Source organism: Ideonella sp. BN130291 (assembly GCF_036231905.1).
In the GTDB taxonomy this organism is placed as follows: Bacteria; Pseudomonadota; Gammaproteobacteria; order Burkholderiales; family Burkholderiaceae_C; genus CAMLIZ01.
The window spans coordinates 55,435-112,625 of the sequence record NZ_JAZARE010000012.1; the positions used below are offsets into that span (position 1 = coordinate 55,435).

Consider the following 57,191-nt stretch of genomic DNA (forward strand, 5'->3'; position numbering starts at 1 on the left):
GAGCGGGTGACGGGCGCCCCAGCCCAGCGCAGCCACTCGCCCTCGCGCAGCGACCAGGCGACGAGCTGCACACCGTTTTCGGCGCGGCGGGTCAGGCGCAGGGTGGCGCCGTCGAAGGCCAGCGCGGGCACGGCGGCGCTGTCATGCAGCGCGGCCAGGTCCTGCTCCCACTGGGTCAGCACGGTGTCCAGCCGCAGGGTCTGCTCCATCTTGTCCTGCCCCATGGTGCGGGCGCGTGCGATGCCGTCCACGCCGCGCCAGGCCATGGCGGCCAGCAGCGCCATCACGAACAGCGCCACCAGCACCTCGATCAGCGTGAAGCCGCGTGCAGGCCGTTGTGTCATGGCCGGGTCGGCAGCACGGTGGACAGGGTGACCAGCGGCACGCCGGCCTCGTCGGCCATCACGGCGTCCACGCGCCGGAAGTTCGGGTTCGGCGTGGGCCGCACCACCAGGTGGCCCGCATAGCGGCGGCCGAGCTGCTCGCACGCGAAATCGGTGTCTCCCACGCCCGGCGTGTTGCGCATGAGCTTCAGTTCGGTGAGCTGGTTGTCGGCGCACCATTGCGCTGCGCTGACGTCGGTCAGCCGCTGGGCGTTGTTGACCAGGGCGCCGGCGGCCTTGATGCCTGCGGTGAGCGTGACCGCGACGATGGCCACCGCCACCAGCACCTCGATCAGTGTGAAGCCGTGCTGCGGGGCGATGTCCCGCCGGCTGCGCACGCCAGGGCGCGCCTTGCGAGCCGCTCCAGGGCGGCTCATGACCCCTGGCCTTCGCTGTCCGCCACCACGAAGGGCCCCAGTCCGTCGGTGACCAGCACCAGGCGCTGCTGGTCCAGGCTGAGCACGATGCGCTGCGGCCCGATGGTGGCTTCCGGGCCCAGGCGCACGGCAGGCGCACCCACCACCTGCGCGCTCACGCCTTCACCCAGCCAGTGGGTGGGCATCTGCGCTGAAGGCGGCAGCCCGATGAAGCGGAACTGGTCGCCCGCAGGGCCGGCGTTGTCCGGGCTGACGGGCATCCAGCGTACCGGCAGGCCGGAGGCGCGGGCTTCTGCCCGGGCTGAATCCAGCAACGCGGCCAGGCGCACCGCTTCGCGTTCCAGGCGTGTGGAGGCGGGGTCGCGCAGGGCCAGCGCCGCCACCCCGGACGCGATGGCGATGATGGCCACCACGACCATCAGCTCGATCAGGGTGAAGCCGCGCGCGGCGCGGCTTGAGCGCACGGTCACTGCCAGGAGCCGATGTCCTGGTTCTTGCCGTCGCCGCCCGGCTGGCCATCAGCACCGAAGCTGAAGACGTCGATCTCGCCCTTCACCCCCGGGTTGATGTACTGGTAGGAGCGGCCCCAGGGATCCTGCGGCAGCTTCTCGAGGTAGGGCTTCCAGTTGGGCGGGATCGGGCCGGCGGTGGGCTTGCGCACCAGGGACTCCAGGCCCTGCTCCGCCGTGGGGTAGCGCTGGTTGTCCAGTTTGTAGAGCTTGAGCGCCTGCATCAGCTGGGACACGTCGGTGCGTGCGGCCGTGACGCGGGCGTCGTCGGCACGCTCCAGCACGTTGGGCACGATCAGCGCGGCCAGCACGCCGATGATGACCACCACGACCATCAACTCGATCAGCGTGAAACCGCGGTGGCGGCGGGAACGCAGGCGGGGGCGGGAGCAAGGCGTCATGGCGGCGGAAGTTGGGATGAAGATGCGCCTGGCAGGCGCACGGAAACTGCGTCGAATGGCGCAGGCCTTTGAATCATAATCGTCGGATGACGGCACGATTGTCAGCATTCTTTGTGTGGGCCGCGCTTGCAGCAAGTGCCGTGTTCTGGGCCTTGCGCCTGGGCGCGGGGTCACCCACCGCGCCGGCTCACACCGTGCCGGTGAGCGAGGTGGTCGTGCAGCGGGCCGACCTCACGCGCATCTTCGGCGCCGAACCGGTGGCCGCACCCACGGAGGCGCCGGCGCCCGAGGTCAGCAGCCGCTTTCATCTGCTCGGGGTGGTCGCGCCCCGTGTGGCCGGTGCACCGGGTGTCGCGTTGATCGCGGTGGACGGCAAGCCGCCTCGTGCCTACCGGCTGGGTGCCGCGGTGGATGGTGAGATGGTGCTGCAGGACGTGCAGGCGCGGGGCGTGGCGCTCGGCCCGCAGGGCGGCGCTGCCACTGTGCGCCTGGAACTGCCGCCGTTGCCCGCCGCGGCGACCGGCGCGCTTCCGCCGCCATCGTTCGGCGCGGCGCCTGCACCAGCAGCACCGCTGCCCCCGCCCGTTGCGGCGGTGCAAGGGCAGCAGCCGCCGCGCGGCAACATGGTCCCGCCCACCGCGGTGCGCTTGCCTGCGCCGACCGGGCAGCCGCCGCAGGCACCGCCGCAGCAGGTGCCCGAACAGGTGCAGCAGCAGCAACAACAACAGCAACCGGTGCAGGAGCAGCAACCGCCCGCGCCGATGATGCAGGAAGGTGTGACCCGCTGAGCGCCTGACGCGCGGGGCGCTTCAGCCCTCGGGTACCGTGTGGTCGCTTGCGCCGCCAGCGGAGGGCGGCTCTACCGCTGCCATGTGGTTGGGACGTGAAGGCCCCGGGTCTTCGCCGTCGACCACCTCGGTCAACAGCGCGGCGGCACTGCGGATCAGCGGCCAGGCCAGGGTGGCGCCGGTGCCGTCCAGGCTGTCCATCCCCAGCTCCAGCAGCGCCGACGAACGGAACAGGTGCAGGGCCTGGTCCAGCCCCAGGTGCCCATGGCTGCGCGCGAACACGCAGTAGTCGGTCACCGCCTCGGCAATGCGGCTGGCCACCATCAACGCGGCGCAAGCGGCCATGCCGTCCACCACCACCAGGTGGCGTTTGCCGGCCGCCACCAGCATCACCCCGACCATCATCGCGATCTCGAAGCCACCGAAGGCGGCCAGGGCTTCAACCGGGTCCACCGCATCCTTGTGACGGCCCTGCGCGCCTTGCGCCACCAGCAGCAGGTGGGCCAGGTGGTCGCGGTTCATGCGCGGGCCGGACACCAGCAGCTCGCGCACCGGAGCGTCGGTCAGGCGCGACAGCAGCAGCGCCGAGCTTTCGTGCGAGCCGATACCGATGCCGGCGCAGGCCACCACGTTGCCCCGCATGGCGTCGGCGATCTCCATGCCGGCGCGGATGGCGGCATGGGCCTGGTCCACCGTCATCGCGGGCCCCACGCGCGCGTTGCGGGTGCCGTGGGCGATCTTTCGCATCAGCAGCCGGTCGTGCGGCGGCAGGCGATCGGAGACGCCGGCATCCACCACGGTGAGCTCCATGCCCTGGATGCGGGCGAACACCGCCAGCGGCAACTGGCCATTGAGCAGCTGCCGCACCTGTTCCGCGGTGGAGCAGCGCTGGGGGTGTGCGATGCCGTCGACGGCCAAGCCATGGTCTGATGCGAACAACAACACCTGCGGATCGCGCAGGCGGGGCTTGAGCGTGTTCTGCAGCAAGCCCAGCCGCACCGCCAGCGGCTCCAGCTCGCCGAGGCTGCCCGTGGTGTCGCTGCGCCGCCCGAGCTTGTCGTGCAGCGCACGCTCGAGCAGCGGGTTGGAGGTGGCGGCGATCAGGGAGCGATGGACGGACATGGCCTCGGCCGTGGAGCGCGATGGGTGATTGTGGGCCGGTGCCTGTAGCCCTGCCCACCACGTTTGCCCGGCCCGCGCATGGGGTCAGCGCAGGAAGAGGCGATAGACCGGATTGGCCGTTTCATCGACAAACGGATAACCCAGTGTGTCCAGGAACTCGCGCAACGCCTTGCGGTCCCCGCGCGGCACCTGGATGCCCACCAGGATGCGGCCGTAGTCGGCGCCCTGGTTGCGGTAGTGGAACAGGCTGATGTTCCAGTCGGGGTGCAGCGACGACAGGAAGCGCATCAGCGCGCCCGGGCGCTCCGGGAAGATGAAGCGGTAGAGCTGCTCGTCCTCGGCCAGTTCTGAGCGCCCACCTACCATGTGCCGCACATGCTGCTTGGCCAGCTCGTTGTCGGTGAGGTTGACCGTGGCAAAACCGTGGCGCACGAAGTTGCGTTCGATCTTCTCCGCCTCCTCGCGCTTGGCGATCGCGATGCCGACGAACACGTGGGCCACGTTGGCGTCGGAGATGCGGTAGTTGAACTCGGTGACGCTGCGCGGGCCGATCAGCTCGCAGAAGCGGCGGAAACTACCGCGCTCCTCCGGCATGGTGACGGCAAACACGGCTTCGCGTTCCTCGCCCACTTCGGCGCGCTCGGCGACGAAGCGCAGGCGGTCGAAGTTCATGTTGGCGCCGCAGGTCACGGCGACGAAGGTCTTGCCCTTGAGCTTGTGCGTGTCCACATACTGCTTCACGGCGGCCACGCCCATGGCGCCGGAGGGTTCGAGGATGCTGCGGGTGTCCTGGAACACGTCCTTGATGGCGGCGCACACCGCGTCGGTGTCCACCACCACGAAGTCGTCGACCAGCTCGCGGGTGATGCGGAAGGTTTCTTCACCCACCAGGCGCACCGCGGTGCCGTCCGCGAACAGCCCCACGTCGTTCAGCTGCACCCGCTTGCCAGCACGCACCGAGCGCACCATGGCGTCGGAGTCCCTGGTTTGCACGCCGATCACCTTGATGTCCGGCCGCACCGCCTTGATGTACGAGGCCACGCCCGAGATCAGCCCGCCGCCGCCGATGGCGCAGAACACCGCGTCGATCGGCCCCTGGTGCTGGCGCAGAATTTCCATCGCGATGGTGCCCTGGCCGGCGATGACATCGGGGTCGTCGAAAGGGTGCACGAACGCCAGGCCGCGCTCCTTTTCAAGCTGAAGCGCGTGCTGGTAGGCGTCGGTGTAGCTTTCGCCGTGCAGCACCACCTCGCCGCCGAGGGCGGCGACCGCGTCCACTTTCACCTTGGGCGCGGTGACGGGCATCACGATCACTGCCTTGCAGCCCAGGCGCTTGCCGGCCAATGCCACGCCCTGGGCATGGTTGCCGGCAGACGCGCAGATCACCCCGCGGGCCAGCTGCTCCGGGCTCAAATGCGCCATCTTGTTGTAGGCGCCGCGCAGCTTGAAGCTGAACACCGCCTGGCTGTCCTCGCGCTTGAGCAAGACCTGGTTGCCCAGCCGCTTGGACAGGCTGCGCGCAGGCTCCAGCGCCGACTCGATCGCCACGTCGTACACCTTGGCGGTGAGGATCTTTTGCAGGTAGTCGATCTTCGGGCCGCGGGTGCGGACAGGTGTCGGGCGGGGCGTCTTGCGTGCGCCGGCCATGGCGGCTCCTCCGGTTTTGTGCAGCGCCGCATGATACCGGGCGCTGTAACAGGAGGGCCGGACAGAAAAAAGCCCGAGGCGTGAGCCTCGGGCTGAATCCACCATTGGAGGAGGTGGAGGAGACAACTGTCACGTTCGCCAATTCGCGAACACGGGGCCAAGTCTAGCGCCTTGGATGCTGCAGTGCAATAACCGTGGCGCCGCAGGGCGTAGAGCGGGCAGTCCATGGCGTCGGGCGCCCCAGTGCAAAATCACACGTTTGCCGCCATGCGCGGGACTTGTCTAGACAGCGGGAGGGCGCATGGAGTGCACGATCAACTGGATGCCGTCGGTCGGCATGGCCTTCGCCGCTGAGACCGGCAGCGGGCACCTCGTGGTCATGGACGGGGCGCCCGATGGCGGCGGCCGCAACCTTGCGCCGCGGCCGATGGAGATGCTGCTCGCAGGAGCCGGTGGTTGCACGGCCTACGACGTGGTGCTCATCCTGCAGCGTGGCCGCCATGCGGTGACGGGCTGCCAGGTCAAGGTGACGGCGCAGCGGGCAGACAGCGACCCGAAGGTGTTCACGCGCATCGCCCTGCACTTCATCGTGAGCGGAAAGGGCCTGCCCGATGCGGCCGTGGCGCGCGCGATCGAGCTGTCGCACGAGAAGTACTGCTCGGCCACCATCATGCTGGCCAAGACCGCCGAGGTAACGACCAGCTACGAGATCGTCGCCAGCTGACGGCGCGTCAGACGTAGTGCGCCGTGGTCGTCATCACCTTGGCCGCGGCGCGCATCAGCAGGCGCACCGGTGGGGGCAGCTGCGCAGCACCGGCCTGCTCCGCATGGTGTGCATGGCGCGCCTCGTCGGCCTTCATCTGCTCCACGATCGCGCGTGATGGCAGGTCGTCCCGGGGCAGGCGCTCCAGGTGACCGGCCAGGTGTTCTTCCACCTGGCGCTCGGTCTCCACGACGAACCCCAGGCTCACCCGATCGCTGACGCGTCCGGCCAGCAGGCCGATGCCGAATGCGCCGGCGTACCACAGCGGATTGAGATGGCTTGGCCGATCCCCGAGTTCCGCCAGGCGCTGTTCGGTCCAGGCGAGGTGATCGACTTCATCGCGCGCTGCGGCCGCCATCTGCGCACGCAGCTCGGGCGAGCGGCCCGTGAGTGCCTGGGCCTGGTACAGCGCCTGCGCGCACACCTCGCCGACATGGTTCACGCGCATCAGAGCACCTGACAGCCGGCGCTGGGCGGCGTCCAGTACGGCGGCTGGCGCTTGGGGCGCCGGGCGCGCCGCGTGCGCGCCGCCGGAGAGCGTGCGCAATGCGGCGTCCGCGGCGGACAGCAGTGAATCCAGAGCGAGCGAGCTTCCCGGCATCCGAAAAGCATAACGGAACGACGTTCAGAGGTGGACCGCAGCCCTCGTTGTTGCCAGACAACAGCCCTGGCGCATTTCAACCTCATTTCCTTTGCAAGCGTCAGACCGTCTGGTGCAATAGCAGCAACTTCCGATGAGGAGGTTGGCCTGATCAGCCCCTTGCCGGGTAACTCCCCCGATCGGGACCTCTTGTTCAACCTAGGAGATAGTTGCAATGAAAAAATCTCTGCTCGCTCTCGCAGTGCTCGGCGCGTTTGCTGGTGCTGCGTCGGCCCAGTCGTCGGTGACCCTGTTCGGTATCGTGGACGTCAATGCCCGTTACGTGAAGAACGGCGACCAAAACGTCAAGCAGCTCGGCACGGACGGCATCAACAGCAGCCGTCTGGGCTTCCGCGGCGTGGAAGACCTTGGTGGCGGCCTGAAGGCTGGCTTCTGGATCGAAGGTGCCCTGTCTCCCGACAACGGCACGGCCGGTGGCCAGACCTGGCGTCGCCGCTCCACGGTGAGCCTGCTGGGTGGTTTCGGTGAAGTGCGCCTCGGCCGCGACTACACCCCGACCTTCTGGAACATGACCGTGTTCGACCCGTTCGGCACCAACGGCGTTGGCTCGCTGCTGAACCTGGTTGCCAGCGGTCCTGTCACGACCCCGCTGGCCTCTGGCGCCAACACGCTGGTTCGTGCTGACAACTCCATCGGCTACTTCCTGCCGTCCGGCATCGGCGGCCTGTACGGCCAAGCCATGGTGGCTGCCGGCGAAGGCACCTCGGGCAACAAGTACGCTGGCGGCCGCATCGGCTACGCTGCGGGCCCGGTGGACATTGCTACCGCCTATGGTCAAACGCAAATCGCTGGCGACCGCAAGTACAAGCAGTTCGACCTGGGTGGCTCGTTCGCCTTTGGTCCTGCCAAGCTGACCGGCCAGTACATCCGCATGCAGTCTGACCTCGGCGGCTTCGACGTCAAGGCAGACCTGTGGCAAGTGGGCGCGATCGTTGCGCTGGGCCAGGGCGAGCTGCACGCAGCGTATGACCAGGTCAAGGGCAAGGAAGACATCGAAGGCATGAAGGCTCGCCAGTTCGCCGTCGGTTATGTCTACAACCTGTCCAAGCGCACCGCGCTGTACGGCACTGTGTCGGACCTGAAGAACCAAGGTGGTACGTCCTTCGTCGTGGCAACGCCCCCGGCTGCTGGCGTGAATGCCAAGTCGCGTGGCTTCGAAGCCGGCCTGCGCCACTCGTTCTGATCGACCTCGGGCGGCACGCGCAAGCGTGCCTACCAAAGCCGCCTCCGGGCGGCTTTTTTTCGTCCGTACTTCTCGTGCAGGAAAACCCTCTGCGGTGCGCGCCGCAAAATCCCTACCCTTCGGCGCTGAGGTTCTATCGCTCGTGCAGGCGGCACAGCTTTCGCTTATCACAGCCCGTTGACCGGGCTGGCAGACGCCCGCACTCCAACTGATGCTTGCTTTCATCCTTCGCCGACTCGCTCAAGCCGTCCTCGTGATGCTGGCGGTCGCGTTCATCGCGTTCATGCTGTTCCAGTACGTGGGTGATCCGGTCACCAATCTGCTGGGGCAGGATGCCACCCCGCAGCAGCGCCGTCAGCTGCGCGCCGACCTGGGGCTGGATCAGCCGTTTCCGGTGCAGTTCGCGCGCTTCGTGGGCAACGCCACCCAGGGCGAGTTCGGGCTGAGCCTGCGCCAGGGCCGCAGGGTGTCGTCGCTGGTGGCAGAGCGCTTTCCGGCCACGCTGGAGCTGGCGCTGGTGGCCGCGGTCATGGCGCTGGGCGTCGGCATTCCAATGGGCGTGTATGCGGCCTTGAGACGCGGCAGGTTCTGGTCTCAGGCGGCCATGACCTTGTCGCTGCTGGGCGTGTCGCTGCCTACCTTTCTCATCGGCATCCTGCTCATCCTGGTGTTTGCGGTCACCTTGAAGGTGCTGCCCAGCTTCGGGCGCGGCGAGGTGGTGATGATCGGGCCGTGGAGCACGGGCTTTCTCACGGCAGACGGCTGGAAGCACCTGATCCTGCCGGCTATTACGCTGTCGATCTTCCAGATGACGCTGATCATGCGGCTGGTGCGCTCCGAGATGCTGGAGGTGCTGCGCACCGACTACATCAAGTTTGCGCGGGCACGTGGGCTCACCAACCGCGCGGTCTACTTTGGCCACGCGCTGAAGAACACGATGGTGCCGGTGATCACCATCACCGGCCTGCAGCTGGGATCGCTCATTGCCTTTGCGATCATCACCGAGACGGTGTTCCAGTGGCCTGGCATGGGGCTGCTGTTCATTCAGGCGGTGCAGTTCGCCGACATTCCGGTGATGGCAGCCTATCTCTGCCTGATTGCGCTGATCTTCGTGGTGATCAACCTGGTGGTGGACCTGCTGTACTTTGCGGTGGACCCGCGCCTGCGCATCAGCGGCGGCACGGGGGGGCATTGATGAGCCTCGCCAGCCGCGCACAAGAATCGGGAGCCTATCGCCGCCTGGTGGAATGGCACGGCGAGCTCACGGCGTTCCGGCGCGACCTGCACGCCCATCCCGAGATCGGCTTCGAGGAGCATCGCACGGCGCACCGCGTGGTCGAGGCGCTGCGCGCTTGCGGCATCGACCAGATCCACACCGGCATCGGCCGTACCGGCGTGGTGGCGATCATCGAAGGGCGATCGGCCCGCTCGGGCCGCAGCATTGGCCTGCGTGCCGACATGGACGCGCTGCCCATGACCGAGGAAAACGAGTTTGCCTGGCGCTCGTCCACCCGCGGCCTGATGCACGGCTGCGGCCATGACGGCCACGTCACCATGCTGGTGGGCGCTGCGCGCCATCTCGCGAGCACCCGCCACTTCGACGGCCGCGTGGTGCTGATCTTCCAGCCGGGCGAGGAGGGCTTTGCCGGCGCCAAGGCCATGATCGACGACGGCCTGTTTGATCGCTTTCCGGTGCAGTCGGTTTATGCCATGCACAACTGGCCGCAGCTGCCGGCCGGCACGATCGGCGTCAACGCCGGCCCGATGATGGCCGCCTCCGACCGTATCGACATCACCGTGCATGGCCGCGGCGGCCACGGGGCGCACCCCTACCTGACGATCGACCCGGTGCTCGTCGCCGCACACATCATCACTGCGGCCCAGAGCCTGGTATCGCGCAACGTCAATCCGCTGGATGCTGCCGTGGTGAGCCTTTGCGCCTTGCAGGCCGGAGACCTCAACGCGATGAGCGTGATTCCGCGCGAATGCAGGCTCACCGGCACGGTGCGCACCTTCCGGCGCGAGGTGCAGGAGATGATCGAGGAGCGCCTGGCCCGGTTGGTCGACTCGGTCGCCATGGCGTTCGGCGCCACCGCCACGTTGAACTACCAGCGCAACTACCCGGCCACCATCAACACGCCCGCCGAGGCGCAATTTGCCGGCGACGTGGCCGCATCGCTGGTGGGCGAGGACAAGGTGGTGCGCAACCTCCCGCCCAGCATGGGCGCGGAGGACTTCTCCTTCATGCTGCAGACCAGGCCGGGCGCCTACCTGCGGCTGGGCCAGGGCGGCGAGGGTGGCTGCTACCTGCACAACAGCCGCTACGACTTCAACGACGAGGTGCTGCCCCTGGGCGCTGCGTTGTTCGCCACGCTGGCTGAGCGCGCCATGCCGTACGACCCTTCATGACAACCTGAGGAGAGACCACGATGAAGCTCCACACCACACTGCTCGCTGCCGCCATCGCCCTGGCCTGTGGCGCCTCCCAGGCGGTCAGCCTGCGGGTGGCGAATGCAGGCGACGTCCAGTCCATGGACCCGCATTCGCTCAACGAGAGCCTGCAGCTCAGCTTCACCGGCAGCGTGTACGAGCCGCTCGTGGGCCGCGACAAGAAGATGGGGCTGGTGCCCATGCTGGCGACCAAGTGGACGCAGAAGTCGCCCACCCTGTGGCGCTTCGAACTGCGCCGTAACGTCAAATTCCATGACGGCACACCATTCACCGCCGACGACGTGATCTTTACCTTCAAGCGTGCGGCGGGCGAGGGCTCCGACATGAAGGGCTACACGGCCTCCTTCAAGGACACGCGCAAGATCGACGACTACACCGTCGAGGTGGAAACCAGCGCGCCCAATCCCATCCTGCCGGACCTGCTCACCAGCCTGTGGATCATGAGCAAGAAGTGGTGCGAGGACAACAAGGCTGAACGCCCGGTGGACCGCCGCAAGGGCATCGAGAACGTGGCCAGCTTCAAGGCCAATGGCACCGGCCCCTATCGCCTGAAGGAGCGCCAGCCGTCCACGCGCACCGTGCTCGTGCGCAACTTCAACTACTGGGACAAGGTGGAGGGCAACGTCGACGAGGTGGTCTTCACCCCGATCGGCAACGATGCCACCCGCGTGGCGGCGCTGTTGTCCGGTGAGATCGATGTGATGGAGCCGGTGCCGCTGCAGGACGTGGAGCGTGTCAAGAGCAGCGGCAACTTCAATGTGCTGCAAGGGCCCGAACTGCGCACCATCTTCCTCGGCATGGACCAGAAGCGCGACGAGCTGCTGTTCTCCAACATCAAGGGCAAGAACCCCTTCAAGGACAAGCGCGTGCGCCAGGCCTTCTACCAGGCGATCGACATCGAGGCGATCAAGTCGCGCGTCATGCGCAATGCCTCCACGCCGACCGCTCTGATGATCGGCCCCGGCGTGCGCAGCTTCCAGGCCGACATGAACAAGCGCCTGCCCTATGACCCGGAAGGCGCGAAGAAACTCATGGCCGAGGCGGGTTATCCCAACGGCTTTGAAGTCGCGATGAACTGCCCCAACGACCGCTATGTCAACGACGGCGCCATCTGCCAGGCGGTGGCCGCCAACCTGGCGCGCATCGGAGTCAAGATCAACCTGCAGGCTGAAACGAAGGTCACCTACTTCCCGAAGATCCTGCGCCGCGACACCAGCTTCTACCTGCTGGGCTGGACGCCCACCACCAGCGATGCGCACGACACCATGACCAACATCATGGCCACGCCCAACGACAAGGGGCAGGGCCAGTTCAACCTCGGCTCCTACAGCAACCCGAAGTTCGACGAACTGACGCTGAAGGTGCAATCCGAGACGGACGACAAGAAGCGCAACGAGATGATCCGCGAGGCGTTCAAGATCCACCAGGACGACATCGGCCACATTCCCCTGCACCAGCAGGCGCTGGCCTGGGGCCTGAACAAGAAGGTGGATGTGGTGCAACTGCCCGACAACCGCATGTTCTTCAAGTGGATCACCGTCAAGGGCAAGTGAGCCTCAGCCGTCGATGAGCGCAGTCTCCCCACCTACCGGCGGCTCGGTGAGCCGCTTCTTTGCCGGCGATGTCTGGCACAGCTTTCGCACCTCGCCGGTCGCCATCGTCGCGGCGCTGATCGCGCTGGTGTGCGTGTTCTGCGCGCTGTTCGCCAACTGGGTGGCGCCGCACAACCCGTTCGACCTGGCCACGCTGGAGCTGTCGGACGCCCGGCTGCCGCCCGCCTGGGAGCCCGACGGCAAGGCGAAGTACCTGCTGGGCACCGACGACCAGGGGCGCGACATCCTGTCGGCGCTGATGTTCGGCACCCGCATCTCGCTGGCCGTCGGGCTGGCGTCGGTGCTGCTGTCGGTGGTGATCGGCGTGGCGCTGGGGCTGCTGTCCGGTTTTGTGGGTGGCCGTGTGGACGCCTTCATCATGCGCATCTGCGACGTGATGCTGTCGTTTCCCGCCATCCTGATCGCGCTGCTGATCGACGGTGCCGGCCGGGCGATGTTCCCCAACGCGCATGACACGCTCGCCTTTGCGGTGCTCATCGTCGCCATCGCACTGAGCTTCTGGGTGCAGTACGCGCGTACCGTGCGCGGCCTCACGCTGGTGGAGCGCAACAAGGAGTACGTGCAGGCGGCCCGCGTGATCGGCGTGCACCCGTGGCGCATCATGCTGCGCCATGTGCTGCCCAACGTGATGGGGCCGGTGATGGTGCTGGCCACCATCCAGGTGGCGCTGGCCATCATCACCGAAGCCACGCTGTCCTTCCTGGGCGTGGGCGTGCCGCCGACGTCGCCGTCGCTGGGCACGCTGATCCGGGTGGGCAACGACTTCCTTTTCTCGGGCGAATGGTGGATCACCATCTTTCCCGGCGCGATGCTGGTGCTCATCGCGCTCAGCGTGAACCTGCTGGGCGACTGGCTGCGCGACGCCCTCAACCCCCGCCTGCGCTCCACCTCATGACTGCTCCCCTGCTCGAGGTGCGCCATCTGCGCGTCGAATTCCCCACCCGTCGCGGCACGCTGGTGGCGCTGGACGACATCACCTTCGATATCGCGCCGGGTGAAGTGCTGGGTGTGGTCGGCGAATCCGGTGCCGGCAAGTCGCTGACGGGAGCGGCCATCATCGGCCTGTTGGAGCCGCCCGGCCGGATTGCCGCCGGCGAAATCCGGCTCGAAGGCCAGCGCATCGACAACCTGCCATACGAGCGCCTGCGCAGCATCCGCGGCCGCAAGATCGGCGCCATCTTCCAGGATCCGCTCACGTCGCTGAACCCGCTGTACACCATTGGCCGGCAGTTGATCGAGACGATCCAGACCCATTTGCCGGTGAGCCATGAAGAGGCCCGTCAGCGTGCCGTGCGCCTGCTGCAGGAAACCGGCATCCAGGCCGCCGAAGCGCGGCTGGACCAGTACCCGCACCAGTTCTCGGGCGGCATGCGCCAGCGCGTGGTGATCGCGTTGGCGCTGGCGGCCGAGCCCAAGCTCATCGTGGCCGACGAGCCCACCACGGCACTGGATGTCTCCATCCAGGCGCAGATCATTGCCCTGCTCAAGCGGCTGTGCAAGGAGCATGGCGCGGCGGTGATGCTGGTGACGCACGACATGGGCGTCATCGCGGAAACCTGTGACCGTGTGGCGGTGATGTACGCAGGCCGCGTGGCCGAGATCGGGCCGGTGCAGCAGGTGATCCATGCGCCGGCCCATCCGTACACCGTGGGCCTGATGGGCTCCATTCCCGTGATGGACGAAGACCGCGAGCGCCTGCTGCAGATCGATGGTTCCATGCCGCGGCTGAACGCGATTCCACCCGGCTGCGCCTTTCACCCGCGCTGCCCACGTGCCTTCGAACGCTGTCACCAGGAGCGGCCCAACCTGCTGGATGCGGGCGCCACGCGCGCGGCCTGTTGGCTGCATGCGGCGGACCAGCAAAGGAGGGTGGCATGAGCCCCGCACGGCCGCCCGAAGGGGCGAATTCCCGCCCGGCAGGAAACGCGCAGCGCGAAGGGTGCCCCATGATGGCGCTCGTGGAAGTGAAGGACCTGGCGAAGACCTTCGACGTCTCCGCGCCCTGGCTCAACCGCGTGGTGGAGCGCAAGCCGCGCCAGTTCGTGCATGCAGTCGACGGCGTGAGCTTCAGCATTGCAAAGGGGCGCACGCTGGCGCTGGTCGGCGAGTCCGGTTGCGGCAAGAGCACGGTCGCCCGGCTGCTGGTGGGGCTGTACACGCCCACGCGCGGCGCGGTCAGCTTCGACGGCCGCGACACCGGGGCCACGCTGAAGAGCGGCGAAGCGCGCACGCTGCGGCGGCGCATGCAGATGATCTTCCAGGACCCGTATGCCAGCCTCAACCCGCGCTGGAAGGTGCTGGACATCGTGGGCGAGCCGCTGCGCGAACACGGCATGGCCGAAGGCGGCGATGTGCTGAGACAGCGAGTGGCGGAACTGCTGGAATCGGTGGGCCTGGCTGCCGCCGACGTGCACAAGTTCCCACACCAGTTTTCCGGCGGCCAGCGCCAGCGCATCTCGATCGCGCGTGCGCTGGCCACCCAACCAGAGTTCCTGGTCTGCGATGAGCCGACGTCTGCGCTGGACGTGTCGGTGCAGGCGCAGGTGCTCAACATCATGAAGGACCTGCAGCGCCAGCGCGGGCTCACTTACCTCTTCATCTCGCACAACCTGGCGGTGGTGCGCCATGTGAGCGACGACGTCGGCGTGATGTACCTGGGGCGCCTGGTGGAGTTGTCGCCCAAGCAGGCGCTGTTTGCCCAGCCGCGGCATCCGTACACCCGCATGCTGCTGGACGCGATTCCCGACATCAAGATGAGCGGCCGCTCGCGCACGCCGGTGCAGGGCGAGGTGCCCAACCCACTGAACCCGCCCAGCGGATGCAGCTTCCATCCCCGGTGCCCGCATGCCAATGAGCGCTGCAGCCGGGAACGGCCGGCGCTGCTGGACTTCCAGGGAATCCGCGTCGCTTGCCACGCGGTGGAAGAAGGAAGGATCTGAAGGATCCCTCCTTCAGGTGACCGTTTTGCTTGTTCTTACCTGGGCAGCAGGTGCTCGTGCCTGAACAGGTCGGCGTGGGTCTCGCGCTCGCGGATCAGCCAATGGCGGTCGCCCTCGACCATCACTTCAGCGGCACGCGGGCGCGTGTTGTAGTTGCTGGCCATGGCCATGCCATAGGCACCGGCGGACAGCACGGCCAGCATGTCGCCCGCTTGCACCGACAGCAGGCGATCACGCCCCAGCCAGTCGCCTGATTCGCACACCGGGCCGACGACGTCATAGCTTTGTGGCAGGCCGTGGCGCTGCTCGCAGGCCACGATGTCCATCCAGGCTTCGTACATCGCCGGCCGCATCAGGTCGTTCATGGCCGCGTCCACGATGCAGAAGTTCTTCTGCTCGCCAGGCTTGAGGTACAGCGCCTCGGTGAGCAGCACGCCGGCATTGCCGACCAGTGACCGCCCCGGCTCCATCACCAGCTCGCGCTCGCCATGGCCGCGCGCGTCCATGCGCTCGAGCACCCGCCGCACCAGCTCGCCGGCCGGCGGCGGCGTTTCGTCCTTGTAGCTGATGCCCAGGCCGCCACCCACGTCCACGTGGTGCACCGGGATGCCCGCTTGCTCGATCGCTTCCACCAGGTCCAGCAGCCGGTCCAGCGCATCGAGGTAGGGCGACAGCTCGGTGATCTGCGAGCCGATGTGGCAGTCGATGCCGGCCACCCGCAGACTGGGCAGTTCGGTGGCGCGCCGGTAGGCGGCGAGCGCCCGGTCGTGCGCAATGCCGAACTTGTTGCCCTTCAAGCCGGTGGAGATGTAAGGGTGCGTCCCCGCGTCCACATCCGGGTTCACGCGCAGGCTCACCGGCGCGATACGTCCGCATTGCTGCGCGACCTCGGAAAGCACCTCCAGCTCGGCCTCGCTTTCCACGTTGAAACAGCGCACGCCGATCTCGAGTGCGCGCCGCATCTCCGCACGTGTCTTGCCGACACCCGAGAACACGATGCGAGCGCCTTCCACGCCGATGGCCAGGACACGTTCTAGTTCGCCGCCGGACACGATGTCGAAGCCGCAGCCCGCCTGGGCGAAGGTTTGCAGCACCGCGAGGCTGGAGTTGGCCTTCATCGCATAGCACACCAGGTGCCGCCGGCCGGCCAGCGCGTCCGCATACTCAGCCAGCGAGGCCCGCATGGCGCTGCGCGAGTACACGTACAGCGGCGTGCCGTACTCGTGCGCCAGGTCGCTGAGGCGGCAGTCCTCCAGGTAAAGCGCGTCGCCGCGGCGGGCAACAAAAGGCGCGCCGGGCAGGCGAAGGGACGAGGGCATGGGAAGCGTCTTCAGGATGGGCGCTGGGCTGCGGAGGCTGCACCGGGCGCTGAGGCGGCCGGCGCGGCGCCGGGCAAGGTGAGGGGGCCTTTTTGTCCGCAGCTTGTGGCCAGTAGCGCGAGGCACAGGCTCACCGCGATGCCCCTTCTGCGGGCAGCGGGTTGCAGGGGTGTCGTTACACTGGAACGTGCCTCGCCGAACATGGCGCGGATTGTAGAGGCCACCCCATGAACAGCAGCACCGACACTCCTGCTTCGTCGCTCACCGACAGCGATTACCACCGGCTGGCCAGCGAGGTGCTCGCCCGGGTGGAGAGCACGGTCGACCGCTGGCTTGACGAGGACGTGATCGACATCGACACGCACCGCAACGGCGGCCTGCTGGAGCTCACCTTGCCCGATGGCAGCAAGATCGTGCTGAACATGCAACCCCCGCTGCACGAGCTGTGGCTGGCGGCCCGGGCCGGTGGCTACCACTTCCACCATGCCGACGGCCGCTGGGTGGACCGCGAAGGCCGGGAGTTCTTCGAGGTGCTGGGCCAGTGCGCCAGCGCCCAGGCGGGTCAGTCGCTGGCGTTCTAGGCAACGCCGCCACCGCAGCTCGCGCCGGCGGCGCCGGCCTAACGCTTGAACAGGTCGAGGATGCTCTTACGCTCGTCGTCGGTGGGCGCGGCGGGCGCGCTGGCTGGCTTGTCTTCCAGGCCAAGGCTGCTCACGCCTTGCTGGCGCGCATACTCCTCGAAGTACCACTCGCCACCCACGTTCACCACACCCTCGGGCGGCTGGATCTCCTGCACCGGCTGGTCGCGTAGCGCGTAGCCCATGTATTCGATCCACACCGGCAGTGCCAGCCCACCGCCGGTTTCGCGGTCCCCCAATTTGCGCGGCGTGTCGTAGCCGATCCAGACCACGGCCACCAGGTGAGGCTGGAAGCCGGCGAACCAGGCGTCCATGGAATCGTTGGTGGTGCCGGTCTTGCCGTACAGGTCGGGCCGCTTGAGGGCCGCCTGCGCCTTGGCGGCAGTGCCGCTGCGCGCCACCTCCTGCAGCAGGCTGTCCATGATGAAGGCGTTGCGCGGCTCCAGCGTGCGCAACTTGTCGTCCAGCGTGGGTGGCTTGGCTTCGTACAGCGTACGGCCCTTGCTGTCGGTGAGCCGTGTGACCAGGGCGGGCGTGACGCGATAGCCGCCGTTGGCGAACACGCTGTAAGCGGTCGCCATCTGCATCGGCGTCACCGAGCCCGCGCCCAGTGCCATGGTGAGGTAGGCCGGATGCTTCTCGGGCTCGAAGCCGAAGCGGGTGATCCACTCCTGCGCGTACTGCGGCCCGATGGATTGCAGGATGCGGATGGAGACCATGTTCTTCGACTTGGCGAGCGCGCGCCGCAGCGCCATCGGCCCGTCGAAGGTGCCGTCGTAATTCTTGGGTTCCCACGGCTGGCTGCCGGTGGCTCCGGCGTCGAAGAACAGCGGCGCGTCGTTGACCACCGTGGCCGGCGTGAAGCCTTTTTCGAGCGCTGCCGAGTAGATGAAGGGCTTGAAGCTGGAGCCCGGTTGGCGCCACGCCTGGGTGACGTGGTTGAACTTGCTCTTGTTGTAGTCGAAGCCGCCCACCATGGCGCGCACCGCGCCGGTCTGCGGATCCAGCGCCACGAACGCGCCTTCCACCTCGGGCACCTGGGTCAGCGTCCACAGGTCCTTGGCGCCCTTGATCACCCGCACCACCGCACCGCGCCGGATCTGCGTCTTGGGGCCGGCCTTCTCGGACAACCCCGACGCCACCGGCTTCAGGCCGTCGCCCGTGACGGTGATCGCCTCGCCCGACTGCAGCACCGCGGCCACCTTCTTCGGCGACGCCTCCAGCACCACAGCGGCGCGCAGGTCGTCGTTGTCCGGATGCTCCACCAGCGCTTCGGCGATTCGTACGTCCAGCTCCTTGGGGTCGGCCGGCAGGTCGATGTACGCCTCGGGGCCGCGATAGACCTGGCGCCGCTCGTAGTCCATCAAGCCCTTGCGCAGCGCCCGGTAGGCCACCGCCTGGTCGTTCGCATTGACGGTGAGGTAGACGTTGATGCCGCGGGTGTAGGCCTCCTCGCCGTACTGGTTGAAGACCAGCTGGCGCGCTGCTTCGGCCACGTATTCGGCATGCACCGGTGCGTCGTTCTGGCGCCGGTAGCGCAGCACCTGGGCGCGCGCCTCCTCCGCCTGCTCTGCCGTGATGTAGCCGTTGTCCAGCATGCGCGCGATGATGTACTGCTGGCGCACCGTGGCGCGGCGTGGATTGGCGATCGGGTTGTAGGCCGACGGCGCCTTGGGCAGGCCGGCCAGCATGGCGGCTTCAGCCACCGTCACGTCCTTGAGCGCCTTGCCGAAGTAGATCTCGCTGGCGGCAGCGAAGCCGTACGCCCGCTGGCCGAGGTAGATCTGGTTCATGTAGACCTCGAGGATCTGCTCCTTGCTGAGCAGGCTCTCGATCTTGAGCGCCAGCAGGATCTCGTAGATCTTGCGGGTGAAGGTCTTCTCGGTGGAGAGATAGAAGTTGCGCGCCACCTGCATGGTGATGGTGGACGCGCCCTGGCTGCGCGCTTCGCCGAAGTTGGCCAGCCCGGCGCGGATGACGCCCAGGTAGTCCACGCCGCTGTGCTGATAGAAGCGGGCGTCTTCGATGGCCAGCACCGCTTCCTGCATCACCTTCGGGATCTCGCGGATCGGCGTGAAGTGCCGCCGCTCCTCACCATACTCCCCGATCAGCACGTCGTCGGACGAGTACAGCCGCATCGGCAGCTTGGGCCGGTAGTCGGTGAGGCCGCTGATCTCGGGCAGGTTGGGGTAGGCCACCGCGAGGGCGATCGCCGCCAGCGTGAACCCGGCCAGCACCGCGGCCAGCCCCACGCCGATCAGCCGCAACAGCAGCCGAACGGTGAACTGTGCCCAGGCGGGCCAGGAAGCGATGAGGCGGGATATGGGGTTCTTGGACGGAGGCGGTGAGGCTCGCTCGGCTTCGCTCATGGGTTTCCCTGAAGAGGGTTGCGGCGCATTATAGGAATGTCAATCGGCTGTATCTGGCCAAACCGTGAACTGGTTGGCATATCGTCGCGTGCGGCTTGGGGTTCTCCCCAATCAGGCGTTTGTGGCTGGTTTCCAAAGTGCGCGCAAACGATGAAGTTTCACAACGTAAGCGCTCCGCGGAGTGAGACTTTTCGCCACGTGCGGACGGACTTTTTCTTTGTTGCACAAAGGGTTTACTGCTAGCATTGAAGTAACTTATTAACAAGCGCCGCGCTCTTGTGACGCGTTGGGAGAACAGGCCGTGAGCTTTCTTGATGCGCTTTTAGGCCGAAAGCATCCACCCATGATCGGCCTGGATATCAGTTCGTCCAGCGTCAAGCTGGTGGAACTCGGCCAGAGCCAGACCGGCGAGTTTGTGCTGGAGCGTTTTGCGTCCGAGCCATTTGAAAAAGGCTGGATTGCCGACGGCCAGATCGAGAAGTTCGACGAGGTCGCCGATGCCGTGCGCCGGGTGGTTCAAAAGAGCGGCAGCCGCACCAAGCAGGTGGTCATGGCGATGCCCCAGTCGGCGGTGATCACCAAGAAGATCATGCTGCCGGCCGGCCTGCGCGAGGAAGAACTCGAACTGCAGGTGGAATCCGAAGCCAACCAGTACATCCCGTTCTCGCTCGATGAAGTGAGCCTGGATTTCTGCGTCATCGGCCCCAGCCCCACCTCACACGGCGACGTGGAAGTGCTGATCGCCGCCTCGCGCAAGGACCGGGTGCAGGATCGCCAAGGCCTGGCAGAGGCGGCCGGCTTGAAGCCGGTGGTGCTGGACATCGAATCGCACGCCTCCCGCCTGGCGATGAGCCGCGTGGTCCAGGCGCTGCCCAACCAGGGCAAGGACGCGCTGGTGGCACTGTTCGAGATCGGTGCGGAAACCACCAGCCTCAAGGTGCTGCGCGACGACGACATGCTGTACGACCGCGACCAGGCCTTCGGCGGGGCCCAGCTCACCTCGGTGATCTCGCGGCAGTACGGCTTTTCGTTCGAAGAGGCCGAGCAGAAGAAGCTCACCGGCGACCTGCCGGAGGACTATGAAAGCACCATCCTGCAGCCCTTCGTGGACAGCATGTCGCAGGAAATCGGCCGTGCGCTGCAGTACTTCTTCACCAGCACGCCGCACCACAAGGTGCACTACGTGATGCTCTCCGGCGGCTCGGCCACCTTGCCGGGTTTGAAGGAGCGGGTGACGGAGCTCACCGGCTTCGCCTCCCAGGTGGTGAACCCGTTCGACAACATGAAGCTCGGTGGCGGCGTGCGTGAGGCGAAGGTGCGCCGCGAGGCGCCGTCGTACCTGACCGCCTGCGGTCTGGCGATGCGGAGGTTCATGCAGTGATCCTCATCAACCTCCTGCCGCACCGCGAGGAGCGGCGCAAGCGGCGCAAGGCAGCCTTTTTCACCGGCCTGGGTATTGCGGCCGCGATGGGCCTGGTGGTCGTCGGGCTCTGGTACACCGTGCTGGAACAGCTGACCTCCACCCAGCGCGCCCGCAATGATTTCCTCAACGGCGAGATCAAGAAGCTGGACATCCAGATCAAGGACATCGCCACGCTGAAGGCCGAGATCGAAGCGCTGAAGGCGCGCCAGAAGGCGGTGGAGGACCTGCAGACCGACCGCAACATCCCCGTCTACCTGCTCAACGAACTGGTGAAGCAGACGCCTGAGGGTGTGTACCTCACTGCGATCAAGCAGGCCGACCAGGTGGTGACCGTGAGCGGCGTGGCGCAGACCAACGAGCGGGTGTCCGAGTTCCTGCGCAACACGCTCTACAACTCGCCGTGGCTGGAGCGCCCCGAACTGGTCGAAATCAAGGCGGCCAATGTCAAGGAAGCCAAGGGTGACCAACGCCGCCTGTTCGATTTTTCCATGCGCTTGACGCTCAAGCGCCCGCAAGCGGCATCGCCCGCGGCCAGCGGCGCCAGCGCGCCCGCTGCGGCCGCGCGCAAGTCCTGAAGGCGACCCATGGCGAAGACTACATCGGTCAATATTGACCTCAACCGCTTGTTCAGCGATGCGGCGGACCAGTTCCGCGGCCTGAACCCCAACGAGCCGGGCCAATGGCCCATCCTGCCCAAGCTGGCAGCGTTCTCGGCATTGGCGGTGGCGGTGGTGGTGGCGGGCTGGTTCCTGCTGCTGTCGACCAGCAACGACACGCTCGAAGCCGAGCGCGCCAAAGAGCCCGCGCTCAAGCAGGACTACCGTGCCAAGCTGGCCCAGGCCGTGAACCTGCCGGAGCTGCGCAAGCAGAAGTCGCAGGTGGAGGAATACGTCGTCCAGCTGGAGAAGCAGCTCCCCGGCAAGGCCGAAATGGATGCGCTGCTCTCGGATATCAACCAGGCAGGCCTGGGCCGCGGTTTGCAGTTCGAACTGTTCCGTCCCGGCCAGGTGGCAGTGAAGGACTACTACGCCGAGCTGCCGATCGCCATCCGGGTGGCAGGTCGCTACCACGACGTCGGCTCGTTCACGGCTGACGTGGCGAACCTGTCGCGCATCGTCACCTTGCACAACCTCAACATCCAGCCGGCCGGCAAGGATGCGAGCGGGCTGCTCGCCATGGAAGCCACTGCACGCACCTACCGGTATCTCGACCCGGCGGAGGTCGAAGAGCAGAAGCGCGCAGCCCAGGCTGCCACGAAGAAGGCCGGAGGCAAGAAATGATGAGACGCCCAACCGCGTCCCTGTTCCTGCCTTTGGCGGCCTTGTTGTCGGCGATGCTCACTGGCTGTGGCGGCGAAAACCAGGAATTGCAGGAGTGGATGGAGCAGCAAAAGCGTGAGGTGAAACCGAACGTCCAGCCGCTCACGCCGCCGAAGAAGTTCGATCCCGAGCCGTATGCAGGCGGGGACAAGGTGGAGCCCTTCAGCAACCAGAAGCTCTCTGTGGCGCTCAAGCAGGAAGCCAAGCAGCCTAGTTCGCTGCTCGCCAGCGAACTGAACCGCCGCAAGGAGCCGCTGGAGGCCTATCCGCTGGACAGCATGAGCATGGTGGGCAGCGTCGTGAAGGACGGCCGCCAGTACGCTTTGCTGAGAGTGGACAACCTGCTTTACCAGGTGAAGGTGGGCGACTACCTCGGCCAGAACTACGGCCGCATCACCAAGATCAACGAAACCGAAATCACGCTCCGCGAGATCGTTCAGGACGCCGCGGGCGAGTGGATTGAGCGCAGCACCGGCCTCCAGCTTCAGGAGAAGGCGCGATGAGAACCATGCAGGAGAACTCCATCATGAGGAAGTGGCGCGTCAGCGCCTTGGCGCTCGTACTGGCCGTGGGTTCGCCCGTCGCCGCCTGGGCCCAAAGCATGATCCAGTCGATCACCACCAGCCAGCAGGCCGGCTCGGAGGTGGTGCGAATCGAGTTGAGCCAGCCGTTGCCCGCCGTGCCGGCAGGTTTCACCATCCAGTCGCCGCCGCGCATCGCGATCGACCTGCCGAACGTGGGCAACGGCCTCGGCAAGCCGAGCATGGAGGTCAACCAGGGCAACCTGCGCTCCGTGAACGTGGCGCAGTCGGGCGACCGGACGCGCCTGGTGCTCAACCTGCGGCAGCCCGCGAACTACACCGCCCGGCTGGACGGGAAGACACTGCTGCTCGCGCTGGAAGGCTCGGGGGCTGCGCCCTCAGGCGCCACGGCCGGCGGCGAGCCGGTGCACTTTGCGCCCAGCCTCAATCGTGACCAGCTGGCGCTGCGCGGCGTTGACTTCCGCCGCGGTGCCGACAACTCCGGCCGCGTGATCGTTGACCTGCCGAACAGCCAAGTCGGAGTGGACATCAAGCAGCAGGGGCAGAACCTGGTGGTTGAATTCCTGCGGTCCACCGCGCCGGACGCCATGCGCCGCCGCCTGGACGTCACCGACTTCGGCACGCCGATCCAGGTGGTGTCCACCACGCAGGTGGGCGACCGTGTGCGCATGGTGGTCGAACCGCGTGGCGTGTGGGAACACAGCGCCTACCAGAGCGACAACCAGTTCGTCCTGGAAGTGCGCCCGATGAAGCTCGACCCCAACAAGCTCACCCAGGGGCCCGGCTACAACGGCGAGAAGCTGTCGCTGAACTTCCAGAACATCGAAGTGCGGGCGCTGCTCCAGGTGATCGCGGACTTCACCAACTTCAACGTGGTGACTAGCGACACCGTGACCGGCAACGTCACGCTGCGCCTGAAGGATGTGCCCTGGGACCAAGCCCTGGACATCATTCTGCAGGCCAAGGGGCTCGGCATGCGCAAGTCCGGCAACGTGATCTGGATCGCGCCCAAGGACGAGCTGGCTGCCAAGGAACAGGTGGACCTGGAGGCGAAGAAGAAGGTCGCTGAACTGGAGCCGCTGCGGACGCAGTCATTCCAGATGAACTACACCAAGGCCGAGGAAGTGGCCAAGGGGCTGTCGGGGCAGAACACCAGCCAGGGCGGTGGCAGCAACACGTCAGCGCGGATCCTTTCCCCACGGGGCAGCGTGATCTTCGAAACGCGCACGAACCAACTTTTCGTGTCCGACATCCCGTCCAAGCTGGAGGAGATCCAGGCGATGATCGCCAAAATCGACGTGCCTGTGCGGCAGGTGCAGATCGAGGCGCGCATCGTGGAAGCCGACGACAAGTTCGGCCGGGCCCTGGGTGTCAAGCTGGGTGCTTCCGATGTCCGCGGCATCCAGGGCGGGGTGCCCGGTTGGAACGTGGGCGGCGGAAACAACGTGACCGTTGGCGGCAACTACAGCGCCATCGGCTACCAGACGCGGCAATCGCCCCAAGTGGACTTTTCGAACACGCAGTTCGTCAACCTCCCCGCCAACGTCAGCTCGCTGGGCGGTGCCAGCGCAGGCACCTTTGCACTTTCATTGTTCAGTGCCACTGCCAACCGTTTCCTCAATCTGGAGTTGTCTGCGCTTGAAGCGGATGGCAAGGGCAAGATCGTCTCCAGCCCGCGTGTCATCACCGCGGACCAGATCAAGGCAGTGATCGAGCAGGGCGAAGAAATACCCTACCAGGTCGCTACGTCAAGCGGCGCTACCTCGATCCAGTTCAAGAAGGCCAGTTTGCGCCTCGAGGTCACCCCGCAGATCACGCCGGAAGGAAATGTCATTCTGAGTGTCGATGTGGCGAAGGACAGCCGAGGCGATTTGACGCTCTCTGGCCCGGCGATCAACACCAAGCACGTGAACACTCAGGTGCTGGTGGAAAACGGTGGGACGGTCGTCATCGGCGGCATCTTCACGCAGAACGACCGCACCGACGTCAACAAGGTGCCGTTCCTGGGCGACGTTCCGATCGTGGGCAACCTGTTCAAGAACACCGTCCGGTCGTCAACGAAGACCGAATTGCTGATTTTCCTCACGCCGAAGGTCGTGACGGATCGCGCCACGGCGCGCTAGCCTGAGTGCGTTGGTGCCGCGTAGCGCCTGACATTGGAGTCTCTAGAAATGAAGTGGATGAAAGCGTTGCTGGCGCTCGGCGCCGTGGTGACAGGCTTGGTGGGCTGCGGCGGGGGGGGCGGCAACAGCGGCACGCCGGTCTTTGGCGGTGACGGGCCTGGCACGGGTGGGGGCACGTCTGCGACGCCGACGCTGTCGGTGTCACTCTCGACCAGCACTGTGACGGGTGCCACGCCGGCCACTGTTTCGGCCCAAGTGCTCGACGGTTCGGCGTCCAAAAATCCGGTTCCTGGCGTGGTCGTCCAGTTTTCCACCGCTAATGGCCTGGGGTCGCTGAGCGCCCCTTCCGCGCTGACGGACACCAATGGCGTGGCGTCGGTGACGTTGGCGCCGTCGGCATCGGCGAGCAGTGGCGCTGACAACGTGGTGGCCTCGGCACAGATCGGCACCACACAACTGTCCGCACAAGCCGGCTTCCAGTTGACCGCCACGTCGGTCGCATTCGACTCGTTCACTTCGGACGTCGGAAACAGCCCGGCCAACGCGCTGAGTGCTTATGGCCAGGCAGTGCTCTCCTTGTCGATGACAGGCGTTTCCGAAACGTCGCCTGTGACGCTGAGCTTCACCTCCACATGTGCGGGGGAAGGCAAGGCATCCATATCACCCAGTTCGCTGACCAGCACGACCGGCACGATTTCTCTCACCTACAAAGACACGGGCGGCTGCGGAGCTTCGCACGCCACCGACACCATCACCGCCACGATCGGTGGGAGCGGAAAGACGCAGCAGTTGGTGATGAACCTGAACTCGCCTGCTGCGAACAGCATCAGCTTCGTGAGCGCCAGCCCTCAGACCATCTACCTCAAGGGCTCCGGCTACCAGGAGTCCTCGCAGGTGGTGTTCAAGGTCGTGGACAGCAACAACAACCCGTTGCCGAATCAGCAGGTCACGATGAACCTGACGACGTTCGCCGGGGGTCTGATGCTCAATAGCGTTCAGACCGCAGTTACGCAGACCACGGACGGCAACGGCCAGGTCACGGCCATCGTGAACTCGGGGACTGTGCCCACACCGGTTCGTGTGACTGCCGCGCTGACAAACGGCATCTCCACCGTGTCCAACAGCCTCGCCGTGGCGGTGGGCTTGCCGTCGGAGCTGAATTTCTCGCTCGCACAGACCACCAAGAATATCGAGGGCATGAACGTCGACGGCACGACGAACACCTATACCGTGCGTGCAGCCGACCGCAGCGGCAACCCTGTGCCGGACGGAACGTCGATCACCTTCTGGTCGGAGATCGGTGGCCAGATCAGCGCGACCGCGCAGACTTCCGTCACCAACGGCATTGCGACTGCTTCGGCCAGCTTCGTCTCCTCCGGCACGCGGCCGGCCGACGGGCGCGTGACGGTGGTTTCCTACGCGCTCGGCGAGGAGTCGTTCGTCGACCTGAACGGCAACAACAAGTTCGACCTTGGTGAGCCGTTCCAGGACTTGGGCGACATCGTGCTGGACCGACTGTTCGATGGTCTCTATGACGCCGGGGCAACGCCGAACGGAGGGGACCAGTACATCTCCTTGTCAGGCAGTGCAGCGGGCAGCGCGACATGCACCAACTTCAGCAGCACTTATCCGCAGTTTGCCTTGAGCGCCAACATCCCGAGCCGCCCCGCGACCTGCAGCGCTTCGTGGTCCTCCCAGACCTATGTTCGTCGAGCAGTGGAGACGGTCCTGTCCACCTCCAGTGCACGTCTGCTTTGGGCCAGTACGGCCGGGCTCGATGCGAGCTGCGCGAAGATCACCCTGCAAGATGGGCCCTACATCGAGTCGTCGTTTGGACACTTCAGCACCTACACTCTCGCCACGGGCGGCGATACCTGGTACGGTGGTTCAAGGGGTGTGCTGAGCTTCATCGTGGCCGATGCGAACACCTACCCTGCCGGCTATCCCGGCAACGACGTCCCCGTGGTGGGCCGGCTGAACCCCATGGCGGCTGGCACGACGATCAGCGCAAGCGGTACCACCGGCTTGTCGGTCACTGTTGCGGGTGGCTCGCCGGTGGCCAACAGCAGCGAGGCGACCACGGCCGGCGTCTCATATGAGTTCGACGCTGGCGTCACCTCCGGTACGGTCACCGTGAGCGTCAAGTCGCCGGGTGGCTTGACCACCACCTATTCGGTTGACGTGATCGCAGGCGCGCGCCCGAGTTCATGCCCCTGATTTGCCTGGTCGGCATGCCCGGCGGTGGCAAATCCACCGTCGGACGCCACCTGGCGCGCCACCTCGGGTGGCGCTTTGTCGATTCGGACGCCGACATCGAACGGCGGCTGGGTACATCGATCTCTGCCTACTTCAATGAGCATGGCGAGGCCGCGTTCAGGGACGTTGAACAGCAGGTCATCGCGGAATTGACAGCACCACCCGGCGCCGGCCTGGTGCTCGCCACCGGCGGCGGAGCGGTGCTGCGCGAAGCCAACCGCGACGCGCTCAGGCGCTCGGGCACAGTGGTTTACCTTCGCTCCACCCCCGAGGAGCTGTTTCGCCGCCTGCGCCACGACACGCAGCGCCCGTTGCTGCAAGTGCGCGACCCCCTCAAGCGCCTGCGCGACATGCACCATGAGCGTGACCCGCTCTATCGCCGCACGGCTCACTACATCATCGAAACGGGCCGGCCTTCGGTGCCCACGCTGGTGAACATGATCCTCATGCAGCTGGAGCTGGCCGGCGTGCTGGACCCCCATCGCGCGCCTGCCGCCCCGGCTTCCAGCCACTGACTGCCCCGGGGCCGCACGGCCCGTACACTTGCTGCCATGACGGCTTCTGGCAACGTGCAGACGTGCACCACCGTGCCGATCGACCTGGGCGATCGGCGCTACGACATCCTCATCGGTTCGGCCCTGCTCGACGCGGCCTCGACCTGGCAGTCCCTCCCTCCGGCCGGCGCAGCTGCGATCGTGACGAACACCACCGTCGCGCCGCTGTACGCCGAGCGCCTGCAAGCCGCGCTGCGCCCTCGTTACCAGCGGCAGTTGGTCATCACCCTTCCCGATGGTGAAAGCCACAAGGACTGGGCCTCGCTGAATCAGATCTTCGACCGCCTGCTGGCCGAGGCCTGCGACCGCAAGACGGTGTTGTTCGCCCTCGGCGGCGGCGTGGTCGGTGACATGACTGGCTTTGCCGCCGCCTGCTACATGCGGGGTGTGCCTTTCGTCCAGGTGCCCACCACGCTGCTGGCGCAGGTGGACTCGTCGGTGGGTGGCAAGACGGCGATCAACCATCCGCGCGGCAAGAACATGATCGGCGCCTTCTACCAGCCGCTGCGCGTGGTGTGCGACCTGGACGTGCTGGACACGCTGCCGGCACGTGAGCTCTCCGCGGGGCTGGCAGAGGTGATCAAGTACGGGCCGATCGCCGACCCGGATTTCCTCGACTGGATCGAGCACAACCTCGATGCCTTGCTGGCGCGCGACAAGGCCGCGTTGGCCCACGCCGTGCGCCGCTCGTGCGAAATCAAGGCGTGGGTGGTGGCGCAGGACGAGCGCGAGTCCGGGCTGCGCGCCATCCTGAACTTCGGCCACACCTTCGGCCACGCGATCGAAGCCGGCCTCGGTTATGGCGAATGGCTGCACGGCGAGGCCGTGGGCTGCGGCATGGTGATGGCCAGTGCCTTGTCCGTTGAGCTGGGGCTCATGCCACCGAGCTTTGCCGAGCGCATGCGGCGCATCGTGCAGCGGGCCGGCCTGCCAGTGGTCGGGCCTGCCCTGGGCGTGGCGCGCTACCTCGAGCTGATGAGCGTGGACAAGAAGGCCGAGGATGGTGACATCCGCTATGTGCTGATCGAGGCGCTCGGCCGCGCGGCGATGATGCCGGCCCCCGCGGCCGTGGTGTCGCGCGTCATCGAAGCGCACACGGCCTGAGGGCCCGGGCACTGCGCGTGAGCCTGGCGCCCTACGCGTGCGACCCCGCCCGCTCCCGCGGGCGACGCTTTGCCGAAGCCGCGGCGCCCACACGCAGCGAGTACCAGCGTGACCGCGACCGCATCGTGCACAGCACCGCCTTCCGGCGCCTGGTCTACAAGACGCAGGTGTTCCTCAACCATGAGGGCGACCTGTTCCGCACCCGGCTCACCCATTCGTTGGAAGTCGCCCAGTTGGCCCGATCCATCGCGCGCAGCCTACACCTGAACGAGGATCTGGTGGAGGCGATCGCGCTGGCGCATGACCTGGGCCACACACCCTTCGGCCACGCCGGCCAGGACGCCCTGCACGACTGCATGGCGCAGCACGGCGGCTTCGAACACAACCTGCAGAGCCTGCGTGTCGTCGACTGCCTGGAACACCGGTATGCCGATTTCGATGGCCTCAACCTGAGTTTCGAAGCCCGCGAAGGCATCCTCAAGCATTGTTCGCGCCGCCACGCCCGCCACATCGAAGCGCTGGAGCCCGACGGCGTGGCACACCGGTTCCTGGCCGGCACCCAGCCAAGCCTGGAGGCGCAGTTATGCAACCTGGCCGACGAAATTGCCTACAACGCGCACGATGTGGATGACGGGGTCCGCTCGGGCCTGATCACCCTGGATCAGCTGGCCGAAGTGCCGCTGTTCGCGCGCTTTCACCAGGAGGCCCTGGCGCATCACCCCGGCTTGCACCAGCGAGGAAGGCGTCTGCTGTTCGAGGTGATACGGCGGATGTTGTCGCAGCAGGTCTACGACGTGATCGACACCACGCGCGCCGCCCTGGCGCGCGAGCGTCCAGCGGACGCGCAGCAGGCCCGTCTGTCCGGGCCGCTGGTGCGATTCAGCCGCGAGATGCGAAGCGCCAGCACCGAACTCAAGCGCTTCCTGTTCCGGGCGCTCTACCGGCATCCGCAAGTCATGGAGACCACCAACCATGCGCGGCGGGTGGTGCGCGAGTTGTTCGCCGCCTACGTCGCCGCGCCCGAGGAAATGCCCCCCGACTACCGCGATGCGCCGCTGCCGCATCGGGCGGTCGCCGACTACATCGCTGGCATGACCGACCGCTTCGCCATCCGCGAGCACGAACGGCTGACCGGCACACGGCTGTTCTGAGCAGGCAGCGCTTGCCGTCGATAATGGGGTCAGATCCACTGACTTAAGAGTCCCATGGCGCGACTGCCCCGCCTGTGCATCGCCGGCGAGCTGCACCACCTCATCCAGCGCGGCCACAACCGGCAGGCCGTGTTTGTGGATGACGCGGATCGCCAGTTGTTCCTGGTCGCGCTTCGGGACGCTGCGCACGAGCACGGCGTCGCGGTCCACGCATACGCCTTGCTTGACAGCGAAGTGCGCCTGCTAGCCACGCCGGCGACACAACAATCCCTCAGCAAGGCGCTCCAGGCCGTGGGTCGACGTTATGTGGCGGCCTTCAATCGCCGGCATGGTCGGACCGGCACGCTGTGGGAAGGGCGTTTTCGTGGGGCGGTGATCGAAAGTGAGCGCTACTTCATTCCGGCGCTTTGCCAACTGGAGACGGCCCCGGTCGATGCCGGGTTGGCGCCCTCCGCAGCGCTATGGCCATGGTCCAGCGCGGGGCACCACCTGGGGCTGGCCCGCAGCCCGCTGGTCACGGAGCACCGGCTGTACTGGGCCCTGGGCAACACACCCTTCGACCGCGAGGCTGCGTATCGGCGAGCGCTGGAGCAGGGTGTCACGTCGGCGGACGGCGCGGCCTTGTTGGAAGCGATGCTGAAGTCGTGGGCCATCGGATCGCCCGCCTTTCTGGCCCGCCTGGCGGACATGACGCCGCGGCCTTTGTCCGCCCGCCAGCGCGGACGTCCCAGGAAGACTTTTCAGTCTGTCCCTAATTAACAAAACAATGAGCCCTTGCGTTGCGGTATTAGGATCAGACCCCATTAAAAAACGCTTGTTGTGTTTGCTGCGCTGCATTAGTCTCCGCGTTATCCCTGACTTTGACGTGGAGAGCGCCATGACGACGGCAGCCCCGGGCCCGGCATCCGCCGACGAAATCCAGCAACTGGCGCAACACGGCCTGTACGACCCGACGCAGGAGCACGATGCCTGTGGCGTCGGCTTCGTGGCCCATATCAAGGGCCAGCGGGCTCACAGCATCATCGAGCAGGGCCTGAAGATCCTGGAGAACCTGGACCACCGCGGCGCGGTAGGTGCCGACAAGCTGATGGGCGACGGTGCCGGCATCCTGATCCAGATCCCCGACGAGTACTTCCGTGCGGAGATGGCGCTGCAAGGCGTGGAGCTGCCGCCGCCAGGTGAATACGGTGTCGGCATGATCTTTCTGCCAAAGGAGCATGCCTCCCGCCTGGCCTGCGAGCAGGAGCTGGAGCGCGCCGTCAAGGCCGAGGGCCAGGTGCTGCTCGGCTGGCGCGATGTGCCGGTGGACAAGGACATGCCGATGTCTCCGGCGGTGCGCGCCAAGGAGCCGGTGATCCGCCAGATCTTCATCGGCCGTGGCCCGGACGTGATCGTGCCGGACGCCCTGGAGCGCAAGCTCTACGTCATCCGCAAGACGGCGTCGAGTGCCATCCAGGCGCTCAAGCTCACGCACAGCCGCGAGTACTACGTGCCCAGCATGAGCTGCCGCACCATCATCTACAAGGGCCTGCTGCTGGCCGACCAGGTGGGGCAGTACTACAAGGACCTGCAGGATGCGCGCGCCGTGTCCGCGCTGGCGCTGGTGCACCAGCGCTTCTCCACCAACACCTTCCCCGAGTGGCCGCTGGCGCACCCCTATCGCATGGTGGCGCACAACGGCGAGATCAACACCGTCAAGGGCAACTTCAACTGGATGCGCGCCCGCGAGGGCGTGATGAAGTCGCCGGTGCTGGGCGACGACCTGAAGAAGCTCTATCCGATCAGCTTCGAAGGCCAGAGCGACACCGCCACCTTCGACAATGCGTTGGAGCTGCTCACCATGAGCGGTTACCCGCTGGCGCAGGCCGCGATGATGATGATCCCCGAGGCGTGGGAGCAGCACACGCTGATGGACGAGCGCCGCCGCGCCTTCTACGAGTACCACGCGTCGATGCTGGAGCCCTGGGACGGCCCGGCCGCAATGGTGTTCACCGACGGCAAGCAGATCGGCGCCACGCTGGACCGCAACGGCCTGCGGCCCGCTCGCTACGTCGTGACCGAGGACGACATCGTGGTGATGGCGTCCGAGTCGGGCGTGCTGCCCTTCCCCGAGAACAAGATCGTCAAGAAGTGGCGGCTGCAGCCCGGCAAGATGTTCCTCATCGACCTGGAGCAGGGCCGCATCGTCGATGACGAAGAGCTGAAGAATCAGTTCGCCTTCGCCAAGCCGTACCGGCAGTGGATCGAGAACGTGCGGGTGCGGCTGGACACCATCGAGGCGAAGGCTGAGCCGGTCGAGTTCACCGAATCGCTGCTCGACCGCCAGCAGGCCTTCGGCTACACGCAGGAAGACCTGAAGTTCCTGCTCAGCCCGATGGCGCAGGCCGGCGAAGAGGGCATCGGCTCCATGGGCAACGACTCGCCGCTGGCGGTGCTGTCGGACAAGAACAAGCCGCTGTACAACTACTTCAAGCAGCTGTTCGCGCAGGTGACCAACCCGCCGATCGACCCGATCCGCGAAGCGATCGTGATGTCGCTCAACAGCTTCATCGGCCCCAAGCCGAACCTGCTGGACATCAATGCGGTGAACCCGCCGATGCGGCTGGAGGTCACGCAGCCGGTGCTGGACTTCGACGACATGGCGCGCCTGCGCCAGATCGAGCAGCACACCAGCGGCAAGTTCAAGAGCTACGAGCTGGACATCACCTACCCGCTGGCCTGGGGCCCGGAAGGTGTGGAGGCCAAGCTCGCCTCGCTGTGCGCCGAAGTGGTGGATGCCATCAAGGGCGGCCACAACATCATCATCATCACCGACCGCCACCTGGACCGGGAGAACGTCGCGATCCCGGCGCTGCTGGCCTTGTCGGCCGTGCACCAGCATCTGGTGCGCGAGGGCCTGCGCACCACCGCCGGCCTGGTGGTGGAAACCGGTTCTGCGCGCGAGGTGCACCATTTCGCTGTGCTCGCCGGCTATGGCGCCGAGGCCGTGCACCCCTACCTCGCGATGGAGACGCTGGCTTCGCTGCATGCGTCCCTGCCGGGAGAATTGAGCGCCGAAAAAGCGATCTACAACTACGTCAAGGCCATCGGCAAGGGCCTGTCGAAGATCATGTCCAAGATGGGCATCAGCACGTACATGTCGTACTGCGGCGCGCAGATCTTCGAAGCCATCGGCCTGAACCGCGACCTCGTGCAGAAGTATTTCCGCGGCACGGCGTCGCAGGTGGAAGGCATTGGCGTGTTCGAGGTGGCGGAAGAGGCCATCCGCATGCACCGCGCTGCCTTCGGCGACGACCCGGTGCTGCAGACCATGCTGGACACCGGCGGCGAATACGCCTGGCGGGCCCGCGGCGAAGAGCACATGTGGACGCCCGACGCCATCGCCAAGCTGCAGCATGCAGCGCGCGCAGGCAAGTTCGACACCTACAAGGAATACGCCCAGCTCATCAACGACCAGTCGCGCCGCCACATGACCTTGCGCGGGCTGTTCGAGTTCAAGGTGGACCCGACCAAGGCGATCCCGGTGGAAGAAGTGGAGCCGGCCGCAGAGATCGTCAAGCGTTTTGCCACCGGCGCCATGTCGCTCGGCTCGATCAGCACCGAGGCGCACAGCACGCTGGCGATCGCGATGAACCGCATCGGAGGCAAGTCCAACACCGGCGAAGGCGGCGAGGATCCGGCACGTTATCGCAACGAGCTCAAGGGCATCAAGATCACCGCCGGCACCAAGGTGAGCGACGTGATCGGCGGCAACGTGATCGTGGCCGACTACGCCTTGAAGGACGGCGACAGCCTGCGCAGCAAGATCAAGCAGGTGGCCTCCGGCCGCTTCGGCGTCACCACCGAATACCTGGTGTCGGCCGACCAGATCCAGATCAAGATGGCCCAGGGCGCCAAGCCGGGCGAGGGCGGCCAGCTGCCTGGCGGCAAGGTCAGCGAGTACATCGGCTTCCTGCGTTACAGCGTGCCGGGCGTGGGCCTCATCAGCCCGCCGCCGCACCATGACATCTACTCGATCGAGGACCTGGCGCAGCTGATCCACGACCTGAAGAACGCCAACCCGCGTGCCACCGTGAGCGTGAAGCTGGTGTCCGAGGTGGGCGTGGGCACCATCGCCGCTGGCGTGGCCAAGTGCAAGGCCGACCACGTGGTGATCGCCGGCCATGACGGCGGCACCGGCGCGTCGCCGTGGTCCAGCATCAAGCACGCGGGCACGCCCTGGGAGCTGGGCCTGGCCGAGACGCAGCAGACGCTGGTGCTCAACCGCCTGCGCAGCCGCATCCGCGTGCAGGCCGACGGCCAGATGAAGACCGGCCGCGACGTGGTGATCGGCGCGTTGCTGGGCGCCGATGAGTTTGGCTTCGCCACCGCGCCACTTGTGGCCGAGGGCTGCATCATGATGCGCAAGTGCCACCTCAACACCTGCCCGGTGGGCGTGGCGACGCAGGACCCGGTGCTGCGCGCGCGCTTCCAGGGCAAGCCCGAACACGTCGTCAACTACTTCTTCTTCGTGGCCGAGGAAGCGCGCCAGATCATGGCGCAGCTGGGTGTCCGCAGCTTCGACGAGCTGATCGGCCGCTCCGACCTGCTGGACATGAAGAGGGGCGTGTCGCACTGGAAGGCGCAGGGCCTGGACTTCAGCCGCGTGTTTGCTCAAGTGCCGGTGCCCGCCGACGTGTCGCGCTTCCACAAGGACGTACAGGACCACGGCCTGGCCAAGGCGCTGGACGTCAAGCTGATCGAGAAGTGCCGGCCGGCCTTCGAGCGCGGCGAGAAGGTGCAGTTCATGGAGGAGGTGCGCAACGGCAACCGCTCCGTGGGCGCCATGCTCTCCGGCGAACTCATCCGCGTGCGGCCCGAAGGGCTGCCGGACCACACGGTGTTCATCCAGATGGAAGGCACCGGCGGGCAGAGTTTTGGCGCCTTCCTGGCCCAGGGCATCACGCTGTACCTCATCGGCGATGCCAACGACTACACCGGCAAGGGCCTGTCCGGTGGCCGCGTGGTGGTGCGGCCGAGTATCGACTTCCGCGGTGACGCCACCAAGAACATCATCGTTGGCAACACGGTGCTGTACGGCGCCACCAGCGGCGAAGCCTTCTTCCGCGGCGTGGCCGGCGAGCGTTTCGCGGTGCGGCTCTCCGGCGCCACCACGGTGGTGGAAGGCACCGGCGACCACGGCTGCGAATACATGACCGGTGGCACCGTGGCCGTGCTCGGCAAGACCGGGCGCAATTTCGCGGCCGGCATGAGCGGTGGCGTGGCCTATGTGTTCGATGAGGACGGCCAGTTCGCCAAGCGCTGCAACACGGCCATGGTGGCGCTGGAGAAGGTGCTCACCCGCGAGGAGCAGGAAGCCGCCGGCGACCCGGCCACCTGGCACCGCGGCCAGGCCGACGAGGTGCTGCTGCGCAAGCTGATCGAGGACCACCACAAGTGGACCGGTTCGCTGCGCGCACGCGACATCCTGGACCACTGGGCCGACTCGCGTGCCAAGTTCGTCAAGGTGTTCCCGCACGAGTACAAGCGCGCCCTCAACGAGATGGGTGCGGCCAAGGAAGCCGTGCAGACGATCGCCAAGGCGAAGACCGCCGACACGCCTGCCAAGAGCGGCAAGGCCAAGTCGATTCCGGCCAAGTAAGAGAGCAGAGAAGACATCATGGGAAAAGTCACCGGCTTCCTGGAATACGAGCGCATCGAGGAGGGCTACGAGCCCGTGCAGGCGCGGCTGAAGAACTACAAGGAGTTCGTGATCGGGCTCAACGCGGAGCAGGCCAAGATCCAGGGCGCGCGCTGCATGGACTGCGGCATTCCGTTCTGCAACAGCGGCTGCCCGGTCAACAACATCATTCCGGACTTCAACGACCTCGTGTACCGCAATGACTGGCTCAACGCCAGCATCGTGCTGCACTCCACCAACAACTTCCCCGAGTTCACCGGCCGCATCTGCCCCGCGCCCTGCGAGGCGGCCTGCACGCTGAACCTGAACAACGACCCGGTGGGCATCAAGTCGATCGAGCACGCTATCGCCGACCGCGCGTGGGCGGAGGGCTGGACCGTGCCGCAGCCGCCGAAGGTCAAGACCGGCAAGAAGGTCGCCGTGGTGGGCTCGGGCCCGGCCGGCATGGCGGCAGCCCAGCAGCTGGCGCGGGTGGGCCACGACGTGACGGTGTTCGAAAAGAACGATCGGGTCGGCGGCCTGCTGCGCTACGGCATCCCGGACTTCAAGATGGAGAAGTCGCACATCGATCGCCGGGTCGAGCAGATGAAGGCCGAGGGCGTCGTGTTCCGCACCGGTGTGATGGTGGGCCACCTGCCTGAGGGCAGCAAGATCACCAACCACGCCAAGGAGATCATCAGCCCGGAGGAGCTGAAGCAGCAGTTCGACGCGGTGCTGCTGGCTGGTGGGGCAGAACAGTCACGCGACCTGCCCGTGCCGGGGCGCGAGCTCGACGGCGTGCACTTCGCGATGGAGTTCCTGCCGCAGCAGAACAAGGTCAACGCCGGCGACAAGCTCAAGGGCCAGATCATGGCCACCGGCAAACATGTGATCGTGATCGGCGGTGGCGACACCGGCAGCGACTGCGTGGGCACCAGCAACCGCCACGGTGCTGTCAGCGTCACCCAGTTCGAGCTGATGCCGATGCCGCCGGAGCAGGAAGACAAGCCGCTGACCTGGCCGTACTGGCCTTATAAGCTGCGCAGTTCCTCCAGCCATGAAGAAGGCTGCCAGCGCGAATTTGCCATCGCCACCAAGGAGTTCATCGGTGAAAAGGGCAAGGTGAAGGCGCTGAAGACCGTGCGGGTGGAGTGGAAGAACGGCAAGATGAGCGAGGTGCCCGGCACTGAGCAGGTGCTGCCCGCCGACCTGGTGTTGCTGGCCATGGGCTTCGTCAGCCCGGTGGCGTCCATCCTGGACGCGTTCGGCGTGGAGAAGGATGCGCGTGGCAACGCCAAGGCGCACACCGAGTTCACCGGGGGTTATCGCACCACGCAGGAGAAGGTGTTCGCCGCGGGCGACATGCGGCGTGGACAGAGCCTGGTGGTGTGGGCGATCCGCGAGGGCCGGCAGGCGGCGCGGGCGGTGGATGAGTTTTTGATGGGGGAGAGCGCGTTGCCGCGGTGAGCGCTCCGCTGATCAGGACCCACGGCCGCCCAGGAGGCGGCCGTTTTCATTCTGGCGACCGAAACCCCGATCCGCTCGTCGGATGGTCGTGACCGCCTGTCGAAGCGTGCCCACCGTTCGTGAACTTGTGCACGACGGCCGCGGCTTGGCGTGTCCAGAATGCCACCAAGTCCCCGATCCAGGGTCCATGCCATTCCGCCGATCCCCATGAACGCCATGCCCTTCACCTCCAGCCAGCGTCGTACCCGGCAAGGATTCACGCTGATCGAATTGATGATCACGGTTGCGGTCATCGCCATCCTCGGAGCGATCGCGCTTCCGGCATACCAGGACTATGTGCGGCGAGGGCAGGTCCAGGAGGCGGGCACGCTGCTGTCCAACTATCGCATCCTGATGGAGCAGAAGTTCCAGAACGACCGAACCTATACGCCGTGCCCCACCCTTGATGCGGGCAAGTACTTCACGGTCGCCTGTGACGCGAGCGCCACCGACTTCACTCTGACGGCAGAGGGCAGCGCCGGCCAGGCAGTCGGCCACAAGTACACCGTCAACGCGAAAAACGAACAGTTGACCAAGGAGTTCAAGGGCGCAGCGTCCACCAAGAAGTGCTGGCTGTTCAAGGGGGACGAATGCAACAGCTGACGGTCCCGGTTGCGTCGGCGAAGCTGCGTCGGCAGGCCGGATTCACGCTGATCGAGGCCGCCGTTGTCATGGCGGTGACTGGCGTGTTGGTCATGGCGACGCTGCCGTCGATATCGTCTTGGCTGAACACGCTGCGGGTGCGGGGGGTGGCGGAGTCGCTTCAGAGCGGTGTGCAGCGCGCCCGGATGGAGGCGCTGCGTCGCAATCAGGATGTGAGCTTCTGGCTCGTGAAGGGTGCGGGAACAAACGCTTGTGCCGCAACGTCGGATGCGGGCTCCTGGGTGGTGGTGCTTGGCAGTGCCGATCCGAGCGGCGGCTGCGCCACCAATGTGGCCGACGGGGGCACGGTGATCGAGCAGTACGCCACTCCGGCCACGGCGTCCTCGGTCGCCGTCAAGGGGTCGAACGGCGCCGACGGTGTTGACAACGTCGTTTTCAACGCGTTCGGGCAGGTCAAACCGGGTGGAACGCCCATTCGCAAGATCCGTGTGTCATTGCCTGGAAACACCAAAGTGCGCGTGCTCGATATCGACATCACGACGGGCGGGTTGGTGAGGATGTGCGATCCCAACGTTGGCAAGGAAGACACGCGCGCGTGCGCGGATGCCACTTGAACGAGACCATGGACAGACGCTTCATCTCTTGCCGCCCGCAGCGCGGCGTCGCGCTCATCGAGGCCTTGATCGGCATGCTGATCTTCGCCTTCGGTGTGATGGGACTGGTGGGTCTCCAGGCCTCCATGACGCGAGCACAAACCAGCTCCAAACTGCGCGGCGACGCGACCAACCTGGCCTCGGAAATCATCGGAACGATGTGGACCGACACGGCCAACATCGCCAAGTACGGCAACTGCGACACCTACGACCGCTGCAAGGCCTGGCAGGACAAGGTGGCCGGCATGTTGCCCAATGGAGAGGGCGCGACGTCGGTGAGCGCCGCGGGCGCAGTCCAGGTAAGCCTCAGCTGGCAGATGCCGGGCAGCAGCGAAGTGCAGAAGTACCTCACCACCACCACGGTGTCGCCATGATCAGTCGCATGTTCGTTGCTTCGAGCCGTGGCCGTCGGGTCACCGGCGGCTTCACGCTGATCGAGCTGATGGTCGGAATCGTCATCGGCCTGCTCACCACGGCCGTCATCGCCCAAGTGCTGTACGTCGCGGAGGGCTTTAGACGCAGCGCATCGTCCGGCTCTGATGCGCAGGTGACCGGAGCACTTGGTCTGTATGCCATCGAGCGCGAGTTGCGCGTTGCGGGATACGGGCTGGCCAGCGCGGCCGACGTGCTGGGATGTACGCTAAAAGCGAAGTACGCGGGTGCCGACATGAACCTGTTGCCGGCCACCCTGACACCGGTGACCATCACTGTGGGCGCGGGTGAAGCGCCTGACACGATTCGCATGATCGGTTTCCAGACGCGGACCGACGCGGCGGGTGGTCGTGGGGCAACGTTCTCGATGCCGACCGCCCTTCTTCCGCCCTATTACGACCCGGCGGACCAGTCCGCAGGTGGCAAGGCATTTCGCTTCCCGGTGACGTCGGTCGTCGGGTTTGCGGCGAACGATCTGGCGGTGGCAGCGGTTCCGAAGGCCACCAGCGAATGTCAGCTGTTCCAGGTGACGTCGTTGGCGGCCGGTGGCTTGATGCGTGACGACGATGCGAAGTGGAACCCCAACGGCTGGCCGACGGTGAAGTATGGTTCCAACGCGATGGTGGTGAACCTTGGCGCCATCCGCGACATCCGCTTCGGCGTGCAGGACGGCAAGCTGCAATCCCGGATCGTGGACACCGGCCTCACCACCGGCGCTGCGCCTGCGCTCGGTGACTGGCAGGACCTGCAAGCCAACATCGTGAACATGAAGGCGCTGTTCGGCAAGGACACCAAGACAGCGGCCGCCTTGGTGCCGCCGACCCGCACGGTGGACACCTACACGTCGGACGCACCCACGGCTGCCGAGTGGCAGGAGCGCCGCGTGATTGCCGTTCGTGTGGCGGTTCTGGTACGCAGTGGCCAGTACGAGAAGGAAGAGGTGGTTGGTGACGATGACCCGGCCTTCTACTGGAACATTGGCTCTGGGGTGACGGTTCCCGCGGGCGCGGTGGACTGCCCCACCGGTGGCGGCAAGTGCATCAAGCTCAAGCACGACTTCAGCACCGACTGGAAGCACTACCGGTACAAGATGTTCGAGACCGTGGTGCCGCTGCGCAACATGGTGTGGTTCTCCTGAGGCGCGCCATGGGTTTTCATCCAATTGCTCGTCGAGGCAGCCAGCGCGGCGCCTCCATGCTGTTTGCGCTGATCGCGCTCGTGGTGTTGCTGCTCGGCGGTGCTGCATTGGTCAGAACGGTGGACAGCGGCCAGCTCGCGCTCGGCAACCTCGCCTTCAAGCAGGACGCCACGATCGCGTCGGCCCAGGGCGCCGACGCGGCCATCGTCTGGATCCAGGCGAATTCCGCCGGCGTCACCTTGCATGCCGACGGCGCGGCGGGCACCGGCTACTACGCGAGCAGCAAGGACAAGCTCGACCCCACCGGCACAGCGACAGCCAAGGACCGCGCCTTGATCGACTGGGAGGGGGATGGCAACTGCGGGGGCGCGGATCCAGCCACCTTCTCGACCTGCAATGTGGTGCCTTCGCCAGCCATCAAGGACGCCAAGACGGGCAATGAGGTTCGCTTTGTCATCACGCGCCTATGCGCCGCTGAAGGCGATCCGGCAGCAGTGGACTGCTCGCGCCCGGCCAAGTCGTCGGGTGGCAATTCGATGGACCGCGGCGCGATCAGCCAAGGCAAGAACAACCATTGGGCGGCCGGAGGTTCCGGCCCCTACTACCGGGTCATCACTCGTACCAAGGGCGCTCGCGACACGGTGAGTTTCACCGAGACGCTGGTGCATTTCTGACGGTGGATGAGAGCGAGGAGCAACAACCATGACGACCCCCTTCATCCCATCGCGCCTGCCAGGTGCCCGTATGCTGGGTGCCGTTGCGCTGGCGTTCGGCCTTTTGCCTGCCACCTGGGCAGCGTCCACGGACATCGCGCAGGTGCCCCTTGTGACGTCGTCGACCGCAGCGGTGAAGCCAAACCTGCTGTTCGTGCTGGACGACTCGGGTTCGATGGGCAACGACTACCTGCCTGACGAGGCGAATTTCGGTTCCAACCAGTACGGCCGAAACAGCTACCAGTGCAACGGGCTGGGCTACAACCCGGATCCTAAAGTCGACTATCCGCTGCCGGTAGATGCGAGTGGCAATGCCCTGGCCAACGCCAGCACCTTGGCTCTGGACCCGGCTCCCACCACCCAGACGACCAGCCAGCGCACCTTGTCGGCGTCCGTCCCGGCGGCAGTGAACATCGTCGCAAGCGGCAGCCTCACAGTGAAGGTCACGACCAGCACACCGAAGTCCAACTGGTACTCGGTGGGCATGGATGTCACCATCTTCAACAATGGCGACAACTCGAAGTACATGACCGCGACGGTCACCGGTTGGGATGCATCGTCCGCTCTGCTTACGGTGGACGTCAAGTCCGCCGTAGGAACAGGAACACTCAGCTCGCCCCGAGTCGGCATTGGTCTGCCCTCATCACCGTACTACTACAAGTACACCGGCACCCAGCCCAAGATGGGATGGTCGTACCCTGGTGGCGTTCTGGACAAAACCACCACGTTCTACAAGGAATGCGCAAGCGTCATCGGCGCCGAGCCGGGCGCGTCGGTGTTCACACTGGTGACGGTCAATTCCGCCTCACCGGATGCGCAGAAGTTCGCCAACTGGCTGAAGTACTACCGTACCCGCATGCTGATGATGCGGTCTGCGCTCAGCTTGGCGTTCAAGCCGATGGACGACAAATACCGCATCGGCTTTAGCACAATCAGCGAAACCGGTGTTGCGGAGGGCTCGGAGTTCCTCGATGTGCGCGATTTCGACGGCACGCAGAAGACCAACTTTTACTCTCGCTTCAATTCCGCGGCCCCCAATGGCTACACGCCTTTGCGCGGAGCTTTGTCGAAAGCGGGCCAATATTTCGCGAAGAGGGCGACTGACCAGTCTTACGACCCGGTTCAGTACTCCTGCCAGAAAAACTTCACCATCCTGGCCACCGACGGCTACTGGAACACGCCCAACGAGAGTGCGACTTACGGACCGTACAAGATGGACGGCACCAACGTTGGCCAGCAGGACGGCACAGGGACTCCCCGGCCGATGCTGGACGGGCAGGCCGTGAAGGTGACAACGACCGAGAAGTGGACCGACAAGACGACGACGGTGACGTTGAAGAGCACGCCGACCACGTCCACCGTCACAACCACGAAGACCACCAAGACCACCACGCCCTACAAGGGCTGGAAGCAGAACGTCTACACGCTGACGGGGGTCACCACGCAGTTCAGTGCAAATCTGGCGCGGTGCTCATCCCTCAGCGGAAGCTCTTGCACGGTCAGCGTGACGACCAGTGCCGCGCATGGGTTCGCCAATGGCAACACCGTTCAGATTTCCGGCGCCACGCCGTCCGTGTACAACGGCAGTTTCGCCATTGCCAATGCCAGCGGCAACACGTTTACCTACACCCTGACTGGGCAGTCCTCCCGACCGAGCAATCCGAGCGGAACCATCACCGTACTGAAGTCGCCGATGGGTTGCCCCGCAAACCAGGGCAAGGTCAGCACGCAGATGCAAACGCGTGACCAGTCGTCGGTGTCCACCCTCACCGAAAAGCGCATCGACAGCACCACAACGTGGTCGGACGTCACCACGACCACCGTTGTCTCGACGCCCAAGACCCACACCATCATCGAGATGGATGGCAAGGTCACATCCGATACCACCACTTCCGGCTCTGCCACGTCCAGCAGCACCAGCACCACCGCCTCGCGCACCGAGCCCACGGTTACCACGAACGACACCAGCACCGCTGCCGGTGCCGACGTCTACACAGCCTGGGTGAATACGGGGGCGCCGACCGTCAGCGGTGGTTGCGTCTCGGCCGTTCCTAGCCCCAACCCGAGCACCCCCACACAGCTCGGCGGCACGACCACGTCCGCGCCTGCCCCGGTGGTGTCCAGCAACACGACCAATGGCTCTACCGTCGGCTCGGCAGTGACGTCGACTGGCACTCCCGTGACCGAGTCGGGTGAAAAGACGGTGACGAGTTCCACGGCGACGGTTGGAGGCTCCTCCGACTCGCTGGCCGACGTCGCGATGTACTACTACAAGACCGACCTGCGCGACGGCGGGCTGTCGAACTGCACCGGCGCGTTGGGGACCAGCGTGTGCGACAACAACGTCACGCCTTCCGGCGAGGACGTCGCCAGCTGGCAGCACATGAGCACCTACACCATTGGTCTTGGCTTGTCGGGCGTGCTGAAGTACGACCCGAACTACAAGACGCAGACTGTCGGCGATTTCTACGACATCAAGCAAGGCACCAAGAACTGGCCACCCGCCGGCCCGAGCGCGACTGCGGCCAACATCGACGACCTCTGGCACGCCGCTGTCAACGGCAGGGGCACCTACTTCAGCGCGTCAGATCCAGTGAGCGTGGCAGCCAGCCTGAGGCAGGCGTTGAACTCGATCGTTGAGAAGGTCGGTGCGGGCTCTGCCGCGGCCACCAGCACGCTGCAGCCGGTGCAGGGGGATAACGCCATCTACGTGGCGCAGTTCACCTCCGGAGCGTGGACCGGCGACTTGCTCGCTTACAAGATCGACCTCACGACCGGCGAAGTGCCGACCACCAAGTTCGATGCGGACGGCAACGTCATCAGCACGGCTGACTGGTCCGCGGCCAAACAATTGGACGCGAAGATTGCCGCCGGTACGGCACGCCGCATCCTCTACCGCTCGGGTACTGCGCTGAGCGACTTCGACTATGCGGGCATGGATGCCGCGCACAAGGGGTATTTCGACAACGTCTGCACCAAGTCGCCGGCGCTCAGCCAATGCAGTGGCATGAGCACTCCGGACAAGGATGTCGCCAATTCCGGCCTGAACCTCGTCAACTACCTGAAGGGCGGTACCTTCCCTGTCTACCGGAGCCGAAAGACAGCCCTGGGGGATATCGGCAACTCCGCTCCTGTGTTTGTCGGGAAGCCTGCATTCAAGTACACCGAGTACAACTACGCGGGCTTCACGTCCACCAATGCGTCGCGTAAGCGCATGGTGTATGTGGGTGCCAATGACGGCATGCTGCATGCGTTCAATGCGGACACGGGTGAGGAGGAGTGGGCCTACGTGCCGTCGATGGTGATGCCCAAGCTGTACCGCTTGGCGGACGTGGACTACGGCCTGTCGCACCAGTACCTGGTGGATGGGACGCCAACAGTGGCCGATATCCATACCAGCGGCGGATGGAAGACGGTCCTGATCGGTGGCCTGAATGCTGGCGGAAAGGGCTACTACGCGCTGGACATCACCGATCCGGATTCGCCCAAGTCGCTTTGGGAGTACACCGACAGTAACCTCGGGTATTCCTTCAGCGTGCCTGTGATTGCAAAGCGCGCGAACGGAACGTGGGTGGTGGTTTTCGGGTCGGGTTACAACAACAACACGGACGGGGGCAACGGTCACGGCCACCTCTACGTGTTGAATGCCTACACCGGTGTGCCGGAGATGACGCCGCTGGATACCGGTGAAGGATCGACTGGCACGCCCAGCGGCCTCGCACGCATCAACGCTTGGGTGGAGTCCGACATCGACAACACCGCCAAGCGCTTTTACGGCGGTGACCTGCTCGGCAATATCTGGCGCTTCGACATCGACGGCCTGCTGAGCTCCGACCATGCACCGAACGTGCACCCGGTGGCCCAGCTCGTGGTTGGCGGCAAGGCGCAGCCCATCACCGTGCAGCCTCAAGTCGCGGAGGTCACGTCAGGCGGCGTCAAGGTACCGGTGGTATTCGTCGGTACGGGGCGCTACCTGGGCACCAGCGACCTGGGCGACAAGGCGGTGCAATCCATCTACGGCATCAAGGATCCGTTGACCGACGCCGGCCTGGGCGATGTGCGGGCCACGGGCACCTTGGTGCAGCAAACGCTCACCGACGCAGTCGATGCGAAGGGCCAGAAGATTCGCAAGATCAGCGGCAACTCGGTCGACTGGCAGGCCAAGAACGGTTGGTACATCGATCTGCCGACGTCCGGCGAGCGGGTCAACGTGGATCTGCAGATCGTCTACAACGTCTTGACGGTCTCCAGCAACATTCCCAGCGCCGACGCCTGCTCTGCCGGCGGCAGCTCCTGGCAGTACCGGCTCGATCTCACCACCGGCAGTGCGCTGCCCGGGGCGAGCGTGGAAGGCATGGCCGGCATGTGGCTGGGCAACAAGCAGATCGTGGGTGCCACCTCGTACCAGTTGCCCAATGGCACGGTGGTGACCGAGAACACCTATGCCGACGGCACCCTGGGCAAGGGGGGTGAGGGCTTCTCACCAGGGACTGCAGGGCCAGCCCGACGGACTTCGTGGCGTGAACTTGTGGACGGGTCGAACTGAGGCGGGGGCGGCACGCCGCGGCCTTCCGGCCGCGCTGTGCGTAGCCGTGTCGTTGTCGGTGCACGCATCACTGATTGGCGTGCTGACGAGCGGGCCGGCACGCCCGGGCGGCGACACCGCTCGGCATGCGGCGCTGATCACCGCCAGACTGCTCACCGCTGCGTCGACCGATGACCTGCGGGGGAATGAGCCCGAAAGGGAGGCTGAAGTAGGTGCTTCCCCGCCCCCCGAGGCGTCCTTACAAGGCACACCAGTACGGACGCTGGAAACGCCGCCGCTCGCGGCCGCGCCTGGCGAGCAACCTCCTGCCGAGCTGGCAACCAGCTCCCCTCCCGGCCCCGCTCTCGAGGCACCAGTGGTGCACTCCGCGGGCAGTGCACGCGCCGGGGATGAGTTTGACGGTTATGTCCCCCGGCCGCTGCTCACCGTGCCGCCGGTCCTTCGAAGTTCAGTGCTTCTCGCCTGGCCGGAGGACATCAAACTGGCGGACGGCCGCTATGCTGCGGTCCTGTCCTTGTTCATTGACGAGGCCGGCATCGTGCGCAGGGTTGAAGTCGAAGATGCGGACCTGCCAGCGGCCTTGGAAGACGTGGCAAGGAGCGCCTTCCTGAACGCGAGGTTCGAGCCCGGCCAAGTGGACGGCAGCATCGTGAAGTCACGCATCCGCATCGCGGTGGAGTTCGAGAGTCGCCCCTCCGCGGCATCCCGCCGATTCTGAGCTCCGGCCCACTGCTCGCCGCTATACCCGGGCGGTTGGTGGCTGCAAGCGGGCAATCCCTTGTGCATGCGACAATCTTCGCGGCCGGTCCTGGCCGTTGAGACGCTGGCCATCGAGCCCGCCCATCGCCCGATGCCCAATTCCCCCCTGATCGACATCGACCACGTCACCTTCGGCTACGACGCCAGCCGCACGATCCTCAATGACGTGTCGTTGCAGTTCCAGCGTGGCAAGGTCACTGCCATCCTGGGCGGCTCGGGCTGCGGCAAGACGACCTTGCTGCGGTTGATCGGCGGCATGTTCACGCCCAACCGGGGCCGAATCCTGTTCGACGGCCAGCCGGTGGACACGCGCGACAAGGATGCGCTGTTCCGCCTGCGCCGGCGCCTGGGCATGCTGTTCCAGTTCGGCGCGCTGTTCACCGACCTCACGGTGTTCGAGAACGTGGCGTTCCCGCTGCGCGAACACACCGACCTTCCCGAGACCATGATCCGCGACATCGTGCTGATGAAGCTCAATGCGGTGGGCCTGCGCGGCGCGGCCGGCCTGCGCATCTCGCAGGTGTCGGGCGGCATGGCGCGGCGGATCGCGCTGGCCCGGGCGATCGCGCTGGACCCGGAACTCATCATGTACGACGAGCCCTTTGCCGGCCTGGACCCCATCTCCATGGGCGTGGCGGCCAACCTGATCCGCCAGCTCAACGATTCCACCGGCGCCACCTCGCTGATCGTGTCGCACGACGTTCAGGAGTGCTTCATGATCTGCGACTACGCGTACCTCATGTCCTCGCAGGGCAAGGTGGTGGCGCACGGTCGCCCGGAGGAGCTCAACGCCTCCGAGCATCCCGAAGTGCGCCAGTTCATCCGCGGTGAACCCGATGGCCCGGTGCGTTTCCACTATCCCGCCCGGCCGCTGGCCGAGGACCTGCAGGTGCCGGCATGACGAACCCGATCACCTGGCTGGGCGCGGGCACGCTCAACTGGTTGCGCTCCCTGGGCGCGGCGGCGTTCTTCTTCCGCGACCTGCTGCGCAACATCCCGGCGGCCCTGCGCCGTTTCGGGCTGGTGGTGGCGCAGGTGCATGCCATCGGCAACCTGTCGCTGGTGATCATCCTGGCGTCCGGCCTGGCGGTGGGTTTCGTGCTCGCGCTGCAGATGTACTACGCGCTGGTGACCTATGGCGCCGCGGAGTCGCTGGGCCTGATCGTCAACCTGGCCCTGGTGCGCGAACTGGGGCCGGTGGTCACTGCGCTGCTCTTCGCGGGCCGGGCCGGCACCTCGCTCACCGCCGAGATCGGCCTGATGAAGGCCGGGGAGCAGCTGTCGGCGATGGAGATGATGGCCATCGACCCCAAGAGCCGGGTGCTGGCGCCACGCTTCATCGGCGGCATCGTCTCCATGCCCATCCTCGCGATCCTGTTCTCCACCATCGGCATCCTGGGCGCCTACGTGGTGGCGGTGCTGCTGATCGGGGTGGATGCGGGCAACTTCTGGTCGATCATGCAGAGCAAGGTCGACGTGTGGCGCGACGTGGGCAACGGCATCGTCAAGAGCGCGGTCTTCGGCGTGATCTGCACCTTCGTCGCGCTGTACCAGGGCTATGAAACCCAGGCCACGCCCGAAGGTGTTGCGTTTGCCACCACGCGCACGGTTGTCATCTCGTCGCTGGGCGTGCTGGCCATGGACTTCGTTTTGACGGCGCTGATGTTCTCCACGCCGTGACCCAAGGGATCAAAGAATGAGCAAAAAAGGAATCGAAACGCTGGTGGGCCTGTTCGTGCTGCTGGGCATCCTGGGGCTGGTGTTCCTGTCGCTCAAGGCCGCCAACCTCGGCAGCTTTGGCGGGGGCGACGCCTACCAGGTGCAGGCGCGCTTCGACAACATCGGTGGCCTCAAGGTGCGGGCGCCCGTGCGCAGCGCAGGCGTCACCGTGGGCCGGGTGTCGGCCATCTCGCTGGACGGCAAGACCTTCCAGGGCGTCGTCACCCTGGACATCGCCAAGGGCTTCCAGTTCCCGAAGGATTCGTCGGCCAAGATCCTCACGGCCGGGCTGTTGGGTGACCAGTACATTGGCATCGAGCCGGGCGGCGACGAAAAGAACCTGGCCGCTGGTGACGTGATCAAGCAGACGCAGTCCGCGGTGGTGCTGGAGAACCTCATCGGCCAGTTCCTGTTCAACAAGGCGGCCGACGCCGGCACGGCAACCGATGCGGGGGCGAAGAAGTGAGGCCTTCAACAATGCCGCGCCGGGCAGCGCGCCTGGTGCTGCTGCTGGCTTTCATCGGGTTGGCCGGCTGCGCCACGGTGGAAGGCCCGCCCCAGCGCCAGAGTGCCGGCCAGAAGCTGGACCCATGGGAGAACTGGAACCGCAAGGTGTTCTCCTTCAATGAAGGGCTGGACGAGCACGTGCTCAAGCCCGTCGCCACGGCCTACCAGAAGGTGGTGCCTTCCTTCATCCGCACGGCGATCCACAACTTCTTCAGCAACGCGGAGGACGGCTGGTCCGCGGTGAACCACCTGCTGCAGGGCAAGGGCCAGTCGGGCTTCGAGATGCTGGTGCGCTTCAACACCAACACCGTGCTCGGGTTTGGTGGCCTGCTGGACATCGCCAGCGAGGCGGGCCTGGAACGCCAGCCGGAGGACTTTGGCCAGACGCTAGGCCGCTGGGGCTTTGGTGCCGGTGCTTACATCGTGTGGCCAGTGCTGGGGCCCTCCTCGGTGCGCGACTCGCTCGCGTTGCCACTGGACCGCAGCGCCACGCCGGCCGTGGTGTTCAAGGACTACGCGGACGAACTCGGCATCCTGAGTGTGCAACTGGTCGACACCCGGGCCAATCTGCTGGGCGCCAGCCGCGTCATCGACGACATCGCGCTGGACAAGTACAGCTTCGTGCGCGACGGCTACCTGGCGCGCCGGCGCAGCCTGGTGTACGACGGCAGTCCGCCTGAACGCGAGGCGGTGGACGATGCGGACCGGGATGCCCCGGCCCATGCCGAAGCGGCCTCCGCGGCCAGCGCGCCCGCTTCGGCGGCCAGCCGGTGAACCGCTGCGCCGCTGGCGCGTTGAACCATTGTGTCGGCCCAGTCTCGAACCGGGTCATCCGCGAACCGGGCACTTCGGTGCCTGGCTTCGTGCAACGGTATGTAAGGAGCAGACCAACAATGTGGATCCAACGATTTTTCTCCGCGCTCGTGGTCACGGGCGCTTTCCTGGGCGCCGGCGCGGCCCGCGCTGAAACCACCCCCGATGGCCTGGTCAAGCAGGTTTCCAACGAGGTGATCGATGCGGTCAAGGCCGACAAGGCCATCCAGGCCGGCGACATCCAGCGCATCAACGCCCTCGTGGACGCCAAGGTGATGCCGCATGTGAACTTCCAGCGCATGACCGCTTCCTCGGTGGGCCGGCACTGGCGCAGCGCCACGCCGGAACAGCAAAAGCGCCTGCAGGACGAGTTCAAGACCCTGCTGATCCGCACCTATGCCGGCGCGCTCACCCAGGTGAAGGAACAGACCACGGTGCAGCTCAAGCCCATGCGCGCGCAGCCCACCGACAACGAGGTGGTGGTCCGCACGGAAGTGCGCAGCAGTGCCGGCGAGCCGGTGCAGCTGGATTACCGGCTGGAGAAGGCGGCTGACAGCTGGCGCGTGTTCGACATCAACGTCGGCGGCATCTGGCTGGTGGAGCAATACCGCAACAGCTTTGCCCAGGAAATCGGCGCCAACGGGGTCGACAGCCTGATCGCCAAGCTGGCCGAAAAGAACAAGAGCGCCGGGGCCGCCAAGCCGGCCAAGAGCTGATCGCTCGCCATGCTGCTGCTGCCTGAAACCGTGACGCTGCGCGAGGCGCAGGACACCTTGCGCATGCTCTCGCAGGCGCTGCAGCGTGATGGTGGCGACCTGCTCACGGTCGACGCGAGTCCCCTGCGCGAGTTCGACAGCGCTGCGCTCGCGGTGCTGCTCGAATGCCGCCGCCTGGCGCAGGCCTGGGGCAAGCGGTTTGCGGTGCACGGTGCGCCGCTCAAGCTGTCCGGCCTGGCCAGGTTGTACGGCGTGGAGGGCCTGCTCGGCCTCGACCTTGCGACGGCGGCCTCGCCTGCTTAGTGCGCGAACGTCCTGTCTCACCGGCAGCGGGCCCGCAAGGGGCCCGTTTTCATTCCGGCTGGGCGTAGCGCTTGGCGCGCAGGTTCTTCTTGATCTCCTGCAGCATGGGCCGCAGCGTCTGCTGGCCCACGCGCAGCGCCACGCCAGTGGTCAGGATGTCGATGATCGTCAGGTGCAGCAGGCGCGACACCATCGGGCTGTAGCGGTCGTAGTCCTCCGGGTGGTCGGCCGCCAGCAGCACCAGGTTGCTGCCCTGCGCCATCTGCGCCAGCGGTGAGCCGCTGCAGGTGATCACGATCACCATCGCGCCCTTGCGGCGGGCGATGTCCACCACGTCGATCAGGTCGCGGCTGCGGCCCGAATTGGAAATCACCACCGCACAATCACCCGGCTGCAGCATGGTGGCGCTCATCACCTGCACATGCCCGTCGCTGCAGGCGATGGCGCTTACGCCGAGGCGGAAGAACTTGTGCTGCGCATCCTGCGCCACGATGCCGGAATTGCCCACGCCGTAGAACTCGATGCGCCGGCCCTTGCGCACCGCCTCGGTCAATGCGCTGATGGCTCGGTCGAAGGCATGGCCGGCCGCGTCGTTGCGGTACTTCAGCAGCGCGCTCACCGCGTTGTCGATCACCTTGACGATCAGGTCGCCGGGTTTGTCGTCCTCGTCCACCGCCCGGTGCACAAAGGGAACGCCCTCGTTCACGGTGCCGGCGAGCTTGAGCTTGAAGTCCGCCAGCCCGTCATAACCCACGCTGCGGCAGAAACGCACAACCGTCGGCTTGCTGACATGCGCCCGGTCGGCCAGCTCGCTCACCGGCAGGCTGGCGAAGGTGCGTGCATCGTTGAGCACCAGCTTGGCCACACGCTGTTCGGCCGGCGGCAGCGCCGGGATCGAAGCGCGGATGCGGTCCAGCATGCTCATGGCAGCGCCCGCGTGCCGGCGGCCGGTGCGCTCACTGCTCTTCGTCCCAGGCGAAGCCGTCGCGGGCGACCAGCGCGCTGGCGGCAGGCGGGCCCCAGCTACCGGCGGCATAGGGCCGCGGGCCGCCGCTGTCGCGCTCCCAGGCTTCCAGCACCGGCTCCACCCAGCGCCAGGCCTGCTCCTGCTCGTCGCTGCGCACGAACAGGTTCAGCCGGCCGGCGATGGCGTCCAGCAGCAGGCGCTCATAGGCGCCCACGCGCTCCGTCGGGAAGGCCTTGTCGAAGTCCAGGTCCAGCTTCACTGGCGACAGGCTCTCGCTCTGGCCGGTGCCCTTGGCCGCCAGCAGGTGCAGCTCCAGCCCATCTTCCGGCTGCAGCTTGATCACCAGCTTGTTGGCCTGCGCGGCGCCCGGGAAGATGGGGTGCGGCACCGGGCGGAAGTTGACGACGATTTCGGCGTCGCGCGCGGCCAGGCGCTTGCCGGTGCGCAGGTAGAACGGCACGCCGGCCCAGCGCCAGTTTTGCACCTCGGTGCGCAAGGCGACGAAGGTTTCGCAGCGGCTGCCGGCTGGCACCTTCACCTCATCCAGGTAGCCAGGGACCGGTTTGCCGTCCACCGTGCCGGCGCGGTACTGGCCACGCACCACGTCGCGCTGCACGCTTTCGTCGGTGAAGGGCCGCAGCGAGCGCAGCACCTTGAGCTTCTCGTCGCGGATGGCGTCGGCGTCGCTGGTGGAGGGCGGCTCCATCGCGATCATCGTCAGCAGCTGCAGCGCATGGTTCTGGATCATGTCGCGCAGGGCGCCGGTGCGGTCATAAAAGTCGCCCCGGGTGCCCACGCCGATGGCCTCGGCGAGCGTGATCTGGATGTTGGCGATGCTCTCGCGGCGCCACAGCGGCTCGAACAGCGCGTTGCCGAAACGCAGCGCCATCAGGTTTTGCACCGAGGGCTTGCCCAGGTAGTGGTCGATGCGGAAGGCCTGCTGCTCGCTGAACACCGAGCGCACCACGCGGTTGATTTCCTGAGCGCTCTGCAGGTCGTGGCCGAGCGGCTTTTCCAGCACCACGCGGATGTGCGGCGCGTTCAGGCCGGCGGCGCCCAGCTGCTCGCAGATCTGGGGGAACAGGTGCGGGCTGGTGGCCAGGTACAGCACGACGGTGTCGGCATTGCGTTCGGCCAGCCACTCTTTCAGCCGGGTGTAGTGCTCCGGCTGGGACAGGTCCATGCGCCGGTAGTGCAGCAGTTGGGCAAAGCGCTCGAATTCCTCGTCGCTGGGCCGTTTGGGCGTGTCCACTTCCTGGAAGCGGTCCTTCAGCCAGCTACGGTATTTGTCGTCGGACTGTTCATCACGCGCGACAGCGAGGATGCGGCCGCCCGGCGGCAGCTTGCCGTGGCGGAAGGCCTGGAACAGGGCCGGCATGAGCTTGCGCCAGGTGAGATCGCCGGTGCCGCCAAAGAAGACGAGGTCGAATGACATGTCAGATGTGCTGGACGTGTAACTTAGTTTCTTCTGGAATGATGCCCAAGTTTCTTCTGTCGGTCAACGGCAACCCGCATGCCGGCCGCAGGGCTAGGATGGCGCTTGCAGCTAGGGAGGTGGGCACATGGTGATGGCTCGCTGGGCACTCGCAATCAGCTTGTTCATCCCCGCCGGGGCGCAGCCCCAGGAGGGGCAGCTGAACGTGATCTGCTGCGTGCAGGCGGAGTGGTGCAGCATGGCGCAGACGGTGTTCTCGCGCACCACCGGCGTCAACGTCCGCATCGTCCACAAGGGCTCCGGCGAAGCGCTCGCCCAGCTGGTGTCCGAGCGCAGCAATCCCAAGGCCGACCTCTGGTTCGGTGGCACGGGCGACCCCCACCTCGAAGCCGCGGAACAGGGGCTGACGCAGGAATACCGCTCACCCCAGCTGCCCCAGCTGCATGGCTGGGCGCAGGCGCAGGCAGCGCAGTCCGGCTACCGCACGGTGGGCATCTATTCCGGCCTGCTCGGGTTTGCCTACAACCCTGAGGTGCTGGCCCGACGGAAGCTGCCGGTGCCCCACGCCTGGGCCGACCTGGTGAGGCCGCACTACCGCGGCCACATCCAGGTGGCCAGTCCCGCATCCAGCGGCACGGCCTACACCATGGTGGCCACGCTGGTGCAGCTGATGGGTGAGGAGCGTGCCTTCGCCTACCTGAAGGCCCTGCATCGCAACGTGGCCGTGTATCCCCGCACTGGTGTGGCGCCGATCAAGGCGGTGGCGCGCGGCGAGGCGGCGGTGTCCATCAGCTTCCTGCACGACGGGCCGGGCGAAAAGCTCAACGGGTTTCCGGTGGAGACCACCGTGCCCATCGAAGGCACCGGTGCGGAGATCGGCTCGATGTCCATCGTGAAAGGCGCACGCAACCTCGCCAACGCCAAGCGCTTCTACGAATGGGCGCTGTCGCCCCAGGCCCAGCAGTTCGCGGCGGCGGCCAAGCAGTTCCAGCTGCCGTCCCACCGGGCCACGCCGGTGGATCCGCTGGTGCCGGACTTCCGCAAGGTCAAGCTCATCCCCTACGACTACGCACGCTACGGCAGCGCTGCGGAGCGCGCCCGCCTGATCGCGCGCTGGGAAAAGGATGTGATGCAGCAGGCACGCTGAATGCACTGGTAACCGGTTCGGACCCGGGTGTGCGCCCGCTCGGGTTCTAATGCGGCCGCAACCCTTGTCCAACCCCATGAACCAGCTCGACCAGCTCAAGCAATACACCACCGTGGTGGCCGACACCGGCAACTTCAAGCAGCTGGCGGCCTTTGCGCCGCGCGACGCCACCACCAACCCGTCGCTCATCCTCAAGGCGGTGCAGCAGCCCGACTACGCGCCGCTGCTCACTGAAACAGTGGCCGCCCGCAAGGACAAGCCGCTGGAATCCGTCGTGGACGAGGTGCTGGTGCGCTTCGGCCTGGAGATCCTCAAGGTCGTGCCCGGCCGGGTGAGCACCGAGGTGGACGCGCGCTTGAGCTTCGACACCGCCTGCACCATCGCACGGGCCAAGCGCCTGATCACGCTGTACGAACGCGCCGGCATTGGCCGCGAGCGGGTGCTGATCAAGGTGGCCGCCACCTGGGAAGGCATCCAGGCGGCACGCGCGCTGGAGCACGAAGGCATCCACTGCAATCTGACCTTGCTGTTCTCCTTCTGCCAGGCCGTGGCCTGCGGCGACGCCGGCGTGACGCTGATCTCGCCCTTCGTCGGTCGCATCTACGACTGGTACAAAAAAGCCGCCGGCCCGGCCTGGGACGAAGCGGCGAACGCTGGTGTCAACGATCCCGGTGTGAAGTCGGTGACGCAGATCTATCGCTACTACAAGAAGTTCGGCATCCCCACCGAGGTGATGGGCGCGAGCTTCCGCAACATCGGGCAGATCCATGCCCTGGCCGGTTGCGACCTGCTCACCATCAGCCCCGAGCTGCTGGCCCAGCTGCAGGCCACCGAAGCACCGCTGGCGCGCGCGCTGAGCCCGGATCCGGCGGAGTGCGCCGGGGTGCACGCGGTGATGTTCAACGAACCGGCCTTCCGCTACGCCCTCAACGACGACGCGATGGCCAGCGACAAGCTCTCCGAAGGCATCCGCGCCTTTGCCGCCGACGCGATCAAGCTCGACAAGATGATCGAGGGCCTGAAATGAAACCCCCACGCTCACTTCGTTCGCTGCCCCCCGAGGGGGCCGCTCAGTACCTTCGGAACGGCCGGGCGGTACTGAAATGAGCGGCCACTGGAACGACGCACCTCGTTGCGACCGCACCGTGGCCTGGACCGGCCTGCGTGGCCACTACGAAGCCCACGGGCGCGACTTCGATCTGCGTGAGGCCTTCGCGCGCGACGCGGCCCGCTTCGAGGCCTTTGCCGTCGACGCGCCGGCCGTGTTCGCCGATCTCTCCAAGAACCGCTGGGACCTGGCGACGCGCCGCCTGCTGCTGGAGCTGGCACGCGAATGCCGGCTGGAGGCGCGGCGCGACGCCCTGTTCGCGGGCGAGCCGATCAACGTGACCGAAGGCCGCGCGGTGCTGCACACGGCACTGCGCGCGCCGCGCGGTGCTGGCCCGCACAGCGCCGAGGTGCACGAGGTGCTGGACCGCCTGCTCACCTACGTGGAGCAGGTGCGCGACACGGCGGCCAGCGGCATCCGCCATGTGGTGAACATCGGCATCGGCGGCTCCGACCTGGGGCCGCAGATGGCCGTGCCGGCGCTGGACGCCTTCACCCATCCGCAGCTGCGCTTCCACTTCGTGTCCAACGTGGACGGGCACGACATCGCGCCGGTGCTGCGCCAGCTCAAGCCCAGCGAGACGCTGTTCATCATCGCGTCCAAGACCTTCACCACCCAGGAGACGATGGCGAACGCCGAGGTGGCGAAGGCCTGGTTCCTGGCCAACGGCGGGACCGACACGAACAAGCACTTCGTGGCGACCACCACCAACGTTGAAGCGGCCGCGCGCTTCGGCATTTCCACCACCTTCGGTTTCTGGGACTGGGTGGGCGGCCGGTACTCGATGTGGTCGGCCATCGGCCTGCCCATCGCGCTGGCCATCGGCGCCGATAACTTCCGCAGCCTGCTGGCCGGTGCGCACGCGATGGACGAGCACTTCCGCAGCGCGCCGCTGGAGCGCAATCTCCCGGTGCAACTGGGCCTGCTGGACCTGTGGTACCGCAACTTCCATGGCTTCACCAGCCGCGGCGTTGCGCCCTACCACCAGGGCCTGAAGCGGCTGCCCGCCTACCTGCAGCAGCTCGAAATGGAGTCCAACGGCAAGTCGGTGGACCTGGCCGGCGAGCCGCTGCCGTACGCCACCAGCCCGGTGGTCTGGGGCGAGCCCGGCACCAACGGCCAGCACGCCTTCTTCCAGATGCTGCACCAGGGCACCGACGTGATCCCGGTGGAGTTCATCGCGGTCAAGCACGCCACCCATTCGCATGCCGACCTGCACACCAAGCTGCTGGCCAACTGCCTGGCGCAGTCGCAGGCGCTGATGCTGGGCAAGTCCACCGAACAGGCGGCCACCGAACGCGCGCCCACCGCGTCGAAGACGCTGGATGCGCAGACGATCGCGCGGCACCGCACCTTCCCGGGCAACCGGCCCAGCACCACGCTGGTGTTGGACAGGCTGGACCCGCATGCGCTGGGCGCGCTGGTCGCGATGTACGAACACCGCGTGTTCGTCAGCGGCGCGCTGTGGGGCATCAACAGCTTCGACCAGTGGGGCGTGGAGCTGGGCAAGGCGCTGTGCAACGACCTGCTGCCGCGGCTGGCTTCGCGCGACGTTCAGGGCCTGGACGCGTCCACGGCGGGGCTGCTGCAGCGGCTGGTGAACTGATGGCAGTGGTGTTCGACCTGGGTGCCGTGGTCTTCCGCTGGCGCCCCGAAGTGCTGTTGTCGCGCGTGCTGCCGCACCGGGCGCCCACACCGCAACATGCCGGCCCCCTGGTGCGCGACTTCTTCCAGGAGTTCTCGGGCGACTGGGGGGAGTTCGACCGAGGCACGCTCGACGTGCCCGAGCTGGTGCGCCGCATGTCCAAGCGCACCGGCTTGTCGCCCGACGAGGTGGAGCGGGTGGTGCTGGCGGTGCCTCAGGAGCTGGAGCCGATACCGCTGACGGTGGCGCTGATCGAGCAGCTGCGGGAAGCCGGGCACACCACCTACTACCTCTCGAACATGCCGGCTGACTACGCCACGCATCTGGAGCGCACTTATCCCTTCGGCACATGGTTCCGCGATGGTGTGTTCTCGTCCCGGGTGCGACTGATCAAGCCGGAGCCTGCGATCTACCGGTTGGCACAGGAACGCCTGGCGCTCCAGCCGTCGGAGACCTTGTTCATCGACGACTCGCCACGCAACGTGGTGGCGGCCCGGGTGGCGGGCTGGCAGGCGCTGCACTTCACCAACGCCGAGCAGCTGGCTGCGGACCTGCGCTCCGGCGGCTGGTTATGAGCTGCTGAGCGGGCTGCCCGGGGTGCGGCGCGAGCGCGCGCGGCGCCACTGCCGGGTGGACGAGAACCCGGCCAGGTCACTCGCCTTCTGCACCGTCGCGCCTTGCTGCAGCGCCTGCTGCGCCAGCGCGGTGCGGATGCGCTCCACGTACTCGCGCGGTGAAATGCCGGCCTGCTCGCGGAACAGCCGTCCCAGGTGGCGCGGCGTGACATGGGCCACCTGGGCCAGGGCGTGGGCGCTCCACGCCCGCCCCGGGCGCTCGCACACCGCGTCCTGCACCCGGTGCACCGCCGGGTGCAGGTGGTTGCGCCAGGCGAGCAGGGGTGAGAGCTCAGGGTCGTCCGGCCCGCGCCGCAGGTAGACCACCATGTCGCGTGCCACGCCGGCGGCCAGCGCGTTGCCGCAGGTGCGCGCCACCAGATGCAGCGCCAGGTCGATGCCGGCGGTGATGCCGGCGCTGGAGGCCACCGCGCCGTCCACAACGAACACCCGGTTATGGCAGACCTGCGCGGCGGGGGCCAGCTGACTGAGCGCTTCGAGCAACTCATGGTGGGTGGTGCAGCGGCGCCCGGCCAGCAAGCCGGCATCGGCCGCCAGGAGGCCACCGCTGCA

The 57,191-nt window shown here is 66.3% G+C and carries 51 protein-coding genes (2 of these 51 only partly in view); 39 read left to right on the forward strand and 12 right to left on the reverse strand.

The genetic code is table 11. The annotated features are described in order from the left end of the window. The 4 genes in view from VPH43_RS23025 to gspG are tightly spaced (each overlapping or abutting the next) and all read right to left on the reverse strand, a layout consistent with a single transcriptional unit that may run on beyond the window. Positions 1-344, reverse strand: partial view of a prepilin-type N-terminal cleavage/methylation domain-containing protein gene (locus VPH43_RS23025; RefSeq protein WP_328580111.1) — the 5' portion only. The gene continues 313 nt to the left of window position 1, outside the view; only the first 344 of its 657 coding nucleotides appear in the window; the start codon lies at positions 342-344; its stop codon lies beyond the left edge, outside the window. Next, positions 341-760 carry a type II secretion system minor pseudopilin GspI gene (gene gspI, locus VPH43_RS23030; protein ID WP_328580112.1) on the reverse strand — a complete coding sequence of 140 codons (420 nt, stop codon included), beginning with the start codon at positions 758-760 and terminating at the stop codon, positions 341-343. The genes VPH43_RS23025 and gspI overlap by 4 nt, the downstream gene beginning before the upstream one ends. Beyond that, positions 757-1,230 carry a pilus assembly FimT family protein gene (locus VPH43_RS23035; RefSeq protein ID WP_328580113.1) on the reverse strand — a complete coding sequence of 158 codons (474 nt, stop codon included), beginning with the start codon at positions 1,228-1,230 and terminating at the stop codon, positions 757-759. The genes gspI and VPH43_RS23035 overlap by 4 nt, the downstream gene beginning before the upstream one ends. Beyond that, positions 1,227-1,670 carry a type II secretion system major pseudopilin GspG gene (gene gspG, locus VPH43_RS23040; RefSeq protein WP_328580114.1) on the reverse strand — a complete coding sequence of 148 codons (444 nt, stop codon included), beginning with the start codon at positions 1,668-1,670 and terminating at the stop codon, positions 1,227-1,229. Before gspG ends, VPH43_RS23035 begins: the two co-directional genes overlap by 4 nt. 98 nt (positions 1,671-1,768) lie before the next feature. On the opposite strand from gspG, the gene VPH43_RS23045 reads away from it, so the two are divergent. Beyond that, on the forward strand, positions 1,769-2,458 hold the full coding sequence (locus VPH43_RS23045) for a type II secretion system protein N (protein ID WP_328580115.1): 690 nt from the start codon (positions 1,769-1,771) through the stop codon (positions 2,456-2,458). A gap of 21 nt (positions 2,459-2,479) precedes the next feature. Here the strand turns inward: VPH43_RS23045 and VPH43_RS23050 are convergent, their stop codons facing one another. After that, positions 2,480-3,580, reverse strand: a complete 1,101-nt coding sequence (locus VPH43_RS23050; protein ID WP_328580116.1) for a nicotinate-nucleotide--dimethylbenzimidazole phosphoribosyltransferase — start codon at positions 3,578-3,580, stop codon at positions 2,480-2,482. Positions 3,581-3,664: 84 nt separating this feature from the next. Further along, positions 3,665-5,227 (reverse strand): threonine ammonia-lyase, biosynthetic, encoded by a 1,563-nt coding sequence (ilvA, locus tag VPH43_RS23055; protein WP_328580117.1) that lies wholly within the window; start codon positions 5,225-5,227, stop codon positions 3,665-3,667. Positions 5,228-5,528: 301 nt separating this feature from the next. Between ilvA and VPH43_RS23060 the strand changes: the two genes are divergently transcribed. Continuing rightward, positions 5,529-5,951, forward strand: a complete 423-nt coding sequence (locus tag VPH43_RS23060) for an OsmC family protein (protein WP_328580118.1) — start codon at positions 5,529-5,531, stop codon at positions 5,949-5,951. Between the two features lie 7 nt (positions 5,952-5,958). Here the strand turns inward: VPH43_RS23060 and coq7 are convergent, their stop codons facing one another. Continuing rightward, the gene (gene coq7, locus VPH43_RS23065) at positions 5,959-6,570 is read right to left on the reverse strand and encodes a 2-polyprenyl-3-methyl-6-methoxy-1,4-benzoquinone monooxygenase (protein ID WP_328580223.1); all 612 of its coding nucleotides are present in this window, start codon (positions 6,568-6,570) and stop codon (positions 5,959-5,961) included. 262 nt (positions 6,571-6,832) lie between these two features. Here coq7 and VPH43_RS23070 point away from each other — a divergent pair, with 262 nt between their 5' ends. The 7 genes from VPH43_RS23070 to VPH43_RS23100 all read left to right on the forward strand — a co-directional run bounded on the left by VPH43_RS23070 (position 6,833) and on the right by VPH43_RS23100 (position 14,837). Further along, positions 6,833-7,834, forward strand: coding sequence for a porin (locus VPH43_RS23070; protein WP_328580119.1), 1,002 nt, complete (start codon positions 6,833-6,835; stop codon positions 7,832-7,834). 211 nt (positions 7,835-8,045) lie between these two features. After that, positions 8,046-9,029, forward strand: a complete 984-nt coding sequence (locus VPH43_RS23075; protein ID WP_328580120.1) for an ABC transporter permease — start codon at positions 8,046-8,048, stop codon at positions 9,027-9,029. After that, positions 9,029-10,243 carry a M20 aminoacylase family protein gene (locus VPH43_RS23080; RefSeq protein ID WP_328580121.1) on the forward strand — a complete coding sequence of 405 codons (1,215 nt, stop codon included), beginning with the start codon at positions 9,029-9,031 and terminating at the stop codon, positions 10,241-10,243. Before VPH43_RS23075 ends, VPH43_RS23080 begins: the two co-directional genes overlap by 1 nt. A 20-nt stretch (positions 10,244-10,263) precedes the next feature. Next, positions 10,264-11,838, forward strand: coding sequence for an ABC transporter substrate-binding protein (locus VPH43_RS23085; RefSeq protein ID WP_328580122.1), 1,575 nt, complete (start codon positions 10,264-10,266; stop codon positions 11,836-11,838). 13 nt (positions 11,839-11,851) lie between these two features. Next, entirely contained in the window at positions 11,852-12,793 is a 942-nt protein-coding gene (locus tag VPH43_RS23090) for an ABC transporter permease (RefSeq protein WP_328580123.1), read from the forward strand. After that, positions 12,790-13,776, forward strand: a complete 987-nt coding sequence (locus tag VPH43_RS23095; protein ID WP_328580124.1) for an ABC transporter ATP-binding protein — start codon at positions 12,790-12,792, stop codon at positions 13,774-13,776. The genes VPH43_RS23090 and VPH43_RS23095 overlap by 4 nt, the downstream gene beginning before the upstream one ends. Before the next feature lie 68 nt (positions 13,777-13,844). After that, positions 13,845-14,837 carry an ABC transporter ATP-binding protein gene (locus VPH43_RS23100; protein WP_328580125.1) on the forward strand — a complete coding sequence of 331 codons (993 nt, stop codon included), beginning with the start codon at positions 13,845-13,847 and terminating at the stop codon, positions 14,835-14,837. Positions 14,838-14,872: 35 nt separating this feature from the next. Here VPH43_RS23100 and lysA read toward each other — a convergent pair whose 3' ends face one another. Then, on the reverse strand, positions 14,873-16,156 hold the full coding sequence (gene lysA / locus VPH43_RS23105; protein WP_328580126.1) for a diaminopimelate decarboxylase: 1,284 nt from the start codon (positions 16,154-16,156) through the stop codon (positions 14,873-14,875). Between the two features lie 227 nt (positions 16,157-16,383). Here lysA and cyaY point away from each other — a divergent pair, with 227 nt between their 5' ends. Beyond that, complete coding sequence (cyaY, locus tag VPH43_RS23110) at positions 16,384-16,737, forward strand: iron donor protein CyaY (RefSeq protein ID WP_328580127.1); 354 nt, start codon at positions 16,384-16,386, stop codon at positions 16,735-16,737. Positions 16,738-16,775: 38 nt separating this feature from the next. Here cyaY and VPH43_RS23115 read toward each other — a convergent pair whose 3' ends face one another. Then, positions 16,776-19,163, reverse strand: a complete 2,388-nt coding sequence (locus VPH43_RS23115) for a penicillin-binding protein 1A (RefSeq protein WP_328580128.1) — start codon at positions 19,161-19,163, stop codon at positions 16,776-16,778. A gap of 343 nt (positions 19,164-19,506) precedes the next feature. On the opposite strand from VPH43_RS23115, the gene VPH43_RS23120 reads away from it, so the two are divergent. From VPH43_RS23120 to VPH43_RS23240, 25 genes are all read left to right on the forward strand, one after another. Next, positions 19,507-20,544, forward strand: coding sequence for a pilus assembly protein PilM (locus VPH43_RS23120; protein WP_328580129.1), 1,038 nt, complete (start codon positions 19,507-19,509; stop codon positions 20,542-20,544). Beyond that, on the forward strand, positions 20,541-21,161 hold the full coding sequence (locus VPH43_RS23125; protein ID WP_328580130.1) for a PilN domain-containing protein: 621 nt from the start codon (positions 20,541-20,543) through the stop codon (positions 21,159-21,161). The genes VPH43_RS23120 and VPH43_RS23125 overlap by 4 nt, the downstream gene beginning before the upstream one ends. A 9-nt stretch (positions 21,162-21,170) precedes the next feature. Continuing rightward, a complete protein-coding gene (locus VPH43_RS23130; RefSeq protein ID WP_328580131.1) occupies positions 21,171-21,866 on the forward strand; it encodes a type 4a pilus biogenesis protein PilO in 696 nt (231 codons plus the stop codon). A 53-nt stretch (positions 21,867-21,919) separates the two neighbouring features. After that, positions 21,920-22,408, forward strand: a complete 489-nt coding sequence (locus VPH43_RS23135) for a pilus assembly protein PilP (RefSeq protein ID WP_442909333.1) — start codon at positions 21,920-21,922, stop codon at positions 22,406-22,408. Beyond that, positions 22,405-24,570, forward strand: coding sequence for a type IV pilus secretin PilQ (pilQ, locus tag VPH43_RS23140; RefSeq protein ID WP_328580132.1), 2,166 nt, complete (start codon positions 22,405-22,407; stop codon positions 24,568-24,570). The genes VPH43_RS23135 and pilQ overlap by 4 nt, the downstream gene beginning before the upstream one ends. A gap of 57 nt (positions 24,571-24,627) precedes the next feature. Then, complete coding sequence (locus VPH43_RS23145; protein ID WP_328580133.1) at positions 24,628-26,787, forward strand: hypothetical protein; 2,160 nt, start codon at positions 24,628-24,630, stop codon at positions 26,785-26,787. Beyond that, on the forward strand, positions 26,778-27,341 hold the full coding sequence (locus VPH43_RS23150; RefSeq protein ID WP_328580134.1) for a shikimate kinase: 564 nt from the start codon (positions 26,778-26,780) through the stop codon (positions 27,339-27,341). The genes VPH43_RS23145 and VPH43_RS23150 overlap by 10 nt, the downstream gene beginning before the upstream one ends. A 36-nt stretch (positions 27,342-27,377) precedes the next feature. Continuing rightward, on the forward strand, positions 27,378-28,484 hold the full coding sequence (gene aroB, locus VPH43_RS23155; RefSeq protein ID WP_328580135.1) for a 3-dehydroquinate synthase: 1,107 nt from the start codon (positions 27,378-27,380) through the stop codon (positions 28,482-28,484). Between the two features lie 17 nt (positions 28,485-28,501). Then, positions 28,502-29,635: a deoxyguanosinetriphosphate triphosphohydrolase gene (locus tag VPH43_RS23160; protein WP_328580136.1), complete on the forward strand. Its 1,134-nt coding sequence runs from the start codon at positions 28,502-28,504 to the stop codon at positions 29,633-29,635. Between the two features lie 54 nt (positions 29,636-29,689). Further along, complete coding sequence (locus tag VPH43_RS23165; protein ID WP_328580137.1) at positions 29,690-30,394, forward strand: transposase; 705 nt, start codon at positions 29,690-29,692, stop codon at positions 30,392-30,394. Between the two features lie 118 nt (positions 30,395-30,512). Next, positions 30,513-35,276, forward strand: a complete 4,764-nt coding sequence (locus VPH43_RS23170; RefSeq protein WP_328580138.1) for a glutamate synthase-related protein — start codon at positions 30,513-30,515, stop codon at positions 35,274-35,276. A gap of 18 nt (positions 35,277-35,294) precedes the next feature. Then, positions 35,295-36,761: a glutamate synthase subunit beta gene (locus VPH43_RS23175; RefSeq protein WP_328580139.1), complete on the forward strand. Its 1,467-nt coding sequence runs from the start codon at positions 35,295-35,297 to the stop codon at positions 36,759-36,761. A 207-nt stretch (positions 36,762-36,968) separates the two neighbouring features. Further along, positions 36,969-37,403, forward strand: coding sequence for a type IV pilin protein (locus VPH43_RS23180; protein WP_328580140.1), 435 nt, complete (start codon positions 36,969-36,971; stop codon positions 37,401-37,403). Then, positions 37,391-38,017: a GspH/FimT family pseudopilin gene (locus VPH43_RS23185; RefSeq protein WP_328580141.1), complete on the forward strand. Its 627-nt coding sequence runs from the start codon at positions 37,391-37,393 to the stop codon at positions 38,015-38,017. The genes VPH43_RS23180 and VPH43_RS23185 overlap by 13 nt, the downstream gene beginning before the upstream one ends. Before the next feature lie 8 nt (positions 38,018-38,025). After that, positions 38,026-38,430, forward strand: a complete 405-nt coding sequence (locus tag VPH43_RS23190) for a type IV pilus modification PilV family protein (protein WP_328580142.1) — start codon at positions 38,026-38,028, stop codon at positions 38,428-38,430. Between the two features lie 8 nt (positions 38,431-38,438). Then, positions 38,439-39,626 carry a PilW family protein gene (locus tag VPH43_RS23195; RefSeq protein ID WP_328580143.1) on the forward strand — a complete coding sequence of 396 codons (1,188 nt, stop codon included), beginning with the start codon at positions 38,439-38,441 and terminating at the stop codon, positions 39,624-39,626. 56 nt (positions 39,627-39,682) lie between these two features. After that, positions 39,683-40,300, forward strand: a complete 618-nt coding sequence (locus tag VPH43_RS23200; RefSeq protein WP_328580144.1) for a pilus assembly protein PilX — start codon at positions 39,683-39,685, stop codon at positions 40,298-40,300. A 28-nt stretch (positions 40,301-40,328) separates the two neighbouring features. Then, positions 40,329-44,885 (forward strand): pilus assembly protein, encoded by a 4,557-nt coding sequence (locus VPH43_RS23205; RefSeq protein WP_328580145.1) that lies wholly within the window; start codon positions 40,329-40,331, stop codon positions 44,883-44,885. Between the two features lie 46 nt (positions 44,886-44,931). Continuing rightward, the gene (locus VPH43_RS23210; RefSeq protein WP_328580146.1) at positions 44,932-45,603 is read left to right on the forward strand and encodes an energy transducer TonB; all 672 of its coding nucleotides are present in this window, start codon (positions 44,932-44,934) and stop codon (positions 45,601-45,603) included. 132 nt (positions 45,604-45,735) lie between these two features. Further along, complete coding sequence (locus VPH43_RS23215) at positions 45,736-46,545, forward strand: ABC transporter ATP-binding protein (RefSeq protein ID WP_328580147.1); 810 nt, start codon at positions 45,736-45,738, stop codon at positions 46,543-46,545. Next, on the forward strand, positions 46,542-47,324 hold the full coding sequence (mlaE, locus tag VPH43_RS23220; RefSeq protein ID WP_328580148.1) for a lipid asymmetry maintenance ABC transporter permease subunit MlaE: 783 nt from the start codon (positions 46,542-46,544) through the stop codon (positions 47,322-47,324). Before VPH43_RS23215 ends, mlaE begins: the two co-directional genes overlap by 4 nt. A gap of 16 nt (positions 47,325-47,340) precedes the next feature. Then, positions 47,341-47,829: an outer membrane lipid asymmetry maintenance protein MlaD gene (mlaD, locus tag VPH43_RS23225; RefSeq protein ID WP_328580149.1), complete on the forward strand. Its 489-nt coding sequence runs from the start codon at positions 47,341-47,343 to the stop codon at positions 47,827-47,829. A gap of 11 nt (positions 47,830-47,840) precedes the next feature. Then, a complete protein-coding gene (locus tag VPH43_RS23230) occupies positions 47,841-48,644 on the forward strand; it encodes an MlaA family lipoprotein (RefSeq protein WP_328580150.1) in 804 nt (267 codons plus the stop codon). Positions 48,645-48,763: 119 nt separating this feature from the next. Further along, positions 48,764-49,399, forward strand: a complete 636-nt coding sequence (locus VPH43_RS23235; protein WP_328580151.1) for an MlaC/ttg2D family ABC transporter substrate-binding protein — start codon at positions 48,764-48,766, stop codon at positions 49,397-49,399. A gap of 9 nt (positions 49,400-49,408) precedes the next feature. Next, entirely contained in the window at positions 49,409-49,702 is a 294-nt protein-coding gene (locus VPH43_RS23240; RefSeq protein ID WP_328580152.1) for an STAS domain-containing protein, read from the forward strand. A gap of 49 nt (positions 49,703-49,751) precedes the next feature. Here VPH43_RS23240 and VPH43_RS23245 read toward each other — a convergent pair whose 3' ends face one another. Next, positions 49,752-50,621 (reverse strand): MurR/RpiR family transcriptional regulator, encoded by an 870-nt coding sequence (locus VPH43_RS23245; protein ID WP_328580225.1) that lies wholly within the window; start codon positions 50,619-50,621, stop codon positions 49,752-49,754. Between the two features lie 37 nt (positions 50,622-50,658). Further along, positions 50,659-52,104, reverse strand: coding sequence for a glucose-6-phosphate dehydrogenase (zwf, locus tag VPH43_RS23250; RefSeq protein ID WP_328580153.1), 1,446 nt, complete (start codon positions 52,102-52,104; stop codon positions 50,659-50,661). Positions 52,105-52,237: 133 nt separating this feature from the next. Here zwf and VPH43_RS23255 point away from each other — a divergent pair, with 133 nt between their 5' ends. From VPH43_RS23255 to VPH43_RS23270, 4 genes are all read left to right on the forward strand, one after another. Then, positions 52,238-53,251, forward strand: a complete 1,014-nt coding sequence (locus VPH43_RS23255) for an ABC transporter substrate-binding protein (RefSeq protein WP_328580226.1) — start codon at positions 52,238-52,240, stop codon at positions 53,249-53,251. Between the two features lie 76 nt (positions 53,252-53,327). Then, positions 53,328-54,278 (forward strand): transaldolase, encoded by a 951-nt coding sequence (tal, locus tag VPH43_RS23260; protein ID WP_328580154.1) that lies wholly within the window; start codon positions 53,328-53,330, stop codon positions 54,276-54,278. 76 nt (positions 54,279-54,354) lie between these two features. Continuing rightward, positions 54,355-55,965: a glucose-6-phosphate isomerase gene (pgi, locus tag VPH43_RS23265; protein WP_328580155.1), complete on the forward strand. Its 1,611-nt coding sequence runs from the start codon at positions 54,355-54,357 to the stop codon at positions 55,963-55,965. Beyond that, positions 55,965-56,579, forward strand: coding sequence for an HAD family hydrolase (locus VPH43_RS23270; protein ID WP_328580156.1), 615 nt, complete (start codon positions 55,965-55,967; stop codon positions 56,577-56,579). Before pgi ends, VPH43_RS23270 begins: the two co-directional genes overlap by 1 nt. Here VPH43_RS23270 and VPH43_RS23275 read toward each other — a convergent pair. Continuing rightward, on the reverse strand, positions 56,574-57,191 hold the 3' portion of the coding sequence (locus VPH43_RS23275) for a GlxA family transcriptional regulator (RefSeq protein WP_328580157.1). The gene runs 402 nt beyond the window's last position; 618 of the gene's 1,020 nt are visible here — the last part of the coding sequence; its start codon lies off the right edge, out of view — the gene reads right to left on this strand; the stop codon is at positions 56,574-56,576. The genes VPH43_RS23270 and VPH43_RS23275 overlap by 6 nt on opposite strands.

What these genes read in the sequence shown, in the direction of transcription:
- VPH43_RS23135 (WP_442909333.1), top strand. Translation starts at nt 21,920, where the DNA reads ATGCTCACTGGCTGTGGCGGCGAAAACCAGGAATTGCAGGAGTGGATG.
- VPH43_RS23150 (WP_328580134.1), top strand. Translation starts at nt 26,778, where the DNA reads ATGCCCCTGATTTGCCTGGTCGGCATGCCCGGCGGTGGCAAATCCACC.
- VPH43_RS23085 (WP_328580122.1), top strand. Translation starts at nt 10,264, where the DNA reads ATGAAGCTCCACACCACACTGCTCGCTGCCGCCATCGCCCTGGCCTGT.
- cyaY (WP_328580127.1), top strand. Translation starts at nt 16,384, where the DNA reads ATGAACAGCAGCACCGACACTCCTGCTTCGTCGCTCACCGACAGCGAT.
- VPH43_RS23130 (WP_328580131.1), top strand. Translation starts at nt 21,171, where the DNA reads ATGGCGAAGACTACATCGGTCAATATTGACCTCAACCGCTTGTTCAGC.
- VPH43_RS23235 (WP_328580151.1), top strand. Translation starts at nt 48,764, where the DNA reads ATGTGGATCCAACGATTTTTCTCCGCGCTCGTGGTCACGGGCGCTTTC.
- VPH43_RS23095 (WP_328580124.1), top strand. Translation starts at nt 12,790, where the DNA reads ATGACTGCTCCCCTGCTCGAGGTGCGCCATCTGCGCGTCGAATTCCCC.
- VPH43_RS23190 (WP_328580142.1), top strand. Translation starts at nt 38,026, where the DNA reads ATGGACAGACGCTTCATCTCTTGCCGCCCGCAGCGCGGCGTCGCGCTC.
- VPH43_RS23230 (WP_328580150.1), top strand. Translation starts at nt 47,841, where the DNA reads ATGCCGCGCCGGGCAGCGCGCCTGGTGCTGCTGCTGGCTTTCATCGGG.
- VPH43_RS23080 (WP_328580121.1), top strand. Translation starts at nt 9,029, where the DNA reads ATGAGCCTCGCCAGCCGCGCACAAGAATCGGGAGCCTATCGCCGCCTG.
- gspG (WP_328580114.1), bottom strand. Translation starts at nt 1,670, where the DNA reads ATGACGCCTTGCTCCCGCCCCCGCCTGCGTTCCCGCCGCCACCGCGGT.
- VPH43_RS23245 (WP_328580225.1), bottom strand. Translation starts at nt 50,621, where the DNA reads ATGCTGGACCGCATCCGCGCTTCGATCCCGGCGCTGCCGCCGGCCGAA.
- zwf (WP_328580153.1), bottom strand. Translation starts at nt 52,104, where the DNA reads ATGTCATTCGACCTCGTCTTCTTTGGCGGCACCGGCGATCTCACCTGG.
- pgi (WP_328580155.1), top strand. Translation starts at nt 54,355, where the DNA reads ATGAGCGGCCACTGGAACGACGCACCTCGTTGCGACCGCACCGTGGCC.
- VPH43_RS23270 (WP_328580156.1), top strand. Translation starts at nt 55,965, where the DNA reads ATGGCAGTGGTGTTCGACCTGGGTGCCGTGGTCTTCCGCTGGCGCCCC.
- gspI (WP_328580112.1), bottom strand. Translation starts at nt 760, where the DNA reads ATGAGCCGCCCTGGAGCGGCTCGCAAGGCGCGCCCTGGCGTGCGCAGC.
- VPH43_RS23205 (WP_328580145.1), top strand. Translation starts at nt 40,329, where the DNA reads ATGACGACCCCCTTCATCCCATCGCGCCTGCCAGGTGCCCGTATGCTG.
- VPH43_RS23240 (WP_328580152.1), top strand. Translation starts at nt 49,409, where the DNA reads ATGCTGCTGCTGCCTGAAACCGTGACGCTGCGCGAGGCGCAGGACACC.
- VPH43_RS23180 (WP_328580140.1), top strand. Translation starts at nt 36,969, where the DNA reads ATGAACGCCATGCCCTTCACCTCCAGCCAGCGTCGTACCCGGCAAGGA.
- VPH43_RS23175 (WP_328580139.1), top strand. Translation starts at nt 35,295, where the DNA reads ATGGGAAAAGTCACCGGCTTCCTGGAATACGAGCGCATCGAGGAGGGC.
- mlaD (WP_328580149.1), top strand. Translation starts at nt 47,341, where the DNA reads ATGAGCAAAAAAGGAATCGAAACGCTGGTGGGCCTGTTCGTGCTGCTG.
- VPH43_RS23145 (WP_328580133.1), top strand. Translation starts at nt 24,628, where the DNA reads ATGAAAGCGTTGCTGGCGCTCGGCGCCGTGGTGACAGGCTTGGTGGGC.
- VPH43_RS23255 (WP_328580226.1), top strand. Translation starts at nt 52,238, where the DNA reads ATGGCTCGCTGGGCACTCGCAATCAGCTTGTTCATCCCCGCCGGGGCG.
- tal (WP_328580154.1), top strand. Translation starts at nt 53,328, where the DNA reads ATGAACCAGCTCGACCAGCTCAAGCAATACACCACCGTGGTGGCCGAC.
- VPH43_RS23075 (WP_328580120.1), top strand. Translation starts at nt 8,046, where the DNA reads ATGCTTGCTTTCATCCTTCGCCGACTCGCTCAAGCCGTCCTCGTGATG.
- aroB (WP_328580135.1), top strand. Translation starts at nt 27,378, where the DNA reads ATGACGGCTTCTGGCAACGTGCAGACGTGCACCACCGTGCCGATCGAC.
- VPH43_RS23090 (WP_328580123.1), top strand. Translation starts at nt 11,852, where the DNA reads ATGAGCGCAGTCTCCCCACCTACCGGCGGCTCGGTGAGCCGCTTCTTT.
- VPH43_RS23165 (WP_328580137.1), top strand. Translation starts at nt 29,690, where the DNA reads ATGGCGCGACTGCCCCGCCTGTGCATCGCCGGCGAGCTGCACCACCTC.
- VPH43_RS23170 (WP_328580138.1), top strand. Translation starts at nt 30,513, where the DNA reads ATGACGACGGCAGCCCCGGGCCCGGCATCCGCCGACGAAATCCAGCAA.
- VPH43_RS23050 (WP_328580116.1), bottom strand. Translation starts at nt 3,580, where the DNA reads ATGTCCGTCCATCGCTCCCTGATCGCCGCCACCTCCAACCCGCTGCTC.
- mlaE (WP_328580148.1), top strand. Translation starts at nt 46,542, where the DNA reads ATGACGAACCCGATCACCTGGCTGGGCGCGGGCACGCTCAACTGGTTG.
- VPH43_RS23185 (WP_328580141.1), top strand. Translation starts at nt 37,391, where the DNA reads ATGCAACAGCTGACGGTCCCGGTTGCGTCGGCGAAGCTGCGTCGGCAG.
- VPH43_RS23120 (WP_328580129.1), top strand. Translation starts at nt 19,507, where the DNA reads ATGATCGGCCTGGATATCAGTTCGTCCAGCGTCAAGCTGGTGGAACTC.
- VPH43_RS23215 (WP_328580147.1), top strand. Translation starts at nt 45,736, where the DNA reads ATGCCCAATTCCCCCCTGATCGACATCGACCACGTCACCTTCGGCTAC.
- VPH43_RS23100 (WP_328580125.1), top strand. Translation starts at nt 13,845, where the DNA reads ATGATGGCGCTCGTGGAAGTGAAGGACCTGGCGAAGACCTTCGACGTC.
- pilQ (WP_328580132.1), top strand. Translation starts at nt 22,405, where the DNA reads ATGAGAACCATGCAGGAGAACTCCATCATGAGGAAGTGGCGCGTCAGC.
- VPH43_RS23115 (WP_328580128.1), bottom strand. Translation starts at nt 19,163, where the DNA reads ATGAGCGAAGCCGAGCGAGCCTCACCGCCTCCGTCCAAGAACCCCATA.
- lysA (WP_328580126.1), bottom strand. Translation starts at nt 16,156, where the DNA reads ATGCCCTCGTCCCTTCGCCTGCCCGGCGCGCCTTTTGTTGCCCGCCGC.
- VPH43_RS23200 (WP_328580144.1), top strand. Translation starts at nt 39,683, where the DNA reads ATGCTGTTTGCGCTGATCGCGCTCGTGGTGTTGCTGCTCGGCGGTGCT.
- ilvA (WP_328580117.1), bottom strand. Translation starts at nt 5,227, where the DNA reads ATGGCCGGCGCACGCAAGACGCCCCGCCCGACACCTGTCCGCACCCGC.
- VPH43_RS23060 (WP_328580118.1), top strand. Translation starts at nt 5,529, where the DNA reads ATGGAGTGCACGATCAACTGGATGCCGTCGGTCGGCATGGCCTTCGCC.
- VPH43_RS23195 (WP_328580143.1), top strand. Translation starts at nt 38,439, where the DNA reads ATGTTCGTTGCTTCGAGCCGTGGCCGTCGGGTCACCGGCGGCTTCACG.